Annotated in this window: 42 protein-coding genes and 1 pseudogene (2 of these 43 cut by a window edge); 28 read left to right on the top strand and 15 right to left on the bottom strand. The window is 74.4% G+C overall.

All coding sequences use genetic code 11. From position 1 onward, the window contains the following. Together paaK and RND61_RS16015 are read left to right on the top strand one after the other, a co-directional pair. Window positions 1–238, top strand: partial view of a phenylacetate--CoA ligase PaaK gene (paaK, locus tag RND61_RS16020; RefSeq protein WP_315878628.1) — the 3' portion only. The gene continues 1,052 nt to the left of window position 1, outside the view; 238 of the gene's 1,290 nt are visible here — the last part of the coding sequence; the start codon falls outside the window, past its left edge; it ends in the stop codon at window positions 236–238. Window positions 239–332: 94 nt separating this feature from the next. Beyond that, window positions 333–2,756 carry a penicillin acylase family protein gene (locus RND61_RS16015; protein WP_315878627.1) on the top strand — a complete coding sequence of 808 codons (2,424 nt, stop codon included), beginning with the start codon at window positions 333–335 and terminating at the stop codon, window positions 2,754–2,756. Between the two features lie 34 nt (window positions 2,757–2,790). On the opposite strand, the gene RND61_RS16010 is transcribed toward RND61_RS16015, so the two are convergent. Then, on the bottom strand, window positions 2,791–3,948 hold the full coding sequence (locus RND61_RS16010) for a calcium:proton antiporter (protein WP_315878626.1): 1,158 nt from the start codon (window positions 3,946–3,948) through the stop codon (window positions 2,791–2,793). 173 nt (window positions 3,949–4,121) lie between these two features. Here RND61_RS16010 and RND61_RS16005 point away from each other — a divergent pair, with 173 nt between their 5' ends. The 4 genes from RND61_RS16005 (at window position 4,122) to RND61_RS15990 (ending at window position 7,552) form a co-directional block, all read left to right on the top strand. Continuing rightward, window positions 4,122–5,960, top strand: a complete 1,839-nt coding sequence (locus RND61_RS16005) for a serine hydrolase (RefSeq protein ID WP_315878625.1) — start codon at window positions 4,122–4,124, stop codon at window positions 5,958–5,960. 65 nt (window positions 5,961–6,025) lie between these two features. Beyond that, window positions 6,026–6,883, top strand: a complete 858-nt coding sequence (locus RND61_RS16000) for an arylamine N-acetyltransferase family protein (RefSeq protein ID WP_315878624.1) — start codon at window positions 6,026–6,028, stop codon at window positions 6,881–6,883. An 85-nt stretch (window positions 6,884–6,968) separates the two neighbouring features. Beyond that, window positions 6,969–7,169, top strand: a complete 201-nt coding sequence (locus RND61_RS15995; protein WP_315878623.1) for an antitoxin — start codon at window positions 6,969–6,971, stop codon at window positions 7,167–7,169. A gap of 206 nt (window positions 7,170–7,375) precedes the next feature. Next, on the top strand, window positions 7,376–7,552 hold the full coding sequence (locus tag RND61_RS15990) for a hypothetical protein (RefSeq protein ID WP_315878622.1): 177 nt from the start codon (window positions 7,376–7,378) through the stop codon (window positions 7,550–7,552). A gap of 100 nt (window positions 7,553–7,652) precedes the next feature. Here RND61_RS15990 and RND61_RS15985 read toward each other — a convergent pair whose 3' ends face one another. Together RND61_RS15985 and RND61_RS15980 are read right to left on the bottom strand one after the other, a co-directional pair. Beyond that, the gene (locus RND61_RS15985) at window positions 7,653–10,064 is read right to left on the bottom strand and encodes a serine/threonine-protein kinase (protein ID WP_315878621.1); all 2,412 of its coding nucleotides are present in this window, start codon (window positions 10,062–10,064) and stop codon (window positions 7,653–7,655) included. 153 nt (window positions 10,065–10,217) lie between these two features. Continuing rightward, window positions 10,218–10,457, bottom strand: coding sequence for a DUF6480 family protein (locus RND61_RS15980; protein WP_315878620.1), 240 nt, complete (start codon window positions 10,455–10,457; stop codon window positions 10,218–10,220). Between the two features lie 106 nt (window positions 10,458–10,563). Here RND61_RS15980 and RND61_RS15975 point away from each other — a divergent pair, with 106 nt between their 5' ends. After that, window positions 10,564–12,138, top strand: a complete 1,575-nt coding sequence (locus RND61_RS15975) for an FAD-dependent oxidoreductase (protein WP_315878619.1) — start codon at window positions 10,564–10,566, stop codon at window positions 12,136–12,138. 68 nt (window positions 12,139–12,206) lie between these two features. Here the strand turns inward: RND61_RS15975 and RND61_RS15970 are convergent, their stop codons facing one another. From RND61_RS15970 to RND61_RS15950, 5 genes are all read right to left on the bottom strand, one after another. Further along, the gene (locus tag RND61_RS15970) at window positions 12,207–12,410 is read right to left on the bottom strand and encodes a hypothetical protein (RefSeq protein WP_315878618.1); all 204 of its coding nucleotides are present in this window, start codon (window positions 12,408–12,410) and stop codon (window positions 12,207–12,209) included. A 60-nt stretch (window positions 12,411–12,470) separates the two neighbouring features. Then, window positions 12,471–13,181 carry a hypothetical protein gene (locus RND61_RS15965; RefSeq protein WP_315878617.1) on the bottom strand — a complete coding sequence of 237 codons (711 nt, stop codon included), beginning with the start codon at window positions 13,179–13,181 and terminating at the stop codon, window positions 12,471–12,473. Further along, the gene (locus RND61_RS15960; protein WP_315878616.1) at window positions 13,181–13,714 is read right to left on the bottom strand and encodes a SigE family RNA polymerase sigma factor; all 534 of its coding nucleotides are present in this window, start codon (window positions 13,712–13,714) and stop codon (window positions 13,181–13,183) included. The genes RND61_RS15965 and RND61_RS15960 overlap by 1 nt, the downstream gene beginning before the upstream one ends. Window positions 13,715–13,835: 121 nt before the next feature. After that, window positions 13,836–14,705, bottom strand: coding sequence for an SMP-30/gluconolactonase/LRE family protein (locus RND61_RS15955; RefSeq protein WP_315878615.1), 870 nt, complete (start codon window positions 14,703–14,705; stop codon window positions 13,836–13,838). Further along, complete coding sequence (locus tag RND61_RS15950; RefSeq protein WP_315878614.1) at window positions 14,702–15,472, bottom strand: IclR family transcriptional regulator; 771 nt, start codon at window positions 15,470–15,472, stop codon at window positions 14,702–14,704. The genes RND61_RS15955 and RND61_RS15950 overlap by 4 nt, the downstream gene beginning before the upstream one ends. Window positions 15,473–15,731: 259 nt before the next feature. Here RND61_RS15950 and RND61_RS15945 point away from each other — a divergent pair, with 259 nt between their 5' ends. The 7 genes from RND61_RS15945 (at window position 15,732) to RND61_RS15915 (ending at window position 24,165) form a co-directional block, all read left to right on the top strand. Continuing rightward, a complete protein-coding gene (locus RND61_RS15945) occupies window positions 15,732–16,895 on the top strand; it encodes a mandelate racemase/muconate lactonizing enzyme family protein (protein ID WP_315878613.1) in 1,164 nt (387 codons plus the stop codon). Then, the gene (locus tag RND61_RS15940; RefSeq protein WP_315878612.1) at window positions 16,892–17,944 is read left to right on the top strand and encodes a zinc-dependent alcohol dehydrogenase; all 1,053 of its coding nucleotides are present in this window, start codon (window positions 16,892–16,894) and stop codon (window positions 17,942–17,944) included. The genes RND61_RS15945 and RND61_RS15940 overlap by 4 nt, the downstream gene beginning before the upstream one ends. 127 nt (window positions 17,945–18,071) lie before the next feature. After that, entirely contained in the window at window positions 18,072–19,040 is a 969-nt protein-coding gene (locus RND61_RS15935) for a hypothetical protein (RefSeq protein ID WP_315878611.1), read from the top strand. Window positions 19,041–19,043: 3 nt separating this feature from the next. Next, window positions 19,044–20,162: a multiple monosaccharide ABC transporter substrate-binding protein gene (chvE, locus tag RND61_RS15930; protein WP_315878610.1), complete on the top strand. Its 1,119-nt coding sequence runs from the start codon at window positions 19,044–19,046 to the stop codon at window positions 20,160–20,162. Further along, complete coding sequence (gene mmsA / locus RND61_RS15925; RefSeq protein WP_315878609.1) at window positions 20,159–21,721, top strand: multiple monosaccharide ABC transporter ATP-binding protein; 1,563 nt, start codon at window positions 20,159–20,161, stop codon at window positions 21,719–21,721. Before chvE ends, mmsA begins: the two co-directional genes overlap by 4 nt. A gap of 9 nt (window positions 21,722–21,730) precedes the next feature. Next, window positions 21,731–22,963 (top strand): multiple monosaccharide ABC transporter permease, encoded by a 1,233-nt coding sequence (mmsB, locus tag RND61_RS15920; protein ID WP_315878608.1) that lies wholly within the window; start codon window positions 21,731–21,733, stop codon window positions 22,961–22,963. Window positions 22,964–23,013: 50 nt separating this feature from the next. Then, window positions 23,014–24,165, top strand: coding sequence for an aldose epimerase family protein (locus tag RND61_RS15915; protein WP_315878607.1), 1,152 nt, complete (start codon window positions 23,014–23,016; stop codon window positions 24,163–24,165). A gap of 102 nt (window positions 24,166–24,267) precedes the next feature. On the opposite strand, the pseudogene RND61_RS15910 reads toward RND61_RS15915, so the two are convergent. Then, a pseudogene (locus RND61_RS15910) lies at window positions 24,268–26,336 on the bottom strand (SpoIIE family protein phosphatase). Between the two features lie 110 nt (window positions 26,337–26,446). Continuing rightward, window positions 26,447–29,302 carry a glycoside hydrolase family 3 C-terminal domain-containing protein gene (locus tag RND61_RS15905; RefSeq protein ID WP_315878606.1) on the bottom strand — a complete coding sequence of 952 codons (2,856 nt, stop codon included), beginning with the start codon at window positions 29,300–29,302 and terminating at the stop codon, window positions 26,447–26,449. Between the two features lie 352 nt (window positions 29,303–29,654). Here RND61_RS15905 and RND61_RS15900 point away from each other — a divergent pair, with 352 nt between their 5' ends. From RND61_RS15900 to RND61_RS15865, 8 genes are all read left to right on the top strand, one after another. After that, window positions 29,655–31,349, top strand: a complete 1,695-nt coding sequence (locus RND61_RS15900) for an extracellular solute-binding protein (protein WP_315878605.1) — start codon at window positions 29,655–29,657, stop codon at window positions 31,347–31,349. A 25-nt stretch (window positions 31,350–31,374) separates the two neighbouring features. After that, window positions 31,375–32,484, top strand: coding sequence for an ABC transporter permease (locus tag RND61_RS15895; RefSeq protein ID WP_315878604.1), 1,110 nt, complete (start codon window positions 31,375–31,377; stop codon window positions 32,482–32,484). Continuing rightward, the gene (locus RND61_RS15890; RefSeq protein ID WP_315878603.1) at window positions 32,484–33,398 is read left to right on the top strand and encodes a carbohydrate ABC transporter permease; all 915 of its coding nucleotides are present in this window, start codon (window positions 32,484–32,486) and stop codon (window positions 33,396–33,398) included. The genes RND61_RS15895 and RND61_RS15890 overlap by 1 nt, the downstream gene beginning before the upstream one ends. 168 nt (window positions 33,399–33,566) lie before the next feature. Continuing rightward, complete coding sequence (locus RND61_RS15885) at window positions 33,567–35,780, top strand: 1,4-beta-glucanase (protein ID WP_315878602.1); 2,214 nt, start codon at window positions 33,567–33,569, stop codon at window positions 35,778–35,780. Next, window positions 35,780–37,756, top strand: a complete 1,977-nt coding sequence (locus RND61_RS15880) for a beta-galactosidase (protein ID WP_315878601.1) — start codon at window positions 35,780–35,782, stop codon at window positions 37,754–37,756. The genes RND61_RS15885 and RND61_RS15880 overlap by 1 nt, the downstream gene beginning before the upstream one ends. Continuing rightward, window positions 37,753–39,990, top strand: coding sequence for a glycosyl hydrolase family 95 catalytic domain-containing protein (locus RND61_RS15875; protein WP_315878600.1), 2,238 nt, complete (start codon window positions 37,753–37,755; stop codon window positions 39,988–39,990). The genes RND61_RS15880 and RND61_RS15875 overlap by 4 nt, the downstream gene beginning before the upstream one ends. A 33-nt stretch (window positions 39,991–40,023) precedes the next feature. Next, a complete protein-coding gene (locus RND61_RS15870; protein ID WP_315878599.1) occupies window positions 40,024–40,752 on the top strand; it encodes a glycoside hydrolase family 12 protein in 729 nt (242 codons plus the stop codon). A 119-nt stretch (window positions 40,753–40,871) separates the two neighbouring features. Next, complete coding sequence (locus RND61_RS15865) at window positions 40,872–41,624, top strand: tyrosine-protein phosphatase (protein ID WP_315878598.1); 753 nt, start codon at window positions 40,872–40,874, stop codon at window positions 41,622–41,624. Here the strand turns inward: RND61_RS15865 and RND61_RS15860 are convergent. After that, entirely contained in the window at window positions 41,611–42,636 is a 1,026-nt protein-coding gene (locus RND61_RS15860) for a LacI family DNA-binding transcriptional regulator (RefSeq protein ID WP_315878597.1), read from the bottom strand. The genes RND61_RS15865 and RND61_RS15860 overlap by 14 nt on opposite strands. A gap of 226 nt (window positions 42,637–42,862) precedes the next feature. Continuing rightward, a complete protein-coding gene (locus tag RND61_RS15855; protein WP_315878596.1) occupies window positions 42,863–45,409 on the bottom strand; it encodes an alpha-L-arabinofuranosidase C-terminal domain-containing protein in 2,547 nt (848 codons plus the stop codon). 355 nt (window positions 45,410–45,764) lie between these two features. On the opposite strand from RND61_RS15855, the gene RND61_RS15850 reads away from it, so the two are divergent. Continuing rightward, window positions 45,765–47,837 (top strand): SpoIIE family protein phosphatase, encoded by a 2,073-nt coding sequence (locus RND61_RS15850; RefSeq protein ID WP_315878595.1) that lies wholly within the window; start codon window positions 45,765–45,767, stop codon window positions 47,835–47,837. Between the two features lie 321 nt (window positions 47,838–48,158). On the opposite strand, the gene RND61_RS15845 is transcribed toward RND61_RS15850, so the two are convergent. After that, window positions 48,159–49,184: a TrmB family transcriptional regulator sugar-binding domain-containing protein gene (locus tag RND61_RS15845; RefSeq protein ID WP_315878594.1), complete on the bottom strand. Its 1,026-nt coding sequence runs from the start codon at window positions 49,182–49,184 to the stop codon at window positions 48,159–48,161. A 190-nt stretch (window positions 49,185–49,374) separates the two neighbouring features. Here RND61_RS15845 and RND61_RS15840 point away from each other — a divergent pair, with 190 nt between their 5' ends. Together RND61_RS15840 and RND61_RS15835 are read left to right on the top strand one after the other, a co-directional pair. Beyond that, window positions 49,375–50,196 carry an MmyB family transcriptional regulator gene (locus RND61_RS15840; protein ID WP_315878593.1) on the top strand — a complete coding sequence of 274 codons (822 nt, stop codon included), beginning with the start codon at window positions 49,375–49,377 and terminating at the stop codon, window positions 50,194–50,196. Between the two features lie 116 nt (window positions 50,197–50,312). Beyond that, entirely contained in the window at window positions 50,313–51,296 is a 984-nt protein-coding gene (locus RND61_RS15835; protein ID WP_315878592.1) for a glutathione S-transferase family protein, read from the top strand. A gap of 62 nt (window positions 51,297–51,358) precedes the next feature. Here the strand turns inward: RND61_RS15835 and RND61_RS15830 are convergent, their stop codons facing one another. Then, window positions 51,359–52,750: an NADP-dependent succinic semialdehyde dehydrogenase gene (locus RND61_RS15830; protein ID WP_315878591.1), complete on the bottom strand. Its 1,392-nt coding sequence runs from the start codon at window positions 52,748–52,750 to the stop codon at window positions 51,359–51,361. Between the two features lie 83 nt (window positions 52,751–52,833). Here RND61_RS15830 and RND61_RS15825 point away from each other — a divergent pair, with 83 nt between their 5' ends. Continuing rightward, window positions 52,834–53,820 carry a YihY/virulence factor BrkB family protein gene (locus tag RND61_RS15825; RefSeq protein WP_315878590.1) on the top strand — a complete coding sequence of 329 codons (987 nt, stop codon included), beginning with the start codon at window positions 52,834–52,836 and terminating at the stop codon, window positions 53,818–53,820. A gap of 60 nt (window positions 53,821–53,880) precedes the next feature. Here the strand turns inward: RND61_RS15825 and RND61_RS15820 are convergent, their stop codons facing one another. Further along, window positions 53,881–54,768: an SDR family oxidoreductase gene (locus RND61_RS15820; RefSeq protein ID WP_315878589.1), complete on the bottom strand. Its 888-nt coding sequence runs from the start codon at window positions 54,766–54,768 to the stop codon at window positions 53,881–53,883. 106 nt (window positions 54,769–54,874) lie between these two features. Here RND61_RS15820 and RND61_RS15815 point away from each other — a divergent pair, with 106 nt between their 5' ends. Then, the gene (locus RND61_RS15815) at window positions 54,875–57,277 is read left to right on the top strand and encodes an FHA domain-containing protein (protein ID WP_315878588.1); all 2,403 of its coding nucleotides are present in this window, start codon (window positions 54,875–54,877) and stop codon (window positions 57,275–57,277) included. A 6-nt stretch (window positions 57,278–57,283) separates the two neighbouring features. After that, window positions 57,284–57,671: the 5' portion of a hypothetical protein gene (locus RND61_RS15810; RefSeq protein ID WP_315878587.1), read on the top strand. The gene runs 485 nt beyond the window's last position; only the first 388 of its 873 coding nucleotides appear in the window; it begins with the start codon at window positions 57,284–57,286; its stop codon lies beyond the right edge, outside the window.

The following is a 57,671-nucleotide window of genomic DNA, read 5'->3' as shown; positions in this document are numbered from 1 at the left end:
GCTGGCCCCCCACTTCCAGCTGCGGCTGACCCGCGAAGGGCGGCTGGACGCGCTGACCGTGCGGGTCGAGGCGCGCGCGGACACGGCGCCGCGGCGGCGGGTCGAGGCGGCGGTGGAGGTACGGGCGGCCGTCAAGGACAGTGTCGGGGTGACGGTCGCGGTGGAGGTGGTGGACCCGGGGACGCTGGAGCGGTCGGTGGGGAAGATCAAGCGGATCGTCGACCTCCGGCGACCCTGAGGGAATCTCCGGGCCGCCGGGGGTCCGAGGGGTCCGGAGGATGATCACGGATCCGCCCCAAGGAGGATGACAGTGCGCCCCCGGGGGTGAGTGCATGGGACAACCGACCTGGCACACACCCCAGTTGGGAGACGCGTTGCTGTTCCGCACCAGTCTGAGACGCCTGTTACCGGTCGCCGCGGCCGTGTTCGCCACGGCCGCCGCCACGCTGCCGGCCACCGCGGCCCCGCCGCCCGCGGCGGGCGACCACCGCCCCTCGGCGGGCGGTCTGTCGGCGACCATCCGCTACACCGAGTACGGCATCCCGCACATCCTGGCGAAGGACTACGCCTCCCTGGGCTTCGGCACCGGCTGGGCGCAGGCCGCCGACCAGGTGTGCGTGCTCGCCGACGGGTTCGTGACCGTACGGGGCGAGCGGTCGCGACACTTCGGCCCGGACGCCACGACGGACGGGTCGCTGTCGTCGGCCCGCACGAACCTCTCCAGCGACCTGTACTTCGCCGGGGTGCGCGACGCGCGCACCGTGGAGCGGCTGCTCGCCCGGCCGGCGCCCGCCGGGCCCAGCCGTGCGCAGAAGGAGCTGATGCGGGGTTGGGCGGCCGGGTACAACGCCTGGCTGAAGCAGAACAGGGTGACGGACCCGGCGTGCGCCGGCAAGGCGTGGGTCCACCCGGTCAGCGGCCTCGACGTGGCCCGGCGGGCGTACGCGCTCGCGGTCCTCGGCGGCGAGGGCGCCTTCGTGGACGCCATCACGGCCGCCCGGCCGCCCGCCTCCGGCGCGGCCCCCGGCCCCGGCGCCGACCCGGGCCGGGTGGCCGGGGCGGCGCGGGAGCTGTTCGACGAGCGGAACGCGACGATGGGCTCCAACGCCGTGGCGTTCGCCGGCACCACCACCGCGAACGGCCGGGGCCTGCTGCTCGGCAACCCGCACTACCCGTGGCACGGCGGCCGCCGGTTCTGGCAGTCGCAACAGACGATCCCCGGCGAGCTGAACGTGCAGGGCGCCTCGCTGCTGGGCGCGCCGCTCGTGCAGGTCGGCTTCACCGACAAGGTGGCGTGGAGCCACACCGTCGCCACCGGCCGGACCATGAACCTGCACCAGTTGACCCTCGACCCGGCCGACCCCACCGCGTACCTGGTGGACGGCGAGGCCGAGCGGATGGTGCGGCGGACCGTGACCGTGCCCGTCGCGGGCGGCGAGCCGGTGACCCGTACGCAGTGGTGGACGCGGTACGGGCCGGTCGTCACCTCCTTCGGCGGCGACCCGCTGCCGTGGACGGCGACGACCGCGTACGCGCTGCACGACCCCAACACGGGGAACCTCCGCATGGCGGACACCTCGCTCGGCCTCGCCAAGGCCCGCTCCACGCGGGACATGGCGGCGGCGCTGCGCCGCACGCAGGGCCTGCCGTGGGTGAACACGGTGGCCTCCGACCGGAACGGCGGCACGCTCCTCGCGCAGGCGCAGGTCGTGCCGAGGATCACGGACGAGCTGGCCGGGCGGTGCTCGACGCCGCTGGGCCGCACCCTGTACCCGGCGACGGGCGTCGCCGTGCTCGACGGGTCGCGCGGCGACTGCGTGCTGGGCCGGGACCCGGACGCGGTGCAGCCCGGCATCATGGGACCGGCGCGCTGGCCGCTGCTCCAGGACGCCCCGTACGCGGAGAACTCCAACGACAGTGCCTGGCTGTCCAACGCCGACCGGCCCCTGACCCGGTACGAGCGGGTCTTCGGCGACGTGGGGACGGAGCGGTCGCTGCGGACGCGCGGCGCCATCGAGGACGTGGCGGCGATGGCCGACCGGGGCGGGCTGACCGTGGCCGACCTCCAGCGGCAGCAGTTCGCCAACCGGGTGCCCGCCGCCGACCTGACCGCCGACGACGTGGTGCGGGCGTGCCCGGCGGCGCTCCCGGGCGACCCGGAGGCGTGCGGGGCGCTCGCGCGGTGGGACCGCCGGATGGACACCGCGAGCCGGGGCGCGCTGCTGTTCGACCGGTTCTGGATCCGGCTCCAGCGGGAGACGACGAACGCCGAGCGGTGGAAGGTGCCGTTCTCCGCGGCCGACCCGGTGGGCACGCCGCGCGGCCTGAACACCGGTGCGCCCGGCTTCGCCACGGCGCTGCGCGGGGCGGTCGACGAGCTGCGCGCCGCCGGCATCCCGCTCGACGCCCCACTGGGCGAGCACCAGTTCGTGGTGCGGGGCGGGCAGCGCATCCCCGTGCACGGCGGCACGAACACGGGCGTGTGGAACATGACGGTCCCCGTGTGGGACGCGGCGGGCGGCGGCTACACGGAGGTGCGGCACGGCACGAGCCACGTCCAGGCGGTCGGCTGGGACGACAGCCGGTGCCCGGTCGCGCGGACGCTGCTGTCGTACTCCCAGTCCTCCGACCCGGGCTCGCCGCACCACGCCGACCAGACCCGGCTGTACTCGCAGGAGCGGTGGGTGACCGCGCGGTTCTGCGAGCGGGACATCCTGCGCGACCCGGCGCTGCGGGTGGTGCGCGTGGCGCAGTGACCCCGGGGGCCGCCTCCCCCCGGGGGGGCGGCCCTCAGGGGCTGAACGAGAGGAACAGGAAGGCGGCGAACAGCAGCAGGTGGACGCCGCTCTGCAGGAGTGTGGCGCGTCCGGGCACCACGGTCAGGGCGCTCACCACGGCGGTGAGCGCCAGCAGCACCAGGTGGACGTCGCCCAGTCCCAGGACCAGGGGCCCGGACAGCCACACGGAGACGAGCGCGATCGCCGGCACGGTCAGCCCGATGCTGGCGATCGCGGAGCCGTAGGCCAGGTTGAGGCTGGTCTGGACGCGCCCGCCGCGCGCGGCCCGTAGCGCGGCCAGGGTCTCCGGCAGCAGCACCATGAGGGCAATGACGACGCCGACGACCGCCGTGGGCAGGCCGGCGGACGCCACGCCGGACTCGATCGTCGGCGAGGCGAGCTTGGCCAGGCCGACGACGGCGACGAGGGCCACCATGAGCAGGCCGAGGCTCCACCCGGTGGCCGCGCGGGAGGGCGGCGGGGCGTGCGCGGTCGGGTCGAGGGGCCGACCCTCGGTGGTGACGGGCAGGAAGTAGTCCCGGTGGCGGACGGTCTGCACGGTGACGAAGAGCCCGTACAGGCTGAGGGAGGCCACGGCGGCGAAGGTCAACTGCGCCCCGGTGAACTCGGGGCCCGAGGCGCCGGTGGTGAAGGCGGGGAGCACGAGGGTCGTCGTGGCGAGGGTGGTGACGGTGGCGAGGGCGCCGCCGGAGCCCTCGGCGTTGAAGACGGCGACGCGACGGCCGCGGAGGGTCGCCGCGAGCAGGGACAGGCCGACGATGCCGTTGCAGGTGATCATGACGGCGGCGAAGACGGTGTCACGGGCGTACGTGGCCGCCTTGTCGCCGCCCGAGGCCATCAGCATGACGATCAGGCCGACCTCGATGACGGTCACGGCGACGGCGAGGACGAGCGACCCGAAGGGCTCGCCGACCCGGTGGGCGACCACCTCGGCGTGGTGGACGGCGGACAGGACGGCCCCGACCAGACAGAGCCCGACGACGGCGACGGCGGGTCCGGGCAGGTCACGGCCCCAGCCGAGGGCGAGGACGGCCAGCGCCAGGAGCGGGACCCAGGTGGTGCTCTGGCGCCACGGCCGCGGCGCGGCGGCCCCGTCCCCGGGCTCCGGCCCGGTGGCGCGGCCCCGGTCCCCGTCGGTCTGCGTACCCATGCGGCCACGCTGCCAGAGCCGCGGACGGCCCGCACGCCGACGGGGCCGGCGGGGTCTCGGTTCCGCCGTCCGCCTCCTTGACGGGCGGATGCGGCGGTAAGAAAGTTTCACCTGATGTGCGCGACGGCGAAGGTTTCCTTCAGACGGCGGTGCCGTGGGCGGGGAGGGCGGGCATGGTGCGGGAGCCGGGTGGGGGCGGGATCGGGCGCCGCGGGTTCGGCGGCGGGGCGCTGGCACTGGGGGGTGCGCTGGTGATCGGCCCGCTTCCGGGCGCCGCCGCGGCCGGCCGGGAGGGCTCCGGGGCCGCGCGGGACGCTTCGACCGGGGCCCCGCGGGGGGCGGCCGGGCCGGTGCTGCGGCACGGCACGGCCGAGCGGGCCGGTCTGCTGCCCCGCCACCTCGACCTGCTGGTCGCCGACGCCGAGCGGTTCCTCGGCCCCTCCCCCGCGCACCCCTGGTACGCCGGCGCGGTGCTCCTCGCGGGGCGCGGCCCCACCGTGGCGCTGCACCAGGCGATCGGCTACGCGGTGCGCTACGCGGCCTACGACGAGACGACCGGGCGGGGCGTGGAGCTGCCGCCGGAGCAGCGGATCCCGATGCGCGAGGACACCGTCTTCGACCTGGCGTCGCTGACGAAGCTGTTCACGTCGATCCTGGTGGTGCAACTGCTGGAGCGCGGCGCGCTGGAGCTGGAGGGCCGGGTGGCCGAGCGCCTGCCGGACTTCGGCGGCGGCGGGAAGGACGGCATCACGGTGCGTCACCTGCTGACGCACACCTCGGGGCTGCGCGCCTGGCTGCCGCTGTACCTGGAGCCGACGCGGGAGGGGAAGCTGCGGCTGCTGTGGGAGGAGCGGCCCCTGGACCCGCCCGGCACGGTGTACCGGTACTCCGACCTGAACCTGATCGCGTTGCAGTTGCTGCTGGAGGAGGTCACCGGGCGGTCGCTGGACGTGCTGCTGCGCGAGCGGATCACGGGTCCGCTCGGGATGCGGCGCACCCGGTTCAACCCGCCCGCCTCCTGGCGGCCGGGGATCGCCGCGACGGAGGACGCGCGCCGGCCGTGGTCGGGGATCGACCGGGGCATGGTGTGGGGCGAGGTGCACGACGAGAACGCGTACGGGTTCGGCGGGGTCGCCGGGCACGCGGGGGTCTTCTCCCGCGCCTGGGACCTGGCGGTCCTCGCCCGTACGCTGCTGAACGGCGGCGCCTACGGCTCCGCGCAGATCCTGCGTCCGGAGTCGGTGGAGCTGATGTTCACGGACTTCAACGCCGCGTTCCCCGGCGACGAGCACGGGCTGGGCTTCGAGCTGTACCAGCACTGGTACATGGGCGCGATGGCCACGCCGCGCACGGCCGGGCACACCGGGTTCACCGGGACGAGCCTGGTGCTGGACCCGACGACCGACTCGTTCCTGGTGCTGCTGGGCAACTCGGTGCACCCGGTGCGGAGCTGGCGCTCGGGGTCGGCGCCGCGGGTCGCCGCCGCCGACCGCCTGGCCCGGGCGGTGCCGGTGCGCCCGGCGCACGGCCGCACCGCCTGGTTCGCCGGGACGGCGTCGGCCGCGGCGGCGACGCTGACCCTGCCGGCCGTACGGCCCGTGACGGCGCGGGCGCGGCTGCGGTGCGCGCTGTGGTGGGACACCGAGCCGGGCGCGGACACGCTCGTCCTGGAGGCGTCGACGGAGCCGGCCGGGGGCGGGGCGGCGGGGTGGCGGCCGGTGCCGTTCGTCACCGTACGGCCGGGCGGGGAGCCGGCGGGGCACCCGGGCGGGTCGGTGACGGGCTGGTCGGGGCGGGTCTGGCACCGGTTGGAGGCCGACCTGTCGGCGTGGTCGGGCGCCGGTCCCGTACGGCTGCGCTGGCGGTACGCGACGGACACGCGCTACGTGGGGCGCGGCGTGTACGTGGACGGGCTGCGCGTCCTGGACGGCGGGCGGACCCTGTTCGACGAGGCGCGGCCGTCGGACGCGGCACTGATCGAGGCGGACGGCTGGACGGCGTCGGCCGACTGAGCGGCGCCCGCCCCCTCCCACCCCGCCGACCACCCCGGCCGCCCGGCGGATTATGGTCGAGCACCATGATCCCAGAAGGTTTCGCGAGGTACCTGGAGCGTCTCGGTGTCGTTCCCTCCGGGAGCCCGTCCGTGGAGGAGCTGTTCGCGTTGCAGCGGGCCCACCTGGAGCGGATCCCGTACGAGAACGTCGGCATCCAGCTCGGCCGGCCGCCCGGGATGGAGGCGGAGCAGTCGGTGCGCCGGTTCGCGGCCGGGCAGGGCGGCTACTGCTTCCACCTGAACGGCGGTTTCGCCGCGCTGCTGGAGGCCCTCGGGTACGACGTGGCCCGGCACGTCGGCGGGGTCCACCAGGACCCGGCGGGGCGGGGCGCGACCGGCGACCACATGGCGCTGACGGTGCGGGTGGGCGGTGAGGGGTGGTTCGTGGACGTCGGCCTGGGCGACGGGCCGCACGAGCCGCTGCCGCTGCGCGCCGGGACGTACCGGCGGGGCCCGTTCACGTACCGGATGGAACCCTCGGTGGCCGAGCCGGGCGGGTGGACGTTCCACCACGACGCGCGCAGCACGTTCCCCGTGATGGAGTTCCGGGGGGAGGCGGCCTCGCCGGAGGACTTCGCCGACGAGCACCGGCGGCTGTCGACGGCCACGGACTCGCCGTTCATGACGACGTTCACGGCGCTGCGCCGCGACCCGGACACCGTGCACGTGCTGCGCGGCCGGGTGCTCCTGCGGATCGGCGCCGCGGGCGCGCAGGAGCGTGTCGTGGACACCCCGGAGGAGTGGTTCGGGCTGCTGGAGGGCGCCTTCCGCCGTGACCTGGGCGACCTGGACGCGGCCGATCGGGCGGCCCTGTGGGAGCGGGTGGGCCGCGCTCACGAGGAGTGGCTGGGTTCCCGGCGCGAGACGGCCGGACGGGCCTGAGTCGCGGGGGTCCGTTCCCGGATGCGGGCGGGGGGCGGGGCGGGGAGACTGGACGGCAGGGGGTCACTCGGCGAGAGGACGACCCATGTCCATGATGGACAAGCTCAAGAACATGCTGAAGGGGCACGAGGGCCACGTCGGCAAGGGCGTCGACAAGGCCGGTGACTACGTCGACAAGCGGACGCAGGGCCAGTACAGCGGCCAGGTCGACACCGCGCAGGAGCGGCTCAAGGACCAGCTGGGCCGCGACCCCGAGCAGCGCCGGGAACCGCCGCCCCCCACGTGACTCCTCCTCTCCCCCGCATGGGTCCCCGGGCCGGCCGCGCGACGCGGCCGGCCCGGGGCCGTTCACGGGAGCGGGCACCCGCGCGCGGACGGGCGGAAGGACGGGGAGCGGAGGGGCGGACCACCCGGTCGTACGTCCCGGCGTGCGGTACCGCCCCGGCTGGTGAAGAGTCGTGGCGAGTCCCCACTCACTCAAAGGAGAGAAACATGCTTCGTCGCGTCTCGATCGCTCTGGCCGGTCTGCTCGCGGTCGGCTTCTTCACCGCCTCCCCCGCCGCCGCGCACACGAGCGACATGAGGGGCTGCTGGGTGGACGGCAGCTACGTCCAGGCGGGCAAGGCCCAGGCCGCCACGTTCGACGCGGTCTGCTGGGAGATGGACTGACCGGTTCCCCAGCGACGTCGCTTCCGGGCGGGCACCTTGCGGGGTGCCCGCCCGGGCCGTTGTCCGGGCGGGCGGGGCGGCGCGTGGCCGCCGCCCGCCGTCACCCGGGCGCGGGCCGACGGCGGGCGGCGGCGACGCGCCGGTACAGCTCGACCGCCTCGGCGTGCCGGCCCAGTTGCTCCAGGCACTGCGCCTCGTCGTTGCGGCTGGCGAGGGTGTCGGGGTGGTCCGGGCCGAAGACCCGTTCGCGGGCCCCGGCGACGTGCCGGTAGCCGGTGAGCGCTTCGCCCCAGCGGCCGAGCCAGCCCAGGCACACGGCCACCTCCCGGCCGCTGACCAGCGTGTCCGGGTGGTCCGGACCCAGCACCCGGGTGCGGGCCGCGGCGACCTCGCGGGCCTCGGCGAGGGCCTCCTCCCAACGACCCAGCCGGCCCAGGTTGACCCCGAGGCCGTGCCGGGCGCGCAGGGTCTCCGGGTCGTCGGGGCCCTGCGCCCGGGTACGGGCCGCGACCAGGTCCCGGTACAGCTCCAGCGCCTCCCGGCCGCGGCCCAGGCGGCTCAGGCAGATGCCGGCCTCGTAGCGGGCGGCGAGGGTGTCGGGGTGGTCCTGGCCGAGCGCGCGGGCACGGGCGGCGGCGATCTCCTGGTAGGTGCCCAGCGCGTCGGCCCAGCGGCCGAGCCGGCCGAGGACGTGGGCCACCTCGTAGAGCGTGACCAGCGTGTCGGGGTGGTCGGGGCCGAGGAGCCGGGCGCGGGCGGCCGCCACCTCGTACGCCGTGCGGTACGACTCCTCCAGCCGGCCGAGCCGGCCGAGCGTGAACGCGAGGTTGTGCCGGCAGCGCAGGGTGTCCGGGTGGTCGGCGCCCATGACGCGCTCGCGGGCGGCGAGGACGTCGGCGTACACCCGGTGGGCCTCGGCGTGGCGGCCGAGCCGGCCCAGGACGTGCGCGGTCTCCTGACGGGCCGTGAGCGTGTCGGGGTGGCCCGGGCCGAGGAGGCGGGCGCGGCCCTCGGCGACGTGGCCGAACTCGCGCAGGGCGGGGGCGGGGCGGCCCGCGCGGCTGAGGGCGAAGGCGTACTCGTACCGGCTGGCCAGGGTGTCGGGGTGGTCGGGACCGAGGAGGCGGGCGCGCTCGGCGGCGACGGCGCGGTGCGCCTCGCCGGCCTCCGCCCAGCGGCCCAGGCGGCCCAGGCTGAGTCCCGCGCTGTGGCGGCCGGCCAGGACGGCGAGGAGGTCCGGCTCCGGTACGGGGACCGGGGGCGGGGCGGTGTGCGCGACAGGGGCGCCGGGGGCCGGGGCGCCGGGGGCCGGTGTGCCGGGGAGGGCGGGCGCGACCGGGGTGCCGGGGAGGGCGGGCGCGGTGCGCGGGCGCGGGGGAGCTCCGGCGGCCGTCCACTGGCCGGTGAGCGCCGACGCCGGATCTTCCGGCGGGGGCGCGGCGTGCGGCAGGAGGGCGCCGACGGACGTGCGGCCGGTGGTCATGGAGCGGGTCCAGGCCGGGAGCAGCGCGGGGGCGGCGGGCCCCGGCCCGGGGTGGAGGGGGACGCGTCCGGACGCGTCGGCGGGGCCGTCCGGGTGGCCGGTGCCCGGGGGGTGCGGCGGGACGGGCCGGTGGGCGTCCGGGAGGTGCGGGGGCTGCGGGGCGTTCGCGGGCAGGGCGGTGCGGCGGGTGCCGGTGATGCGGCGGCGCAGGTCGCCCGCGTCGGCGGGGCGGGCCTCGGGGGCCTTGGCGAGCAGGTCCAGCACGATCCGCTCGAACAGCGGCGGCAGGTCCGCGCGGCGCCTGCGCGGCGGCTCGGGCGGGGTGTCGCGGTGGCCGACGAGGATCGCCCAGGCGTCGTCCTGGTCGAACGGCGGGGCGCCGGTGGCGATCTCGTACAGGACGCAGCCGAGCGAGTACAGGTCGCTGCGGTGGTCGACCCGGTCGCCGCTGATCTGCTCGGGTGACATGTAGTGCGGCGTGCCCATGGCGATGCCGGTGCCGGTGAGGCGGGAGGAGACGCCGATGTCGGCGCCGAGGCGGGCTATCCCGAAGTCGCAGATCTTCACCGTCCCGTCGGCGAGCCGCATGATGTTGGCGGGTTTGAGGTCGCGGTGGACGATGCCCTGGCGGTGGGTGTAGGCGAGGGCGTCGGCGACCTGCTCGGCGATGTCGACGACGTCGTGCACCGGCAGCGGGTGGCGCGCGTTGTCCCCCAGGAGCTGGCTGAGGTTGCGGCCCTCCAGCAGTTCCATGACCAGGTACAGGGTGCCGTCCGCCTCGCCGAAGTCGTGGACCACCGTCACACCGCGGTGCTGGAGGGAGGCGGCGACGCGGGCCTCGCGCCGGAACCGCTCGCGCAGCACCCGCAGGAAGTCCGGGTCCTGCCGCGCCCCCAGCGGCTTGAGGCACTTCACGGCGACCCGGCGGCCGAGCGACTCGTCGGTGGCCCGCCACACCTCCCCCATGCCGCCGCGCCCGATCACCTCCAGCAGCCGGTAGCGGCCGTGGATGAGCCTGGTCTCCGCCATCGCGTGATGTCGCCCCCGTCGTTCGCTGCGCCTCCCCGGCCCGTCCAGTATGGCGCCCTGTCTGCGGGGTTCGTACGGGGCGGCGCGGGTGGCGGCGGCCCGGGGAGGTGCGGGAGGCGCGGGATCCGGCCACGCGCCGCCGCACCACCGCGGTCAGCTCGCGATGACGACCGCCATGACGGCGAAGAGGGCCGCCACCAGGACGACCACCACCAGGATCATCGCCAGGGGGGCCTTCGCCCAGCCCGTCGGGGGGTTGTGGGTGTCGCGGGGGCCCGCGCCCGGGGTGCTGCTCTCGGCCGGCGGGGTCTCGCCCGGGCGCACCGAGCCGCCGGCGTCCAGCCCCGGGGTGCGGTCGGGATCGGGGTCAGGGGGGTTGATGTGGTGGGTCATGGAATACGAGTGCGCAGCTCCGGGGGTTTCATGCGCCTTCTCCGGGCACCCGGACCTCCCGGGCCGCGGCGGTGGCCCGGTGTGACCGCCGAGGAGGAGTGCGCCCATGGTCTTCGACCCGCTGTCCGGTTCGCTGTGGATGGAGTACGCGCCGGGGCCGGCCCGTCCGGCTCTCGAGCGGTCGGTGGAGACGGAGGTCGTCGTCGTGGGCGGCGGCATCGCGGGGCTGTGCACCGCGTGGGAGCTGGCGCGGGCCGGGCACCCGGTGGTGGTGCTGGAGGCGGACCGGATCGCCACCGGCGTGACCGGGCACACGACGGCGAAGCTGTCGGCGCTGCACGGCGAGGTGTACGCGGACGTGAAGTCGGTGCACGGCGCGCGGGCGGCGCGGCTGTACGCGCATTCGCAGCAGCTGGCCGTCGAGCGGGTGGCCGAGGTGAGCGAGGAACTGGGCATCGACTGCGACCTGGAGCGCCTCCCCGCGTACACGTACGCGGAGGACCCCGGGCGGACGGACGGACTGCGGGCCGAGGCGGACGCGGCGCTGGAGGCGGGGCTCCCCGCGTCGTACGTGACGCGCACGCCGCTGCCGTTCCCGGTGGCGGGCGCGGTGCGGGTGGAGGGGCAGGCGCAGTTCCACCCGCGGAAGTACCTGCTGGGCCTCGCCGCGGATCTGGAGCGGCTCGGCGGGCGGATCTACGAGCGGACCCGGGTGACGCGGCTGAAGGAGGGCACGCCGTGCGAGGTGACCACCGAGCGGGGTGACACGGTGGTCGCGCGGCACGTGGTCGTGGCCACGCACTACCCGGTGTTCGACCGGGCGCTGCTGTTCACGCGGCTGGAGCCGAAGCGGGAGCTGGTCGTGGCGGGCCCGATCCCGGCGGACCGCGACCCGGGCGGGGTGTTCCTGACGTCGGAGGGCGGTACGCGCTCGGTCCGGACGGCCCCCACCGGGGAGGAGGGGACGCGGATGCTGATCGTGACCGGGGAGAAGTTCACCCCGGGCACCGCGGAGGAGGGCGAGGTCGGCGAGCGGTTCGCGCGGCTGGAGCAGTGGGCGCGGGAGCGGTTCGCGCCGTTGGAGATCACCCACCGGTGGGCGACGCAGGACAACTGGACCACGGACCGGGTGCCGTACGTGGGGCGGCTGCACGCCGGGGCGCGGCACGTGTACGTGGCGACCGGGTTCGCCGGGTGGGGCATGAGCGGCGGGGTGATGGCGGGGTCGCTGCTGGCGGCGCGGATCCGGGGCCGGGACTCGGCCTGGGCGTCGCTGTACGACCCGGTGCGTCTGCGCCCGCTGCGGGAGGTGCCGGCGGTGCTGCGGCTCCAGGCGCAGGTGGCGAAGCACTTCGTGGGCGACCGGGCGCCGGGCGCGTACGCCGACTCGGTCGCGGACGTGGGGCCGGGCCAGGGGGCAGTGGTGCGGGTCGGCGGGCGGCTGCTCGCGGTGCACCGGGACGGGGCGGGGGCGCTGCGCGCGGTGTCCGCGCGCTGTACGCACCTGGGGTGCGTGGTGCACTTCAACGACGCGGAGACCGCCTGGGAGTGCCCGTGCCACGGGTCGCGGTTCGACGTGGAGGGGCGGGTCGTGCAGGGGCCGGCGACGCGTCCGCTGGTCCAGGAGGACGTGCAGGACGGGGAGGACGTGCGGGACGGCGCGGAGGGCGGCGCGGGCTGACCGGGGCGGGGGCCGCGTGGCGGGGCCACGCCGTGCGGGGCGCGCGGCGTGGCCCGGAGGGGGGTGGGTCAGGGCAGGAGTTCGTCGAGGGCCGCCTTCCCCTTCTCGGCCATCCTGCGTTCGGCCCAGGCGAGGTTCTCGGGGTTCACGTCGCGCCCGGAGGCGAGGACCAGGTCCTCGGCGGTGAACTCGCCTTCGGCACCGCTGTGCAGGAGGGCGTCGGGGGTGACGCCACCCCCTCGCCGGGAGCTCGTCTCGGGTTCTTCGGTCATGCCGCCTCCTTGTTCGTCCGGCACTCGCCATTGTCGTCGCCGGTCAGCGGTCACGCGACCTCAGGAGGAACCGGTGGCGCCGGGCCCGGAGGCGAAGCCGCCGGTGACGGTGGCCCGCTCGCCGTCCGCGCCGGTCGCGGTGACGGTGAAGCGGTCGCCGCCCGCGTCCCGGCCGCCTTCGGCGTGGTTGTACTGGCCCGCGAAGACGTGCCGCCCGACGGGGACGGTGCGGCCCTCGCGGAGGGTCCAGGTGTAGACGAGGGCGCCGCCCTCCTCGCGCACCGACACGGTGAAGTGGCCGGCGGGCGGGGTGCGCCAGTTCCCCGTGTCGGCGACGCCGCCGGTCTGGGCGACGCGCAGCTCGACGGTGAGCCCCGTGAGGGCGGTGGCGGTGTTGAAGGTGATGTTCGACTGGGCCCAGAAGCGGTTGCTGTGCGGGTCGACGTCGCCCCGGGCGCGCAGGAAGCCGTCCACGGCGCTCGTGGGGGCCGGGGCGGTGGGGGTGGCCGGCGGCGGGTCGGCGACCCGGGCGGGGGCCGGGGCGTCCTCGTGGAGGACGGCCCGCGCGCCGAGACCGCCGACCACGAGGACGCCGGCGACGGCGGCGGCGGCCAGGGCGACGCGCGGCCACCGGGGGGCGGGCGGCCGGTGGTGGCGCCGCGGGGCGGGGGCCGGCCGGTCCATCCCCCGCTCCACGCGCGCGAGGATCCGCGCCCGGTCGGGGTGGTGCGACCGGGCGGCGTCCCGGAGCGCTCGCTGCAGCTCGTCCACTAGTTCCTTCCTCCGACCAGCTCCGACGCGGCAGCGCGGGTGCCGAGCAGCTGTTGCAGCTGCGCCATGGCCTTCGATGTCTGGCTCTTCACCGTACCCACGGAGATGCCGAGGGTGAGGGCGGTCTCCCGCTCGGACAGGTCGAAGGCGTGGCGCAGCACGACGCACGCCCGTTTGCGGAACGGCAGCCGGCGCAGGGCGCCCTGCACGTCGACGACGGCGGGTACGTCGGGTCCTTCGGTGTACTCGGTGCGCTGCGACCAGAACAGGGCGATGCGGCGGCGTTCCCGCACGGCGCTGCGGATGCGGCTGCGGGCGAGGTTCGCGACGACGCCCCGGGCGTAGGCGGCGGGGTGCTGGGCGGCGCGGACGCGGTCCCAGCGGTGCCACAGGGCCAGGAGGGCGTCGGCGGCGAGGTCGTCGGCCGCGTCCGCCTCGCCCGTGAGCAGGTGGGCGAGGCGGGCGAGTTCGGCGTAGTGGCGCTCGAAGAACTCGTGGAACTCCGTGGCGGCGTCATCGGCGGATGTGCCCACGGGCGGCCTCTCCCCTGCGCTTCGTCGCGCTGCTTCGATGGTCGTGCTGTCGGTGCTGGTGTGCTCGAACTGCCCCCGTACCTGTGGCGTCGAGATGGCGGGCGATAGTAGCAAGCCCAGGTCACCCTGCGAACGCGCGGCCCTCGCGGCCCTGTCCGGCGTCCGGCAGGACGAGCAGCGAACCGCTCAGCGGGTGCGGGCGGTCGAGGCCGGTGCGGGCGGTCGTGACGTACAGGTCCCGCAGGCCCGGGCCGCCGAAGGCGCAGGCGGTGGGGCGGCGTACGGGCAGGGGGACGGTCCGGTCGAGCCGGCCGTCGGGGGTGTAGCGGCGGAGGGCGGCGCCGTCCCAGAGGGCGACCCAGACGCAGCCGTCCGCGTCGACGGTGAGTCCGTCGGGGAAGCCGGCGCCTGGTTCCACGGTGGCCAGCGGGCGGCGGTCGACGACGTGCCCGCCGTCGGTGCGCAGGACGTCGATGCGGCGCGTGGGGGTGTCGACGTAGTAGACGAGGCCGCCGTCGGGGCTCCAGTCGGTGCCGTTGCTGACGGTCACGTCGGGCAGGAGCGTGGTGGCGGTGCCGTCCGGGGCGATCCGGGTGAGGGTGCCGCCGCCGGGCGCCTCGTCGTAGCGCATGGTGCCGGCCCACAGGCTACCGTCGGGGGCGACCGCGGCGTCGTTGCCGCGGCGGCCGTCGACGGGGTCGTGCAGGAGCCAGCGGAACGTGCCGTCGGGGTCGTACAGGCCGATGCCGTCGCGGAGGTTGACGACGTGTCCGCCTCCGGCGCGGGGCTTGGCGGCACCGACGTGCTGGGGGGTGAGCACGACCGTGCGGCGGCCGTCGGCGGGGGCGTAGGTGTGGAGGCGGGAGCCGAGGATGTCGACCCAGACGAGGCGGCCGGTGGCCGGGTCCCAGGTGGGGCCCTCGCCGAGCTGCGCGGTCTCCCGTACGGCGACCTCGACGCGGCCGGGGCGGGGCGCGGCCGGCGGGGTCACCGGGTGCCCCGGTGGCCGAGGCGGACGGAGAGGTCGGCGGCGCCCTTGGCGGCCAGCTCGGCCAGTTCGGCCTCGCGCTCCTCGCTCCAGCGGATCATGGGGACGGAGATGGACAGGGCGGCGACGACCCGTCCGGCGCTGTCGCGCACGGGCGCGGCGACGCAGCTGACGTCGGGGTTGGACTCGCGGTGCTCGGTGGCGACGCCGCGCTCCCGGACGGCGGCGAGTGCGGCGCGCAGTTCGTCGGGGTCGGTGAGGCTGCTGGGGGTCATGGCGGCGAGTTCGCGTCCGTCGATCCGGGCGTCGAGCTCGTGCGGGGGGAGCGAGGCGAGCAGCATCTTGCCGACGGAGGTGCAGTGGGCGGGGAGCCTGCGGCCGGCGGCGGACACCATGCGCACGGCGTGCGTGGAGTCGACCTTGGCGATGTAGATGACGTCCAGGTCCTCCAGGATGGCGACGTGGACGGTCTCGTCGCACGTCTCGGCGACCTCGCGGGCGACGCGCTGGCCCTCGGCGGCGAGGTCGAGCTGCTCGGCGTACCGGCTGCCGAGCTGGTACGCGCGGACGCCGAGGCGGTAGCGGCCGGGTTGCTCGGGGAGGGGCACGAGGTAGGAGCGGGCGGCGAGCGTGGTGACGAGCTCGTGCACGGTGGTGCGGGGCAGTTGGAGCCTGCGGGTGATCTCCGGTGCGGAGAGCGTGCCGTCTCCGTCGAGGAACAGCTCCAGAATGTCGAGCGCCCTGGTCACCGCGGGAACCAACCGTCCCATGAGGCCACCCACCCCTTCGTTCGAAACCCCGGCCACTGACCGGTATGACGAACACAGGCTACTCAGCGACGCCTCCGCGGGCAACGGCCGGGGCGGGACCGCCGGATCGCACCCCCGTGCGCCGCACTCCGCCGAGCGGGAGGTGCGCGAACCATTGACACCCCGCCCGGGGGCTGATTACGGTCACGCCACGATTTCGAACGTGTGACGAAATGTCGAACACAACCAACGTATCGAACGGACTCTAGGGGCAACTACCGTGCGCATCACGGGAATCAGCACTCATGTCGTCGGGACCCCCTGGCGCAACCTCACCTACGTGCTCGTCCACACCGACGAGGGCCTGACCGGCGTCGGCGAGACCCGCATGCTGGGCCACACGGACGCGCTCATCGGCTACCTGCGGGAGGCGGAGATCAACCACATCGCGGGTTCCGACCCGTTCGCCGTGGAGGACCTCGTACGGCGGATGAAGTACGGCGACTACGGCCGGGCCGGTGAGATCGTCATGTCCGGCATCGCCGTCGTGGAGATGGCCTGTTGGGACATCAAGGGCAAGGCCCTGGGCGTCCCGGTCTGGCAGCTGCTGGGCGGCAAGGTCACGGACCGCGTCAAGGCGTACGCGAACGGCTGGTACACGACCGAGCGGACCCCCGAGGCGTACCACAAGGCCGCCCAGGAGGTCGTGGCGCGCGGCTACCGGGCGCTGAAGATCGACCCGTTCGGCACCGGCCACTTCGAGCTGGACGCCGAGCAGACCCGGTACGCGGTGGCGCTGATCGAGGCGGTGCGCGACGCGATCGGGCCGGACGCCGAGCTGATGCTGGAGATGCACGGCCGGTTCAGCCCGGCCACCGCCGTGCGCCTGGCGCGGGAGCTGGCGCCGTACCGCCCGGCGTGGCTGGAGGAGCCGGTGCCGCCGGAGAACCTGAAGGCGCTGAAGAAGTTCGCCGACAAGGTGGACCTGCCGGTGGCGACGGGCGAGCGGATCCACGACCGGATCGAGTTCCGCGAGCTGTTCGAGTCGCAGGCCGTCGACATCATCCAGCCGGACCTGGGGCACATCGGCGGCATCCTGGAGACCCGCAAGCTGGCGGCGACCGCCGAGACGCACTACATGCTGGTCGCCCCGCACAACGTGGGCGGCAGCGTGCTGACCGCGGCCTCGCTCCAACTGGCCGCCTGCACCCCCAACTTCAAGATCCTGGAGCACTTCAACGACTTCGCGGACGCGGAGATCAAGAAGGTGGTCAAGGGCGCTCCTCAGGTGGACCCCGAGACGGGCTGCTTCGAGGTGTCGCACGCGCCGGGCCTCGGCGTGGAGCTCGACGTGGACGCGGCGGCGGAGTTCCCGCAGCAGCAGGCCCGGTTCGACCTGTGGGCCGAGGGCTGGGAGAAGCGCGCCCCGAAGGGCACCAGGTGAGTCCGGTACCAGACGCCACGGACCGGCCGGCGGCGGCTGTCAGCCGGTCCGTGGTCATCGACCGGCCGGGTGCCCACCGGCTGGTCGAGCGGGAGGTTCCGGCGCCGCGGCCCGGCGAGGTGCTGGTCCGGGTCGCGGCCGCCGGGATCTGCATGAGCGACCGCGAGGTGCTCGACGGCCAGCGCGCCCCCGGCTACGTCCGCTACCCGGTGACGCCGGGTCACGAGTGGGCCGGGACCGTGGAGGCCGTGGGCGACGGGGTGGACCCCGCGCTGGTGGGCCGGCGGACGGTCGCCGAGGGGTTCCGCTCGTGCGGGGTCTGCGAGCGGTGCCGGTGCGGGGAGACGAGCCTGTGCACCGGCGGGTACGCCGAGACCGGGTTCACCGAGCCGGGCGCGTTCGCCGACCACCTGACGGTGCCCGCGCGGCTGCTGCACCCGCTGCCCGACGACGCCGACCTGCGGGCGGCGGCGCTGCTGGAGCCGGCCGCGGTGATCGCGGCGGCGGTACGCGCGGGGCGGCCGCGCCCCACCGAGCGCGTGGCGGTGGTGGGCGCGGGAACCCTGGGGCTGCTGGCCGTGCAGCTGCTGGCCGCGTCGTCGCCGGCGGAGCTGGTCGTGATCGACCCGCGGGTCGCGCGCGCCGAGGCGGCGCTGCGGTTCGGGGCCACCGGCGCGTTGACGCCGGAGGGCGGCGAGGCGCTGCGCGGGCGGTTCGACCTGGTCGTGGAGACGGCCGGGGCGCCGTCCACGGCGGCGTCGTCGTGCCTGCTGGCGCGGCGGGGCGGCCGGGTGGTGCTGACCGGGATGTTCACGGCGGGCGCGACCGGGATCGACCCCGTGCACCTGTCGGTGAGCCAACTGGAGGTCCGCAGCGTCTTCGGCGCGTCGGCGGAGGCGTGGGCGGACGCGGTACGGGCCTTCGCGCTCGGTCTGCTGGATCCGGCGCCGCTCGTCACCCACGAGTTCCCGCTGGAGCGGTTCGCCGACGCGATCGCGCTGGTGGGGAGCGGTGACCCGACGACCGGGAAGGTGCTGCTGCGGCCCTGACCGGCCCCCGAGACGTGCGGCGGCGCGGGGAGCGCCCAACGGCCCCCGCGCCGCCGCACCCCGCAAGATCCGAATAACGACCGAAATATCGAACACCTGTGGTTTCGACCGACCCCAGAGGAGTCCTGTGACCTCCCCGTCCGCACCCCGTCGCCCGGGTGCCGATGCCCTCGCCCGCATCGGCCACCCCGCCCCCGACCCCGACCCGGCCGACGCCTCCCCGCACGCCTTCCCCGACGGCGGGGTGTGGCGCACCGAGATCCCGTCCGTCGAGGGCCCGGAGGCGCTCGCGGTCGTCCTGAAGGAGAGCTCCCGCCTCGACGTGCCCGTTCACCGGATCAGCCAGGGCAGCGGCGTGTGGATGCTCACCGACGCCGAGATCACCGAGATGGTGGAGTCCTGCGCGGAACGGGACATCGAGCTGTGCCTGTTCACCGGGCCGCGCGGCACCTGGGACATCGGCGCGGCCACCCGTACCGACTCGGGCGGCGCAGGGCTGCGCGCCCGCGGCCACGACGGGCTCGCCGGGTGCGTGGAGGACGCGCTGCGCGCCACCGAGCTGGGCGTGCGCTGCCTGCTCGTCGCCGACGAGGGCGTGCTGTGGACGCTGCACCGGCTGCGCGCGGCCGGCACGCTGCCGGCGGACACCACGTTCAAGCTGTCCGCGCTGATCGGTCCGGTCAACCCGGCCTCGTACGCCGTGTACGAGCGGCTGGGCGCCGACTCCCTCAACGTGCCGTCGGACCTGACGCTCGCGCACCTGACCGAGATACGCCGCGTCAGCCGCGCCCCGATGGACATGTACGTGGAGGCCCCCGACGACCTCGGCGGCTACATCCGGATGTACGAGGCGGCCGAGCTGATCCGGCGCGGCGCACCGCTGTACCTGAAGTTCGGGCTGAGCCGGTCCCCCGGCATCTACCCGTACGGCGCCCAGCTCCGCGACACGACGCTCGCCACCGCGCGGGAGCGGGTCCGGCGCGGGCGTCTGGTCCTCGACCTGCTGGCCCGCCACGGCGCGGACGGCGGCATGTCGCCGCTCGGTTCGCGGCTCCCGGGCGACCTGCGGCGTTTCCCCGTCCCGGAAGGCGACTGACCCATGCGCACCCGCACAGCCCGCGTCGCGGGCGCCGCCCTCGCGGCGGCCCTGCTCACCGTCTCGCTCACCGCCTGCGGCCAGGAGGCCCGGGGCGGCAGCCGCTACAAGCCGCCGGCCGGAAAGGGCGGCACCATCGGCCTGGCCATGCCGACCAAGGCGTCGGAGCGGTGGGTGGCCGACGGCCGGAACATGGCGGAGCAGTTCCGCAAGGCCGGGTACGAGACCGACCTGCAGTACGGCGACGACAAGGTCGAGAACCAGATCGCCCAGATCGAGAACATGATCACCAAGGGGCGGCGGCTGCTGGTGGTCGCCGCCATCGACGGTTCGGCGCTCACCGAGGTGCTCCAGCGGGCGGAGGACGCCGGGATCCCGGTGATCTCCTACGACCGGCTGATCATGGGCAGCGAGCACGTCGACTACTACGCCTCGTTCGACAACGAGCGGGTGGGCGAGCTCCAGGCCCGCTACATCGTCGACAAGCTGAAGCTGGGCGAGCCGGCGAAGGGCGCGGGCCGCCCGTACAACATCGAGCTGTTCGCCGGCTCCCCGGACGACAACAACACCAAGTACTTCTGGAACGGCGCCGTCAAGGTGCTGAAGCCCTACCTGGACAGCGGGCAACTGGTGGTCCGCAGCGGGCAGACCCGGCTGAACCAGGTGACGACGCTGCGCTGGGACGGCGGCACGGCGCAGAAGCGCATGGACGACCTGATCAGCAAGAACTACGGCGACGCGCGGGTCGACGCGGTGCTCTCCCCCTACGACGGGATCTCGATCGGCATCATCTCCGCCCTCAAGAGCGCCGGGTACGGCACGGCGGACCAGCCGTTGCCGGTGGTCACGGGGCAGGACGCGGAGCTGGCGTCGGTGAAGTCCATCATCCGGGGCGAGCAGACGCAGACGGTGTTCAAGGACACCCGCGAACTCGCCGCGAAGGCCGTGGAGATGGGCGACGCGGTGCTGAACGGGCGCAAGCCCAAGGTCAACAACACGAAGGACTACCACAACGGCAAGAAGGCCGTGCCGTCCTTCCTCCTGAACCCGGTCAGCATCGACAGGACCAACACCGAGCTCCTCGTCGACGAGGGCTACTTCACCGCCGGGCAGCTGAAGTGAGCGCCGCCCGACCGGTCCTGGAGGTGCGCGGGATCACCAAGACGTTCCCCGGCGTCACCGCGCTCTCCGAGGTGAACCTGACGGTGCGGGCCGGGGAGATCCACGCCGTCTGCGGTGAGAACGGCGCCGGCAAGTCGACGCTGATGAAGGTCCTCAGCGGTGTCCACCCGCACGGCACGTACGAGGGGGAGATCCTCTTCGAGGGCGAGCCGGTGGCGTTCAAGGACATCCGGGCCAGCGAGCGGCGCGGCGTCGTCATCATCCACCAGGAGCTGGCGCTGGTGCCGTACCTGTCGATCGCCGAGAACATCTTCCTCGGCAACGAGCGCGCCGCCCGCGGGATCGTCGACTGGAACGAGACGCTGCGCGAGGCGGGCCGGCTGCTGAAGCGGGTGGGTCTGGCCGAGAACCCGCAGACGCCGGTCTCGGAGCTGGGCGTCGGCAAGCAGCAGCTCGTGGAGATCGCCAAGGCGCTGTCGAAGGAGGTGCGGCTGCTCATCCTGGACGAGCCGACGGCCGCGCTGAACGACGAGGACAGCGCCAAGCTGCTGGAGCTCATCCTGGAGCTGCGGGAGCAGGGCATCGCGAGCATCATCATCTCGCACAAGCTGAACGAGGTGCGGCGGATCGCGGACGCGGTGACGATCCTGCGCGACGGGCGCACCATCGAGACTCTGACCGTGCGCGGGACGCCGCAGGACGAGCCGGAGCTCTCGGAGGACCGGATCATCCGCGGCATGGTCGGCCGCGACCTCGACCAGCGGTTCCCCGAGCGGACCGGGTACACCGGCGAGGACGCGGGGCAGGTCGCGCTCGCGGTGCGCGGGTGGACGGTGCGGCACCCGGTGGACCAGCAGCGGACGGTCGTCGACGACGTGTCGCTGACGGTGCGGCGCGGGGAGATCGTGGGCATCGCCGGGCTGATGGGCGCGGGCCGCACCGAACTGGCGATGTCCGTGTTCGGCCGCTCCTACGGGCGGTACGTCTCCGGCACCGTGGAGGTCGGCGGCCGGGAGGTGGCGACGCGGACGGTGCCCGAGGCGATCGCCGCCGGCATCGCGTACGTCACGGAGGACCGCAAGCAGTACGGCCTCAACCTCATCGACAACGTCAACCGCAACATCTCCCTGGCGTCGCTGACCGGGATGCGGCGGCGCGGCGTCGTCGACGAGCACCACGAGCGGCGGGTCGCGGAGCGGTACCGCACCACGATGAACATCAAGACGCCGACGGTGTTCGAGCAGGTGGGGCGGTTGTCCGGCGGCAACCAGCAGAAGGTCGTCCTCAGCAAGTGGATCCACGCCGACCCCGAGGTGCTGATCCTCGACGAGCCGACGCGCGGCATCGACGTCGGCGCCAAGTACGAGATCTACACCGTCATCGACCGGCTGGCGGCACAGGGCAAGGCGGTGCTCTTCATCTCCTCCGAACTGCCGGAACTGCTCGGGATGTGCGACCGGATCTACACGATGGCCGAAGGCCGGCTGACCGGTGAGGTCGACCGCGCCCACGCCACCCAGGAAGTCCTGATGCGACAGATGACCATGAACAGAAGCTGAGGCCCCGCCATGACCACCACGACCACTTCCCCGAAGGGCGCGGCGTCCGGACCGTCGTCCGCGCGGCCGTCGACGCGCGAGGTGCTCCTGCGGGGGCTGCGCGGCAACATGCGGCAGTACGGCATGCTGATCGCGCTCGCGTTCATCGTCGTGCTGTTCCAGGTGTGGACCGACGGCACGCTGCTGCTGCCGAACAACGTCTCCAACCTGATCCAGCAGAACAGCTACATCCTCATCCTTGCCATGGGCATGATGATCGTCATCATCGCCGGGCACATCGACCTGTCCGTCGGCTCGCTCGTCGCCTTCGTGGGGGCCCTGTCGGCGGTGATGATGGTCAAGCACGACATCCCGTGGGTGCCGGCGCTGATCCTCTCGCTGCTCGTCGGCGCGCTCGCGGGCGCCTGGCAGGGGTACTTCATCGCGTACCTCGGCATCCCCTCGTTCATCGTGACGCTCGCGGGCATGCTGCTGTTCCGCGGACTGACGCAGATCGTGCTGGAGGGCCAGTCGATCGCGCCGTTCCCGGAGGGCTTCCAGAACCTCGCCAAGGGGTTCATCCCGGAGATGGGCCCGTACACGCAGTACCACAACCCGACGCTGCTCCTCGGGCTGGTCGCCGTCGTGTTCCTGCTGCTGCGGGAGTGGCGGGACCGCCGGCGGCAGCTCGCCTACGAGCTGGACGTGGCGCCGACCGGGGTGTGGGTGCTGAAGTGCGTGGCGATCACCGCCGCCGTGACGGCGTTCACGCTGACGCTGGCGTCGTTCCATGGCGTGCCGGTCGTGATGCTCATCATGTGCGTGCTGCTCATCGGCCTCGGGTACGTGATGCGCAACGCCGTCGTCGGCCGCCACGTGTACGCGCTCGGCGGCAACAAGGCCGCCGCGAAGCTGTCCGGCGTCAAGGACAAGCGGGTCACGTTCCTCGTCTTCGTCAACATGGGCGTGCTGGCCGCCCTGGCGGGGTGCGTGTACGCGGCACGGCTCAACGCGGGCACCCCGCAGGCCGGCCTCAACTTCGAACTGGAGGCCATCGCCGCGGCGTTCATCGGCGGCGCGTCCATGAGCGGCGGCGTCGGCACGGTGATGGGCGCCGTCATCGGCGGACTGGTGCTGGGCGTGCTCAACAACGGCATGTCCCTGGTCGGCATCGGCACGGACTACCAGCAGGTCATCAAGGGCCTGGTGCTGTTGGCCGCGGTCGGTTTCGACGTCTGGAACAAGCGCAGGGCCGGCAAGTGACTCCCCCTTCACCCCCTTCACCGGTTTCCCCTCCCCCTCAAGGAGCCGCAATGGAAACGAGCAGACGCACCGTCCTGGCGGCGGCCGCCGCCGCGGGCCTCACCGCGGTCGCCGCCCCGGGCACCGCCCACGCGCAGGAAGGCAGGACACCCGTGAGAGAGCACTTCGGCACCCTCGCCGACGGCACCCGGGTCCACCGCTGGACGCTGGAGAACGGCGGCACCCGCATGCGGGTGCTGTCGTACGGCGGCATCGTCCAGTCGCTGGAGGTGCCGGACCGGCGCGGCCGGTACGCCAACGTGTCGTTGGGCTTCGACCGGCTCGAGGAGTACGTGGCGTCCAGCCCGTACTTCGGGGCGCTCATCGGCCGGTACGGCAACCGGATCGGCGGCGGCCGCTACACCCTGGACGGGCGCGAGTACCGGCTGTCGGTGAACGACGGGCCCAACAGCCTGCACGGCGGGGCGGCCGGCTTCGACAAGCGGGTGTGGGACGTGGAGCCGTTCCGCTCCCCCGCCGGGGTCGGCCTGGTGCTGCGGTACGTGAGCGCCGACGGCGAGATGGGCCACCCGGGCCGGCTCGACACGACCGTCACGTACACCCTGACCGGGGAGGGCGACTGGCGGATCGACTACGCGGCCACCACCGACCGGCCCACCGTCGTCAACCTGACCAACCACACGTACTTCAACCTCGCCGGCGAGGGCTCCGGCGACGTCCTCGGCCACGAGCTGCGGATCGCCGCGTCCCGCTACACGCCCACCGACACGACGCTGATCCCGACCGGGGAGCTGGCGAAGGTGGCGGGCACGCCGTTCGACTTCCGGCAGGGCAAGCCGATCGGCCGCGACATCCGCACGGCGCACCCGCAACTGGTCGGCGCGCAGGGGTACGACCACAACTGGGTCCTCGACAAGGGCGCCACCCGCGCCCCCGGGTACGCGGCGACGCTGCGCGACCCCGGGTCGGGCCGGACCCTGCGGATCACGACGACCGAGCCGGGCCTGCAGTTCTACTCGGGGAACTTCCTCGACGGCACGCTGTCCGGGCCGTCGGGGCGCACCTACCGGCAGGGCGACGGGCTGTGCCTGGAGACCCAGCACTTCCCGGACTCGCCGAACAGGCCGGAGTTCCCGTCGACGGTGCTGCGGCCCGGCGAGACGTACCGCTCGGCGACGGTGCACCGCTTCTCCGCGCGGTGAGGGCGGCGCGGTGAGGGCGGCGCGGGCACGTGCGGCGGTGCCCGCGCCGCGCCGTGCCGTGCGTGCGCCGGTGCGGGCGGGCCGGCGACCGGGAGGCGCGCGTCAGGAGCGGGTGCGCAGCAGGACGAGGGCCATGTCGTCGTCGCGGGGCGCGGTGCGGCGGGCGTGGTCGACGAGGGCGTCGGCGAGCGCGTCCAGGTCGTCCGGGGCGCCGCGGGAGAGCCGGGCGGCGAGGTCGGCGGTGGTCTCGTCGAGGCTCACCCCGGGCACCTCGACCAGCCCGTCGGTGTAGAGCGCGAGGAGCGCCCCGGGGGGAAGCGGGACCTCCGTCTCCGGGTACGCGGCGCCGGGGTCGATGCCGAGGAGCAGTCCGGGCGGTACCTCCAGGACCCCGGTGGTGCCGTCGGCGTGCCGGCACAGCGGCGGGGGTGCCCGGCCGTGGCGATGACGGCGCGGCGCCGGGTCAGGTCCAGGTGCGCGTAGAGGCAGCTGGTGAACAGGCCCGGGTCCAGGTCGAGGATGAGCCGGTTGGTGCGGGCCAGGACCTCGCCGGGCGCCGCGCCCGCCGTCGCGTGGACGGCGGTGCGGACCTGGCCCATGAGGGCTGCCGCGTCGACGTTGTGGCCCTGGACGTCGCCGATGGTGACCGCGGCGGCGGTGTCGCCGAGCCGGATCACGTCGTAGAAGTCGCCGCCGATGCCCATGCCGACGGCGGCGGGCAGGTAGCGGGCGGCCACGCCCAGGCCGGGGACGCTCGGCAGGCTGTGCGGGAGGAGGCCGGCCTGGAGGCGGTGGGCGAGGTCGTTCTTGGCGTCGTACAGCCGGGCCCGGTCGAGGGCCTGCGCGATCAGGCCGGCCAGGGAGGTGAGGACGGCGCGCTCCGGGGAGTGGAACGGGCGGGGCCTGCCGTAGCCGAGGACGAGCGCCCCGACGGGCCGGCCGGACGCGATGAGGGGGACGTACGCCCAGGCGCCCTCCGGCGTCTGGTGGCGCGCGCGGGGGTGGGCGGCGCGCAGTTCCCCGGCGTTGCGGAAGAACAGCGCCGTACCGGTGGTGAACGCCCGCACCTCGGGGGTGTCCGCGCTGAGCGGGACGGAGTGCAGCGCCTCGGCGAGCGTGGGATCGCGTCCGCCGTGCCCGACCAGCCGCAGCCGGCCGTCCTCCGCGGCGAGCAGGGCGAGCGCCTCGGCGCCGAGGGCGGGGGTGAGCTGCTCGACGGTCTGCTCGGCGACGTCCTTGACGCCCACGGCCTCGGTGAACAGGGCCGCCAGGTGCATCAGGTGGTAGAGGCCGCCGGCCCGGCCGGTGACCACGGGCGCCGGGGCGTTCCGGCCCGGCGCCTCGGCGTCCCGCGCGGCGCCGGGCGGGGCGGCCGGGGTGCCGGGCAGCGGGGTGATGCGGACGCTGATGCCGGTGGCGTCCGGGTGGAGGCGGAAGCGCAGGCGGTGGCCGGGCGGGCGCACGGCGGTGAACGCGGTGGTCTCCCGGCTGATGAGCGCGGCCCGGTAGCGGTCCTCCACCACGGCGTCGTCCAGCCAGGGCAGCGCCTCCCACGGCAGGGCGCCGAGGAGGTCCGCCGCGGGCAGGCCGAGGAGGTCGGCGCCGGCCCGGGTGACGAAGGTGATACGGCCGTCGAGGTCGAGGGCGCAGCTCCCGCCGGGCAGCCGGTCGGCGAAGGCCAGGGCGGCGGTGGCCCGGTCGGTGACGGGCGGGGTGCCGCGGGGGTGGACCACGAGGGGCCGGAGGGCCGGCTGCACGGGGCGGCCCGCGCGGGCGGCCCCGTCGAGGACGGCGGCCATCCGCTCGGCGCCCTCCCGCAGGGCCCGCGCCTCGTCCCCGGTGAGCGTCGGCGGGTGGGAGGCCGGCCACAGCATGACGAGCCCGCCCCGGACCGGGTCGCCGGTGGTGACGGGGACGGCGGCCAGGGAGAACCGGTACGGCAGGACCAGCCCCGGCCGGGGGTAGCGGCGGGCCATCTCCTCCTGGTCGCCCAGCCACACCAGGCGGTCCCGGGACACGGCGTCCGCGACGGGGACGGGGTCGTCGAGCGCCACCCGGGTCCACGGCGCGGCGATGTCCAGGGGCACGCCGCTCAGGACGGTGAGGCGCAGCGCCCGGTCGTCCGGGGACAGCAGGTAGAGCATGCCGACGGAGGCGCCGGTGTCCTCCATGAGGGCCGCCAGGGCTGCGCCCAGCTCCCGTGTCTCCGGCCGCACGCTACGCTCCACGCCTCCAGCGTGCCCCGCCGGGCCGCGGGGCGCAGTCCGGCGGGGCGGGGCGGTCAGCCGGCGGCCGGGGCGAACCGCAGCCCGGCGAGGCGGACGGTGCCGGTCAGGGTGACCCGGAGGTCCTGGACGCCGCGCGCGTCGACGGTCGTCTCCAGGTCGGCGTAGGCGTACGGGCCGCCCGGCACCGCCGCGTCGACGCGGCCGAGTTCGGTGCCGTCCGCGAGGGCCAGGGCGACCGTGCCCGTGCCGGAGACCTCCAGGGTGGCCGCGCGCACCCCGGCGCCGAGGTCGCAGCGGCGGTAGAGCAACTCGCCCGCTCCCCCGTCGTCGGGGATGACGCAGTCGCCGGAGTCCTTGGCGCGGTCGGCGATCACGGTGCCGCGCTGCTCGTCGTAGTCGGCGGCGGCCAGGCCGCGCTCCAGGACCGGGCGGGGGGCGGGGGGCGGGCCGTCGACCCGCAGTCCGGTCTCCAGGCGGAGGTCCGCGCTGGACGCGCCGGCCAGGAACGCGTACGTGCCGGGCTCCACCGTCCAGCGGCCGTGGGCGACGTCCCAGAAGCCCATCGCAAGGACCGGCACCTCGAACTCCAGCCGCCGCCCGGCGCCGGGCGCGAGGTGGAGGCGGCGGTGGGCGACGAGCTCGCGGTGCGGTCGCGGGACGGTCGGGTCGACGGCGCGGACGTACACCTGGGCGACCTCGTCGGAGGCGACGGGGCCGGTGTTGGTGACGGTGAACGCCACGTGGACCGTGTCGCCTCGGCGCTCCGCGGTGAGGTCCGCGTAGGCGAACGTCGTGTACGTCAGGCCGTGGCCGAAGGGGAACAGCGGGCGGCCGTCGAAGTAGAGGTACGTCTGGCGACCGCCGATGACGTCGTAGTCGAACAGGTCCGGCAGGTCGGCGTCGGCGGCGTACCAGGTCTGGGGCAGCCGGCCGGCCGGGGAGACGTCGCCGGCGAGGACGCGGGCCAGCGCGGTGCCGGCGGCCTGTCCGCCGTGGGCGGTCCACAGCAGGGCGGGCAGCTCGGCGGCGGCGTCCGGGACCGCGTACGGGTAGGAGGAGGAGAGGACCAGGACGGTGCGGGGGTTGGCGGCGCGGGCGGCGCGCCAGAGCCGGTCCTGCGCCCCGGGCAGGGCGAGGGTGGTGCGGTCCTCGGTCTCGCGGCCGTTGATGTGCGGGTCGTTGCCGGCGACGACGATGACGACGTCGGCGGCCTCGGCGGCGGCGGCGACCTCGTCCACGCCGCGGCGGACGGTCTCGACGGTGAAGACGGTCGGGGTTTCCTCGCCTTCGGCGGCAACCTTCGCGCCGTCGGCGGCGACGGAGACGTGACCCCCCGTTCCGATGTGCCGAAGGAGGTGGCCGTCGCCGTGCGGTTCGAGCCGGAACGTCTCCTGGACGACCCAGCCGCCGGGCTGGTCCGCGGAGGCCCGTACGCGGCGGTCGTCGGCGACGGAGAGGTAGAGGCCGCCGGGGGCGCGCAGCGTGAGGACGCCGCCGCCCCAGTCGGTGAGGGCGAACTCGGTGCCCTCGGCGTCGGCGGTGAGCGGCGGCAGGTCGGTGCGCCCGGCGAGCAGGGCCGGGTCGAGGGCGCCCTCGGCGCCGCGCGCGGCCGTCTGGGCGGTCCCGCCCGCCTCGGGCACGCGCAGGAGGCCGGCGGCGCAGCGGAGGCGCACCACGTCGGCGCCCTCGGCGTGGGTGACCCGGTCGGCGCCGAACCGGTCGCGGATCCCGTCGAGGGGGCTGGAGCGGTGGATGAGGGTGCCGCTGTACCAGTCGAGCTTGCACTCGTCGGCGAGCGGGCCGACGACGGCGACGCGCTGCCCGGCGGTCGGGTCGAGGGGCAGGAGGCCGTCGTTGGTGAGGAGGACGACGGCCTGCTCGGCGGCCTCCAGGGCCAGGGCGCGGTGCTCGGCGGTGTCGAAGGCGTCGGTGTCGGCGTACGGGTCGAGGTCGGGGTCGAACTCGCCGAGCGCGAAGCGGACGTGGAGCTGGCGGCGTACGGCGGCGTCGATGTCGGACGCGTCGAGGAGGCCGCGGTCGAGGGCGCCGCGCACCCGGGCGGTGATCTTCGAGCCGTCGGTGCCGTGGTCGGTGAAGCTGTCGACGCCGGCGCGCAGGGCGGCGGCGGTGGCCTCCTCGTGGGTGTCGAAGTAGTGCTCGGAGTCGACGAGGTTGCTGGGCGCGCCCGCGTCGGAGCAGACGAGGAGCTCCTGGTCGGTCCAGGTGCGCAGGTGCTCGCGCAGATAGGGCGAGACGTGGTTGGGGCGGCCGTTGACCAGGTTGTAGGCGGGCATGACGCCGGCGACGGCGCCCGCCTCGACGGCGGTGCGGAAGGCCCGCAGGTCGTACTCGTGCAGGACGCGGGGGCGCACGGAGGCGGAGCTCGTGTCGCGGTCGGTCTCGTTGTTGTGGGCGAGCCAGTGCTTGAGGACCGGGGCGGTGCGCCAGTACACGGGGTGGTCGCCGCGCAGGCCGCGCGTGTAGGCGGTGGCGATGGCCGAGGTCAGGGTGGGGTCCTCGGAGTAGCCCTCCTCGCCGCGGCCCCACAGGGGGTTGCGCAGGAGGTTGACGGTGGGCGCCCAGACGTTGAGGCCGACGCGCTCGTCCCGGGCGCGCATCGCCCGGACCTCGGTGGAGACGGCTTCGCCGACACGGCGGACGAGGTCCTCGTTCCAGGTGGCGCCGAGGCCGACGGCCTGGGGGAAGACGGTGGCGGGGCCCATCCAGGCGACGCCGTGGAGGGCCTCCTGGCCGGTGCGGAACGCGGGCACGCCCAGGCGGTCCACGGCGGGCGCGAACTGGTGGAGCAGCGCGACGCGCTCGTCGAGCGTGAGCCGCCCGAGCAGGTCGTCGACGCGCTTGCCGAAGGGCAGCCGCGGGTCGCGGAAGGGCAGCCGGTCTGCGGTCACGTGGGGTTCCCCTTGTGGATGTTCTTGAGCGATCTTTCGAAGCGCTTCGATGCTCGGTTGCGTTCACTGCGAGTGTCAAGACACACCGTGACAACATCTCGATTGCGTCCCTGTACCTCAGCACTCATAAGGAATCCGCTGCTCCGAGGAATCTTGCCGACCACCCTTGTGCGCCCGGTTGCGTTCACTTAACCTCGCAGCAACATCGAAGCGCTTCGACTAAAAGCGCAGCCTGCACCGGCCGTGTGCGGCGAACGCTTCGAATCAGCCAGTGCCGTACGTCCCGTCTCAGACACCGCAGCCGACCGGCGGACACGCCGGGTGTCCTGGCGCGCCACGAAGGGTTGACGCAATGACGCCGAGCTCCCCCTCACCCCGCACCTCCGGCCCCAGCCGGAGGAGCTTCCTGGCCTCGACGGCGGTCGCCGCCGCCGCGGTGGCGGGCGGGGTGCCCCTCCTCGCCGCCTGCGGAGGAAGCGGGCAGAGCGAGCGGAAGGACGGCGCCACCTCGGGCAAGGACGCCGCCAAGATCCTCCCGACGTACGTGCCCCAGGACATCGTCAAGCCCGACATCCCGGCGAAGAACGGTTCCGCCGCCGGCTTCACCACCGCCATCGCGGCGGCGCAGCTGAAGACCTCGGTGCCGGAGAAGCTCGGCAAGGGCAGCACCGTCAGGATCATGGCGCCGATGTGGGGCTCGCCCCCGAAGAGCGACAACCCCTGGTACCGCGCGATGGACGAGGCCATCGGCGTCAAGACGCAGTGGCAGAACCAGGACGGCAACACGTACGACGAGAAGCTCGGTGCCGTGCTCGCCTCCAGCGAGATACCCGACGTCGTGGTCGTGCCGGGCTGGAACCTCACCGGCAAGATCCCCAGCGCGGTCAACGCCAAGTTCGCCGACCTCGGCCCGCACCTGTCGGGCGACAAGGTGAAGGACTTCCCGAACCTGGCCGCCGTCCCCACCGACGCCTGGCAGCGGTCGATCTTCGGCGGCGCGCTGCGCGGCATCCCGATGCCCGCCTCGTACGTGATCAACATCGTGCCGTTCTACCGGCGGGACGTCTTCGAGAAGCGCGGCTACCAGGTGCCCAAGAGCGCCGACGAGTTCCTCGCCTGGGCGAAGGAGGCCACCAGCGCCAAGGCGAAGGTGTGGGCCTGCGACGACATGAAGTGGACCGCCTTCAACTCCTTCGGGGTCTTCCCCGGCAGCGACAAGGCGCTGTGGTGGGACATGGTCGACGGCAAGCTCGTCAACCGGATCGAGACCGAGCAGTACCTCGAGGCGCTGGAGTGGGTCCGGAAGCTGTACGCGGCGAACGTCGTGCACCCCGACGCCAAGGCGCAGAACCAGGGCGACTCCGGCAACCGGTTCACCGCCGGCCAGGTCCTCGTCTACAACAACGACCTCTCCCACTGGTACGTCAAGAGCATCGAGCAGGCCCAGCAGAACCCCGACTTCGCGATGGGCGCGATGGACATCTTCGGCCACGACGGGTCGGCGCCGAAGCTCTACGCCCAGCAGCCGGCGAACATCTTCGCCTTCGTCAGCAACAAGGCGTCCGAGGCGGTCGTCCGGGACTTCCTGGCCATCGCCAACTTCTGCGCGGCGCCGTACGGCACGAAGGAGCGCCTGCTCACCGACTACGGCGTCGAGGGGACCCACCACACGGTGCAGAAGGGCATGCCGGTCAAGAACGACACCGGCCACCTCCAGGTGACGGGCGCGTTCGACCTGGTCGGCGACCCGGCTCCGTACCGGGCGCACCCGGACCGCCCCGACCTGGTCAAGGCGGAGGTCGAGTGGCAGCAGCGGATGGGCGCCTTCACGAAGAAGACCGCGTTCTACGGGCTGACGGTCACCGAGCCGAGCCGCTGGACCAACCTCGCGGACGACTTCGAGCAGTTGGAGGACGACGTCGTGCGCGGTCGCAAGAAGATCAGCGACGTCCAGCAGGCCGTGTCGGAGTGGCGGAGCGGCGGCGGCGACAAGCTGCGCGACTGGTACCGCAAGCTGCTCGACGACGCGGGCTCCGCCTCGAACTGACACGTCGACACGCAAGGAGAGAACCGTGTCGCAGCACAGCACGGTACCGGGCGCCCAGCCCGCCCGGGACGGCGCCGCACAGGAAGGGGCGCCGCCCCGCGGCTCCGTCCCCGGCCCCGGTTCCGCCGGGGCGGCGGAGGCCGGGACCGCCGGGGCCCCGCCGGGGAAGCGCCGCGCCGCCGGGGAGGCGACCGGCGGCGGGGGAGGGAAGGTGAGCCTGCGGATCAGGTTCCGGCGGGACCGGACGCTCGTCCTGATGACGCTGCCGGCGCTGCTGCTGGTCCTGGTCTTCAACTACGTGCCCGTCCTGGGCAACGTGGTCGCGTTCCAGGACTACGACCCGTACCTCAGCGACAACGGCTTCGTCGCCATGCTGGAGAGCCCGTGGATCGGGTTCGAGAACTTCGAGCGGATCTTCTCCGACTCGGCGTTCTGGCGGGCGGTGGAGAACACCCTGGTGCTGTTCCTCCTCCAGTTGGTGCTGTTCTTCCCGGTGCCGATCGTGCTGGCGCTGCTGATCAACAGCATCATCCGGCCGCGGGTGCGGGCGGTCGCCCAGGCGATCATGTACCTCCCGCACTTCTTCTCGTGGGTCCTGGTCATCACCGTCTTCCAGCAGATCTTCGGCGGCGCGGGCATCATCGCGCAGACGCTGCGGCAGCACGGCATCGAGGGCTTCGACCTGATGACCGACCCGGGGATCTTCAAGTTCCTGGTCACCTCCGAGGGCATCTGGAAGGACGCCGGCTGGGGCATCATCGTGTTCCTCGCCGCGCTGTCCGCGGTCAGCCAGGACCTGTACGAGGCGGCGGCGATGGACGGCGCCGGGCGCTGGCGGCGGATGTGGCACGTGACGCTGCCCGCGCTGCGCCCGGTGATCGCCCTGCTGCTGGTGCTGCGCGTCGGCGACGCGCTGACCGTGGGCTTCGAGCAGTTGCTGCTGCAACGGGACGCGGTCGGGCCGGACGCGGCGGAGGTGCTGGACACCTACGTGTGGTGGAACGGCATCCGCAACCAGGACTTCGGCTACGCCGCCGCGGCGGGCCTCGTGAAGGGTGTCGTCGGCCTGGGGCTGGTCCTCGCGGCGAACAAGGTCGCCCATCTCATGGGCGAGCAGGGGGTGTACAAGAAGTGATGTCGGCACTGCGCAGGGGATGGGCGGCCCCGCCCCGCCCCGTGTGGGAGGAGGAGCCCCGCAAGGCGGGGCTCGCCGCCAAGGGGATCGTGCTCGCCGGGGCCTGCCTGGCGATCCTGTTCCCGCTGTGGATCGTGATCGTCACGAGCCTCTCCTCCCGTCAGGCGATCACTGAGGCCGGCGGCCTCGTCGTGATCCCGAAGGACATCACCTTCGTCGCGTACCAGGAGCTGTTGAGCGGCGGCCAGGTGCAGCGGGCGGCGCTGATCAGCGTGGGCGTGACCGTGGTCGGCACGCTGTTCAGCATGGCCGTGTCGGTGCTGTGCGCCTACGGCCTGTCGCGGTCCGGGACGACGGGGCACCGCTGGATCCTGATGACGCTGCTGGCGACGATGTTCTTCGGCGCCGGGTTGATCCCGACGTACCTGCTGGTGCAGGCGCTGGGGCTGACCGACACGTACCTGGCGCTGATCCTGCCGAGCGCGGTGAGCGTCTTCAACATCCTGGTGCTGCGGGCGTTCTTCATGAACATCTCGCAGGAGCTGATCGACAGTGCGCGGATCGACGGCGCCGGCGACTTCCGGATCCTCTGGCAGATCGTCATGCCGCTGTCCCGCGCGGTGATCGCGGTGATCGCGCTGTTCTACGCGGTCGGGTACTGGAGCGCGTGGTTCAACGCCTCGATCTACCTCACGGACCAGGACATGATGCCGCTGCAGAACGTCATGATCCAGATCGTGCAGAAGCAGGAGCCGCCGACCGGCCTGGCCCAGATGATCAGGACCAACCAGTTGTCGCCGCTCTCCGTCCAGATGGCCGTCATGGTGCTGGCGCTGGTCCCGGTCGCGATCGCCTCGCCGTTCGTGCAGAAGCACTTCAAGAAGGGGATGCTGACCGGCGCGGTCAAGGGCTGATCCGGGCCCGCCCCAGCCCCGCTCCCCCACCCGTACCGGCGTCTGCCGGGGTGTGAACCCCCCCGTCCCGGCAGACGCCCACCCAGCCGTGGCCTCCCCGTCCCACCCGGCCGTGTCCTCCCCGGCCCCGCCCCTTCCCACCCCCCCCCCCAGAGAACGAGGCATGTCATGCGTCCCTCTCCGCTGAGCCGACGGTCCGTCCTCGCCGGTGGCGCCGCCACCGCGGCGCTCGCCACCGTCTCCGTCGCCCACGCCGCCCACGCCGCGCCCGCCCCGGGCGCCGCCCGCGCGGCGGGAGCGGCGGCCGAAGGAGCGCCCTACCGCTGGCGGACCGCCGTGATCGGCGGCACCGGCTTCATCACCGGCGTGCTGTTCCACCCGGGGGTGCGGGGCCTCGCCTACGCCCGTACGGACATCGGCGGCGCCTACCGGTGGGACGACCGCGCGGCCCGCTGGACGCCGCTCACCGACCACCTGGGCTGGGACGACTGGAACCTGCTGGGCGTCGAGGCGATGGCCGTCGACCCCGCCCACCCGGACCGGCTGTACCTGGCGCTCGGCACGTACAGCCAGCCGTGGTCCGGCAACGGCGCGGTGCTGCGCTCCGACGACCGGGGCGCCACCTGGGCCCGCACCGACCTGGAGGTGAAGCTGGGCGCCAACGAGGACGGCCGGGGCACCGGCGAGCGGCTGCTGGTCGACCCGCGCGACTCCGCCACCCTGTGGCTGGGCACCCGCCACGACGGCCTGCTGGTCTCCCGCGACCGGGGCGCCACCTGGAGCGCGGCGCCCTTCCCCGCCACGCCGTCCGCTACGGGCCAGGGCGTCACGCTGCTGGTCGCCGCGGGGCGGACCGTGTACGCGGGCTGGGGCGACGGCGACGGCGCCCTGTACCGGACGACGGCCGGCGGCGGCTGGGAGGCCGTGCCGGGCCGGCCGGGCGGCGCGTCCGCGAGGGTGCCGATCCGCGCGGCGTACGACGCCGGGGCCCGCGCCCTGTACGTGACGTACGCGGACGCCCCGGGCCCCAACGGCCAGTCGGACGGCTCCGTGCACCGGCTGGACACGGTGACCGGCACGTGGAGCGACGTGACCCCGGTCCGGCCGGGCCCCGGGGACACGTTCGGGTACGGCGGTGTGGCGACCGACCCGCGCCGCCCCGGCGCGGTCGTCGTGTCCACCAACAACCGGTGGGGGCAGGTCGACACGCTGTTCCGGTCGACGGACGGCGGCGCCACCTGGACCTCCCTGAAGGACACGGCCGTCCTGGACGTGTCCGAGACGCCGTACCTGAAGTGGGGCGGGGACGAGCCCAAGTTCGGCTGGTGGATCCAGGCGCTGGCGCTCGACCCGTTCGACTCGCGGCACATCGTGTTCGGCACGGGCGCGACGCTGTACGGCACGCGGGACCTGCGCCGGTGGGCGCCGGAGATCCGCGGGCTGGAGGAGAGCTCCGTCCGCCAGCTCGTGTCGCCCCCCACCGGGCGGGCGCACCTGCTGAGCGGGCTCGGCGACATCGGGGTGATGTACCACGAGCGGCTGACGTCCTCCCCCTCGCGGGGCATGGCCGCGAACCCGGTGTTCGGCACGGCGACCGGGCTGTCCCTGGCCCCCCTCAAGCCGCGGTACGTGGTGCGGACCGGCTGGGGCGACCAGGGCAACGGCGCGTACTCGACGGACGGCGGCCGGACGTGGGCGCCGTTCGCCACCCAGCCCGCCCTCGCCAAGGACGCCCCCGGCCCCATCGCCACCAGCGCCGACGGCCGTGTGCTGCTGTGGTCGTTCGTGCACTGGGACGGCACCCGCCACGCCACCCACCGCTCCACCGACAACGGCGCCCGCTGGACCGAGGTCGCCACCTTCCCCAAGGGTGCCGCCCCGGTCGCCGACCCGGTCGACCCGAAGCGCTTCTACGCGTACGACACGGCCGAGGGCACGGTGTACACCAGCACCGACGGCGGCGCCACCTTCACCGCCGGCGCGACCGGGCTGCCCTCCGGCGACGTGCAGTTCCGGATCGCGGCGGCGCCCGGCCGCAGCGGCGACCTGTGGCTCTCCGCCAAGTGGAACGGCCTGTTCAGGTCCACGGACGGAGGCCGCACCTTCACCAAGGTGACCAGTTGCTGGGCGTCCTACGCCCTCGGCTTCGGCAAGGCGGCGCCCGGCGGGAGCGGCTACCCGGCGGTCTTCCAGACCGGGGCCGTGGAGGACTTCACCGGCGTGTACCGGTCGGACGACGCCGGACGCACCTGGGTGCGGATCAACGACGACGCCCACCAGTGGGGCTGGACGGGCGAGGTGATCACCGGTGACCCGCGGATCCACGGCCGGGTCTACCTCGGCACCAACGGCCGCGGCATCCAGTACGGGGACCCGGTCTGATGCCGGCGCTCGGCGACGCCGCCCGGGGCCGGATCCTCTTCGGCGGCGACTACAACCCGGAGCAGTGGCCCGAGGAGACCTGGGCCGAGGACGTGCGGCTGATGAAGGACGCCGGCGTCAACTCGGTCACGGTCGGGGTGTTCTCCTGGGCGCGGATCGAACCGCGCCCCGGCGCCCGCGACTTCGGCTGGCTGGACCGGGTGATGGACCTGGCGCACGCGCACGGCATCGGCGTGGTGCTGGCCACGCCGACCTCCTCGCCGCCGCCGTGGATGGGCGCCCGGCACCCCGAGACGCTGCCGCGCGACGAGAACGGGCGGACCGTCTGGTGGGGCTCCCGCCAGCACTTCTGCGCCAGCTCGCCCACGTACCGGTCGTACGCGGCGGCGATCACGGAGGACCTCGCCGCCCGCTACGCCGGGCACCCGGCGCTGACGATGTGGCACGTCAACAACGAGTACTGCACGTCCTGCTGGTGCGACGAGACGGCCCGGCACTTCCGCCGCTGGCTGGCCGCCCGGTACGGCACCGTCGAGGCGCTCAACGAGGCGTGGGGCACGGCGTTCTGGTCGCAGCGGTACGACGCGTGGGACGAGGTCCTCCCGCCGCGCCGCGCCCAGTACATCCGCAATCCGGCGCACCTGCTGGACTTCCGGCGGTTCACCTCGGACGCGCTGCTGGAGTGCTACGCGGCGGAGCGGGACATCGTCGCCCGGCACACCCCGCACGTCCCCGTCACGACGAACTTCATGCCGTTCTGGTCGGGGCAGGACGCCTGGGCGTGGGCCGCGCAGGAGGACGTCGTCTCCGTCGACGTCTACCCGGACCCCAGGGACCCGCTGGGCGGCCAGTACAACGCGCTGATCGGGGACATGACCCGGTCGCAGGCGGGCGGCGGCCCGTGGATGCTGATGGAGCAGGCCGCCGGCTCGGTGAACTGGCGGAGCGTCAACCACCCCAAGCCGAAGGGGCTCAACCGGCTGCTGTCCCTGCAGTCCGTGGCGCACGGCGCGGACGCCGTCTGCTACTTCCAGTGGCGGCAGTCCCGGCAGGGCGCGGAGAAGTTCCACTCCGGGATGGTGTCGCACGCCGGCGAGCACGGCCGCACCTTCCAGGAGGTCAAGCGGATCGGCGCCGAACTCGCCGTGCTCGGGCCCGAGGTGGCGGGCACGCGGGTGGCGGCGGACGTGGCGGTGCTGCACGACTGGCACGCCTGGTGGGCCGCGCAGCAGGAGGGGCGGCTCTCGCAGGAGGTCGAGTACCCGGAGCTGGTCAGGGCGTGGCACCGGGCGCTGTGGGAGGGCGGCCTCACCACGGCGTTCGCCCACCCGGAGCACGACCTGGGCGGCTACCGGATGGTGGTGGTGCCGCAGTTGTACCTGCTGTCGGACGCGGCGGTGGACAACCTCGTGGCGTACGTGGCGGGCGGCGGCACCCTGGTGTCCGGGTTCCTGACCGGCGTCGCCGACGAGGACGACCGGATCCGGCCGGGCGGCATGGACGGGCGGCTGCGCGCCCTGTTCGGGATCGACGTCCTCCACGAGTGGTGGCCGCTGGACCGGGGCGAGACGGTCGCGTGCGACGGCTTCGCCGGCACGCTGTGGTCGGAGGAGCTCCAGGCGTCGGACGCCGAGGTCGTGGCCGCGTACCGGGACGGGGAGCTGGCGGGCATGCCGGCGGTGCTGCGCCGGGGCCGCGCCTGGTACCTGTCGACCCTCCCGGAGCCGGCCGGGCTGCGGGAGTTGCTGGGACGGGCCGCCGCCGCCGCGGGCGCGCGGCCGGTGCTGGAGGGGCTGCCGGCGGACGTGGAGGCGGTGCGCCGCGGTGAGCTGCTGTTCGTGCTGAACCACGGGCGGGCGCCGGCCGAGGTGGCGGTGCCCGGGACGTACCGGGACGTGCTGACGGGCGCGGCGGTGGCCGGGTCGCTGGCGCTGGAGCGGTACGGGGTGGCGGTGCTGCGGGAGGCGGCGCCGTGACGCCGGCCCGTTCGTCGGCCGGTCCGGTGCACGGGACGTGGGAGGCGGAACCGGCGGCGCGGTGGGAGGACGCGTTCCTGAGCGGCAACGGCCGCCACGGCGCCCTCGTGTTCGGCGACCCGGACGACGACCGGGTGATCGTCACCCATCACACGCTGGTCCGCCCCGTACCGGCCGCGGACACGCTGCCGCCCCGGCTGGCGGAGGGGCTGACCGGGCTCCAGGACCGGCTGCTGGCCGGGGACACCGCGGCGGCGGAGGGGTTCACCGACGGGCGCGCGCTGCGCTGGGTGGGCGCGTTCCACCCGGCGTTCGCGGTGCGCCTGCGCCGGGACGGCGCGTCCGGGCCCGGCGGGGCCGCGCCGGGGTACCGGCGGGAGGTGGACTTCGCGACCGGGGTGGTGCGGGCCGTGTGCACGGGCCACGAGAGCCGGGTGTTCGTCTCGCGCGCCGACGACGTGGTCGTCCAGTACGTCACGGGCGGCCCGGTCGACGCGGGGATCGCGTTGGACCCGCGGCTGCCCGGTGCGCCGGCCGGGCTGGCCGTGGGCCGGGGCACCGCCCTGACCCCCGAGGGCGCGCTGCTCACGCTGCGGGCCCGCTACCCGGGCGGCGACACGGCCTTCACCGGGGTGACGCTCGTCGTCGCGGCGGGCGGCACGGCCGCGGTGGCGGGCGACGGGGTGCGGCTGGCGGGCGCCCGCGAGGTGCTGCTGCTGACACGGGTGCGCCGGCACACCGGCGAACTGGACGTCCGGGCGGAGGCGGCCGGGTTGCGCGCCCTGCTCGACGGGCAGGGCACGCCCTCGCGGGGGTACGCGCGGCTCCTCGCCCGGCACGAGGCCCCGCACCGGACCGCGTACGAGCGGGTGGCCCTGGACCTCGGCGGGGACCCGGCCGAGCGGGCGCTGCCGGGGAGCGCGTTGCTGGCCCGGCCGGGCGGCGCGGCGCTGCTGGAGCGGCTGTTCGCGGCCGGCCGGTACCACCTGCTGTCGGCGAGCGGGATGCTGCCGCCGCGGCTGGTGGGGTTGTGGACCGGGGACTGGGACACGGCCTGGTCCGGGGCGTTCACCACCAACGCCAACCTGAACCTGCAGACCGCCTCGGCCGCGGCCGGCGCGCTGCCGGAGGTCACGGAGGCCCACGCGGCGCTCGTGTACGGGCAGTTGCCGGACTGGCGGGACAACGCGCGGGCCGTATTCGGCGCGCGCGGCGTGGTCGCGCCGTCCCACACGGACGGCGTGTCGGGGCACACGTACCACTTCCAGCGCGCCTACCCGCTGCACCTGTGGACGGCGGGCGCGGACTGGCTGCTGCTGCCGCTGGTGGAGCACGCCGAGACGAGCGGCGAGACCGATCCGCGGCTCGTGTCGGCGCTCGCCGAGGTCGCCCGGTTCTACGAGGACTTCCTGACCCGGACGGGACCCGACGGGCGGATCGTGATCGTCCCGTCGTACTCGCCGGAGAACCGGCCCGCCAACGCGAGTTGGGGCACCCTCAACGCGACGATGGACATCGCGGCCGCCCGCCACGCGCTGACCACGGCGGCGGCGCACCTGCCCGGGGACGCGGAGCGGCTGCTGGCGCTGGCCGCCCGGCTGCCCGACTACCGGGTCAACGACGACGGGGCGCTGGCCGAGTGGGCGTGGCCGGGCCTGGCCGACACGTACGACCACCGCCACCTGAGCCACCTGTACCCGGTGTGGCCGCTGGGCGAGATCAACCCGTACGACACCCCGGAGCTGGCGCGTGCGGCGCACCGCGCGCTGGAGCTGCGGGGCACGGAGAACGACTCGGCCCACGGCCACCTGCACCACGCGCTGGTCGCGGCGCGGCTGCGGGACGGGGAGCGGGCGGCGGGCGCGCTGCGGCGGGTGCTGGACGGGGACTTCTTCCACGCGTCGCTGATGAGCGCCCACTACCCGGGGCGCGACGTGTACAACGCGGACGCCGCGCACACCCTGCCGGCGCTGCTGATCGAACTGCTGGTGCAGTCGGCGCCGGACCGCCTCGTGCTGCTGCCGGCGCTCCCGGCGGCGTGGACGCGCGGCGCGCTGCGCGGCGTGCGGACCCGGTTCGGGGCGTGCGTCGACCTGGAGTGGCGCGACGGGAGCTGCACCGCCACGGTCCGGCCGTCGAGGACGGCGCGGATCGACCTCAGGACCCCCGCCGGCGGCGGGCCGCTGGAACTGACCGCCGGCGAGGACCTGGTGCTCACGCTGGGCACCGGGTAACCCCCCATCCCCCCCACCCATGGAAGGGACACCATGGCACGACGTACCCTCGGCCGGCTCCGCACGGCCTTCCTCGCCCCCGTGCTGGCGTTCGGCGCGACCCTGGGGCTGGCCGCCGCCCCCGCGCAGGCCGCCGTCTGGAACACCTGCGAGCAGTGGGGCAACACCACGCTGAACGGCTACACCCTCTACAACAACATCTGGGGCCAGGGCGCGGGCGCCCAGTGCACCTGGGCCAACTCCGGGACGAACTGGGGCGTGTGGGCCGACCACCCCAACACGGGCGGCATCAAGTCGTACCCGAACGCGAAGAAGGTGGTCAACAAGACGATCACCGGGATGTCCTCGCTGACCAGCAGCTACCGGGTGAAGGTCCCGACCTCCGGCGCGTACAACACGGCGTACGACATCTGGGACACGGACTACGACTACGAGGTCATGCTCTGGATGAACTACAACGGCCCCGTCGGCCCGCTGGGCACCGCGCAGGGCAGCGTCACCCTCGGCGGCCACAGCTGGAACGTGTACAAGGGCCGGGTCACCAACGCGGACGGGTCGTACCACGAGGTGTTCTCGTTCCTGCGCACCTCGGACTCGACGTCCGGCACGGTGAACATCCTGCCGATCCTCAAGTGGATCAAGGACACCAAGGGCTGGTGGGGCAACGAGACCATCGGTGACGTGCAGTTCGGCTTCGAGATCACCTCGTCGGCGGGCGGCCTGGACTTCACCACGGAGAACCTGACGGTCTCGGCGGGCTAGCCGCACGACCCCGCCGCCGCGCGTCCAAGAGGGGGGCGCGCGGCGGCGGCTCCTCCGCGCCCGCGTCCGGCGGGCCGGGCCGTCCGGCGGCCCGGCCCGTCGGATGCCATGATCGGCGCATGGAGAGACACGTGGCGTTCCAACGGCTGCACAACTTCCGCGACTTGGGCGGGTACGCGGCCGAAGACGGGTCAACGGTGCGGTGGGGGCGGCTGTACCGTTCCGACTCGCTGGGCAAGCTGGGCGGGGACGACTGGGAGCGGTTCCTCGCCCTGGGCGTGCGGACGGTCGTCGACCTGCGCCACCCGTGGGAGGTCGAGTGGCGGGGCCGCGTACCGGAGCACCCGTCGTTCGCGTACCACAACCTGAGCATCGAGCACCGGCCGTACGACCAGGCGGCCCTCGCCCCCGACGTCGAGGCCGGACCGTACCTGGCCGAGCGGTACCTGGAGGTCGCGGAGGACGGCGTCGAGGAGCTGCGCCGGGCGCTGGAGCTGATCGCCGCCGACGGCAGCGGCCCGCTGGTCTTCCACTGCGCGTCCGGGAAGGACCGCACGGGGCTGCTGGCCGCGCTGGTGCTGGGGCTGATCGGGGTGGACGACGACACCGTCGTGGCGGACTTCGCCCTGACGGAGCTGGCCACGGAGCGGCTGGTGGCCGACTGGCTGGCGAGCGACCCGGGCCGCGAGCTGACCTGGCCCCACTTCGGACGGGCGCCCGGCGAGGTGATGCGCCTCTTCCTGGACGGGCTCGCGGACCGGTACGGGTCGACGGCCGGCTACGCGGCCGAGCGGCTCGGCGTGGACGGCGCCCTGGTGGGCGCCCTGCGGCGAAGCCTCCTGGAACCCGCCGCGGCCGTCAGCGGGGGCTGACGGGGAGCACCGGGCGCGGGCCGGTGCTCTCGCGGACGGTGAGCTCCGGCGCCAGCAGGACCACGCCGTCCGTGGCGCGCCCCTCCAGTTTCGCGACGACCTGCTCGACGGCGTGGCGGCCCATGTCCTGCGCGGGCACCCTGACGGAGGTGAGGGGTACGGAGGCGTGCGCGGCGAGCTGGTCGGGGCAGATGGCCATCACCGACACGTCCTCCGGCACGGCGCGGCCCTGCTGGCGCAGCAGGGCGAGCAGCGGGTCGGTGGCGGCCTCGTTCTGGACGACGAACGCGGTGGTCCCGGGCCGCTCGTCGTAGACCCGGGCGAGGGTGGCGGCGACCCCGGCGTAGCTGCCCTCGCAGGGCCGGTGCAGGAGGCGGACGCCGAGTTCGCCGCTGCGCTCCCGCAGGCCGTTCAGGGTGCGCTCGGCGAAGCCGGTGTGGCGTTCGTAGACGGCGGCGGCCTCGCCGATGACGGCGATCTCGCGGTGGCCGAGCCCGGCGAGGTGCTCGGCGCAGAGCGCGCCGGCGGCCTCGAAGTCGAGGTCGACGCAGCTGAGGCCGGACGGGTCGGCGGGCAGGCCGATGAGGACGCCGGGGCGGGTCGCCTCGCGCAGCAGCGGCAGCCGGTCGTCCTCCAGCTCGACGTCCATGAGGATCATGGCGTCGGCGAGGGCGCTGCCCTCGATGCGGCGGACGGCCGCCGGGCCCTCCTCCCCGGTGAGGAGGAGGACGTCGTAGCCGTGGCCGCGGGCGGTGGTGGCGACCGCGATGGCGATCTCCATCATCACCGGGACGTACATGTCGGTCCGCAGGGGGATCATCAGTGCGATGATGTTCGACCGGCTGCTGGCCAGGGCGCGGGCGCCCGCGTTGGGGTGGTAGCCGAGCTGGGCGATGCTCCGCTCGACACGGGCACGGGTGGAGGCGGAGATGGACCGCTTGCCGCTCAGGACATAGCTCACCGTGCTGGCGGAGACTCCGGCATGCTGAGCGACATCGGCAAGGGTGACCATCGGCTCTCCCGGACGGTAGGACAGGTGAAGTGAAGCGCTTCGATTGGTATCGCTCCGAACATTAGAGGGACCTCTGAGACCTGTCCAGAGAAAGCGTCGAAGCGCTTCGACAAATTCCGGAACGGCGGGGCGATCCACACCGGAAGGGCCGGGGAGCGCGCGTCGCGCCCTCCCCGGCCCAGCGTAGTGAAGGTCCCGGCCCCGTGCGGGGTCCGTGCGCGGGCCCCTACCCGGTCGCGACGCGCAGGAACGTCACGGAGTGCGGCGGGAAGGTGTGGGTGAAGGTCCGCGCCACCCCGGTCAGGGTGGACTCGACGGGCCTGACCGGCTGGTCCTCCGCCGTGTTCACGGCGTCCGGGGCGCCCTGGAGCGTGGTCACGCGGGCGGTCGACGAGGCCGGTGCGGCGCCGAGGTCGATCCGGGTGCGGGCCGGTGCCGCCTGGGCGTTGACGACCTTGACGATCAGCTCGCCGGTGGCGGCGTCGCGGGTGACGACCTGGCGGAACGGCTCGGCGCGGCTGTCGTCGGTGAAGCCGCCCCACTTCACCCCGTCGAGGTAGAGGGTGACCTGGCGACCGCGGACCTGGACGTGGAGGTCGTAGGTGCGGCCGGTCTCGACGGTCGTGGCGTTCTCCACCAGCGTCTGCTTGGCGCCGCCGACGGACTTCTCCACGGCGGAGCGGGTGTTGTTCCAGCCTCCGAGGTTCCACCAGTAGTGGTTGCCGGTGTCGCGGACGCCGAAGGCGACGAGGAAGCCCTCGCTGCCCGCCTTCTTGGTGGCCTTGACCCTCAGGTCGTAGTTGCGCCAGGCCGGGTCGCCGGCGGTGACGAGGGTGTCCTGGGCGGCCTGGTCGGACTGGACGAACGCCCCGTCCTGGACGGCCCACGTGCCGCGTCCCGCGGCGCGGGTCCACCGCCCGTCGCCGGCCGAGAAGTCGTCGTCGAGCAGGACGGTGCCGTCCTCGGCGGTGACCCGCACGTCGTCGTAGGCGGCGGAGGTCGCCCAGGTGGACAGGCCGACCGCGCCGGTGATCGGGGCGGAGAGCTGCGGGGTGCCGGACGCCTCGCTGGGCACGACCCGGTCGCCGGTGTTGTTCATGAACAGCTTCTGGACCTCGTAGCTGGTCGACCCCCAGGAGCGGGTGGAGTCGAACCAGATCATGTCGGGCCGCCACTGGTTCTCGCGCACGTCCGCGAGGAGCGGGGCGTACGAGGCGAGCTTGACCACGTCGGCGTTGCGCTCCAGGCCGGTCATGAAGGCGGCCTCGGACAGGGCGTTGGCGAAGCGGTTGTCGAGGGAGGCGTACTCGCCGAGGAAGACCTTCGGGCCCCGGCGGTCGTAGGAGTCGTAGCGCTCGTTGTTCTCCAGGAACCACTGCGGGCTGTTGTAGTAGTGCTCGTCGACCATGGCGACTCCGGCCCGGCGGTTGAGCTCCCAGAGCCGGTCGAAGGTGGCGCCGGTGTCGTCGGGGCCGGAGTTGCCGACGACCGTGATGCCGGGGTACTCGGCCGCGATGGCGGCGCGGAACTGCTGGAAGCGCTCGAAGAACGCGTCCGGGAGGTTCTCCTCGTTGCCGACGGCGAGGTGGGTGAGCCCGAACGGCTTCGGGTGGCCCATCTCGGCGCGCTTGCGGCCCCAGGTCGAGGTCACGGGTCCGTTGGCGAACTCGATCAGGTCGAGGGTGTCCTGGATGTGGCGGCGCAGCAGGGCCGGGTCGTCGGTGGCCCGGTTCTGGCCGCAGCCGGTGACGAGGGCGGGCACGACGGGCAGCGGCATGGCGCCGATGTCCTCGGCGAACTGGAAGTACTCGTAGTAGCCGAGCCCGTAGCTCTGGTGGTAGCCCCAGAAGTTGGCGTTGACGGCGCGCTGCTCGACCGGGCCGATCGTGTCCTTCCACTGGTAGGAGCGCTCGCGCTCCCAGTTCGGGGCCTCGTACGCCTGGTGGGAGCCGGTGTTGACGAGGCAGCCGCCGGGGAAGCGGAGGAAGCCGGGCTTGAGCGCGGCGATCTTCTCGGCGAGGTCCTTGCGCAGGCCGTTCTTCCGGCCCTTGTACGTGTCGCGGGGGAAGAGGGAGACCATGTCGAGGCGGAGGACTCCGCCGCCCTCGGCGGTGACGGCGAGGCGCGCGCCGGAGGTGGTCGCGGTGGCGGTGAGCGTGCCGCTGTACTTGGTCCAGCGGTCGCCGCGGACGGTGGCGGTGAGCGGGGCGGACAGGGCGGCGCCGTCCGCGTCCCGCAGGCGGGCGGTGAGCCGGGTGCCGCGGCGCTGGTCGGTGCGGGCCCAGACGGAGAAGTCGTAGCGGGCGCCGGCGCGCACGGCGACGCCGGAGCCGTGGCCGGAGTTGACGACGCCGTAGCCGGAGCCGGGGGCTCCGTGGCCGGAGAGGTCGACGCGCAGGTAGGTGCGGTTGCGCTCGTTGAGGCGGTCGGCGTCGTCGACGGCGCGGACGGTGCCGGTGGCGCCGCCGTGCGCGGTCGTCTGCCAACCGGTGAGCGGGGTGTAGGCGGCGTTGTCGACGGGCGAGAACTCGAAGGACCGGTTGCGCACCAGCTCGGCGTAGAGGCCGCCGTCGGCGGCGTTGTTGATGTCCTCGAAGAAGACGCCGTACATGGTGGGGTCGATCGCGGGGCCCTCGCGGTCCGGGTGGACGGCGAGGGTGTAGTCGGCGGGCTCGGCCGCGGGGGTGTCGTCGGCCCGGGTGGGGGCGGCGAGCACCGTCCCCACGAGCGCGGCCGCCAGCGCGAGGACGAGCCTCGGCCGTATGGATGCCATGTGGGTGCTCCTGGAACTCTATTGTTCGGTATATCGGACATTGACCAGGACTTCGAACAGGAAGATAGGCAGGGCGGATTGGCGCGTCAACGGTTGCGACAGGGTCATCGGGGACGGTCGCGGCCGGAGGGGACGCCTGCGACGGTGCGCCGGCGGTCGCGGCGGGGCCGGCGCACCGCCGGCCGGGTGCCGCCGTGGCCCCCGCCGGGAGGCCCCGGCGGCTCCTCCCGGCGCGCCGGGGCCTCCCGTCCCACCGCGCGCCGGTCCCCCGTGCCGGACCGGACGGGCGGCCTTCGCCGGGCGGCCCGCCCCGACGCCTTGGCGTTCCCCGCCGGCGGGCTCGACAATGAGGGGGATGACGGAGAACCGGGCGCTCGGCACGGAGCGGGAGCACGGCGGCGAGATCGGGCCGGCCGAGCGGCTCGCCATGAACCGCACCGGCAGCTTCGACTGGGACCTCGCCTCCGGCACGATCGACGTCGACGTGGCCGGGCTGCTGGTGTTCGGACAGGACCCCGCCGCCTTCGACGCGCGGCCCGCGACGCTGGTGGGGCGGCTCGACCGGGCGGAGCGGGAGCGGCTGGAGGGCGTGGTCCGGGACGCGCTGGCCGGCGGCCGGTCCTCGTACGCGGCGCACTTCCGGCTGGAGCGGGACGACGGCTCCGAGCAGTGGACGCACGTGCAGGCGCGCGTCCTGCGGGACCGCGACGGCCGGGCGCACCGGATCGTCGGGATCGTCCGCGACGCGACCTCCGAGGTGACGCACTCCGAGTTCGTCATGGAGCTGGAGCGGCGCCGGCGGCGCCAGACCGACATGGTGGAGCGGTCGACGCGGGCCATGGCGCGGGCGGTGACCGTGGACGACGTGACGGAGGCGCTGACCGGCCCCGGCGGTCTCGCCCGGCTCGGCGCCGACGGGCTGGCGCTGGGCCTGGTGGAGAACGGTTCGCTGAACATCATCGCGTTGAGCGGCGAGTCCCTGGAGGTACTGGACGACCTGCGGGTGCGGCGGCTGGAGAGCGGGTTGCCGCTGCACGGGACGGTGCTGAGCGGGCAACCGCTGTTCGCCGAGTCGTTCCAGGATCTGGCCGGGAACCACCCGCTGCTCGCCCCGCTCGCGGGCCGGCTGCCGTTCCGGTCGGCGGCGTACCTGCCGCTGGTCGCGCAGGCGCGGACGCTGGGCGGCATGGCGCTGTTCTACCGGCGCCGCACGGCGTTCAGCGCGGACGAGCGGAACCTGGCGCTGGGCCTCGCGGCGATCGTCGCGCAGTCCCTCCAGCGGGCGATCCTCTTCGACGAGGAGCGGGAGTTGGCCACGGACCTCCAGGCGACCATGCTGCCGCGCCGCATCCCGAGGATCGACGGCGGCGAGGTCGCCGTGCGCTACCACGCGGCGTGGAGCGGCCGGCAGGTCGGCGGCGACTGGTACGACGTGATCCCGCTGCCGCGGGGCCGCGTCGGGGTCGTCGTCGGCGACGTGGAGGGGCACGACACGCACGCCGCCGCGGTCATGGGGCAGCTCCGCATCGCCCTGCGCGCGTACGCGGGCGAGGGCCACGCCCCGTCGACGGTGCTGGCCCGGGCGTCGCGGTTCCTGGCCGAGCTGGACACGGAGCGGTTCGCGACCTGCACGTACGCCCAGGTCGACCTGGGTACGGGCACGGCGCGGGCGGTGCGGGCGGGGCACCTGGGGCCGCTGATCCGGCACACGGACGGGCGGGTGGGGGCGCCGAAGCTGCCGGGCGGGCTGCCGCTGGGCCTCGCGTCGGTGTTCGGGGACGAGGAGTACCCGGAGACGCGGCTGGACCTGGTGCCCGGCGAGACGCTGGTGATGTGCACGGACGGCCTCGTCGAGGAGCCGGGCGCGGACATCGGGCGGGGTGTGGGGGCGCTGGCCGAGGCGATCGCCGCGGGCCCGCCGGGCGCGGAGGCGCTCGCCGACCACCTGTCGCAGCGGTTCTGGGAGCGGTGGGGCGCCGGTGACGACGTGGCACTGCTGGTGCTGCGGCGCAGCCCGGACCCGGGCACGACGCGGGCGCCGCGCATCCACCAGTACGTCCACCAGGCGGACCCGGAGGGGCTGTCGGAGGCGCGGGCGGTGGTGCGGCGGGCGCTGCGCGACTGGGGGATGCGGGAGAGCGCGGACGACGCCGAGCTGCTCACCGGGGAGCTGCTGGGCAACGTGCTGCTGCACACGGAGGGCGGGGCGGTGCTGACGCTGGAGGTGCTGCCGGAGCCGGTGCGGCGGGTGCGGCTCACGGTGCAGGACCGGTCGAGCGCGTGGCCCCGGCGCCGTACCCCGGGCGAGGCGGCGACCTCGGGGCGGGGGCTGCTGCTCCTGGACGCGCTGGCGGCGCGCTGGGGGGTCGAGCCGCGCGGCGAGGGGAAGGCCGTGTGGTGCGAGATCGGCCCGGCGGCGCGGGCGTGACGGCCCGGGCGGGCCGTCGGGCGGGGACGGGGAACGGGAGGAGCCGTATCACGGGGGACGTACCGAGGATTCGGTTTTGCGTCCGGAAGGCCCTGGCAGTGACCTTGCGGTATCCGCGCGATGCCCGGCAAGACACGCTGCCCGTGCCCTGCGCTGCCCGGTTCTGGCATGAGGCGCGGATAACGGCCCCCGTAATAGCGGCTTCGCGGAGTATCGGCGCTCCTCGAAGGGCCGGTTGACCTCCCGACCTCCTTCAGCATGCAACAGTCCCGGAGCGTTTTTCCTCTGATGCTTTTTCAGTGGAAAAACGGAGCGCGCACCTCAGGCCGGGGTTTCCCCGCCCGTACGGCCGGTGGTCCGCTGCCGTTCCGGCGAGAGGGCCCACTGGTAGGCGAGGGCGGCGAGGGTGGACACGCCCCAGCGGGCGCGGAGCTGGGCGAGCTCCTTGGTGAGGGTGCGCAGCCCGATGTTGAGGCGGCGGGCGGTGATGCGCTGGTCGACGCCGGCGGCCGTGTCGATGAGGATCTCGCGCTGGCGGTCGGTCAGCCTGCCGGCCTCGTCGTCGGGCACGGCGCGGCGCGGGTCGCCGTACCAGACGTCGGCGCGGCGCCAGGCGTCCTCGAACCCCTCGGCGACGAAGGCGACGAAGGCCCGGTCCATGACGTGCCACGCGGTCCGGTCGGGGTCGCCGCCGACGACGTGGTCGGAGATGAACGCCTGGCGGCGGTCGACGACGACGCACCGCTGGAACGGGGCGAGGAGCGTACGGAACCGGGTGCCCCGGGCGGACATGACCGTCACCCACTCGCGGGCCGCCGCGTCGTCGCGGACGCCGTCCCCGAAGAGGGTGCGCAGCCGCACGCCGCGGGCGAGGGCCCGGGAGTCCCGGTCGGTGGTCTCGCCGAGGAGCTCCTCGCAGGCGGGGCCGGCGGGCAGGGCGGTGAGGACCTCGGTCTCGGCGCGGTCGACGGCCTCCCCGATGCGGGCGGTGACCTGCTCGCGGCCGGCGAGGAACTCGCTGCCGGAGCCGGAGCGCCACTTGGCGCGCTCGAAGTGGAGCCCGAGCTCGTCCCCGAGGTCGGGGATGGCTGCGATCCGGGCGGCGCGGGCGGCCATATCGCGCAGTTCGTCGGCGAGCCGGCGGCGCCCCGCCTCCTGCGGGTCGAGGGCGATCGGCACGGCGGGCCGGTCGGGGTCGACGGTGACGAGGCGCCAGTCGACGAGTTCACCGAGCGCGCCGGTGTCGTCGGGCCCGACGGGCTCGCCCCGGGTGATCCGGGCGTACAGCGCCCTGGCCGCCCCCGACAGCGGGGCCGCCGAGCGCGCCGAGCCGTCCCTTTCGGTCATCTCCGCCCCTGTTCGCGACTGCGTGTGTGCGCCGTGCGCAGGTACGCACCGCTCGGGTACTTGATCGCCGGCGCACGCTGGGACAGCGTACCGGTGCGGCTGCTCTCGGCCCGCGCCACCGTTTCACCGCGACGGCCGCCGGCGGACCGACCACCCTCGACGGCCGTTCCTCTGGGGGAGGGACACCCACATGGACAAGGTCGCCCTGCGCTACCTCCTGAGGGAGCGCCGTGCCCTGATCGCGCCGGAGAGCCACGGGCTGTCGCGCCCGACCCGGCAGGGCAGGCGGGCGCCGGGGCTCTCACAGGCGCAGATCGACCAGTTGCTGCACCGGGCGCCCGACACGTACGGCCGGCTGGAGTCGGGCCGCTACCCGAACCCGCCGGTCGACCTGCTGGAGGACGTGGCGCGGCTGCTGGGCATGAACGAGCAGGAGTGGGTGGCGCTGTGGCGGTACGCACTGGGCCAGGACCCGCCGCACCCGCTGAACGCGCGGGCCGGGGAGGCGGTTCCGGGGACGTGGCAGCTGGCGCTGGACGGGATCTCCCACATGGCGTACATCAGCGACCGCTCGTGGAACCTGCTGGCGCACAACGAGCCGTTCGCCGCGCTCTTCCCGGACCGCCGGGTGCCGCCGAACACGATGCGGTGGATGACGGTGGAGCCGGAGGCCCGGGCGGTGCTGCGGCAGTGGGAGACGGCGTGGGCGCCCCTGGTCCTGCCGCAGCTGCGGGCGGCCCTCGCGGCGGACCCGGAGGACCCGACGCTGTGCGGCATCGAGAAGGAGGTGCTGGACGACCCGCTGGCGGCCCGCGTCTACGAGTCGGCGAGCGCGTACGTCCACCCCGACGGGGGCGACCGGCCGGTGCACCACGCGGAGCACGGGCCGGGCTGGATCACCGTGTGCGCGGCGCAGCCGATGGCCGCGCCCCGGGCCCGGCTGCTGATCCTGCCGTTCCACCCGGGCGAGCGGCGCCCGGCGCGGCCTCGGCCGCTGCGGGCCCACGGGTAGGCGGGACGGCACCGGGCGGACGGCATCGGGCGGCCGTACCGGCCGGGCGGCATCGGGCGGGCGGGTGACGCCGGGCGGGCGGCATCGGGCGGGCGGGGGTGGGTACCCGGGGGCGCATGAGCGACGAGGGACGGTTCCAGCGGGCGTCCGGCCGGTTCACCGACCGGATCACCGAGGACGGCCGGGACGGCTGGCCGGTGGAGGCCGGACGGTACCGGCTGGTGGTGAGCAGGGCCTGCCCGTGGGCGAGCCGCTCCCTGGTGGTGCGGCGGCTGCTGGGGCTGGAGGGGGCCCTGTCGCTGGCCGTGGCCGACCCCGTGCAGGACGAGCGGAGCTGGCGGTTCACGCTCGACCCGGACGGCCGCGACCCGGTGCTGGGCATCCGGTTCCTGTCCGAGGCGTACGAGGCGCGCGAGCCGGGGCAGCCGGGCGGGGTGAGCGTACCGGCGGTCGTCGACGTGCCGAGCGGCCGGCTGGTCACCAACGACTACCAGCGGATCACCCTCGACCTGGAGACCGAGTGGACGCGGCTGCACCGGCCCGGCGCCCCCGACCTGTACCCCGAGCACCTGCGCGACGAGATCGACGAGCGGATGGACGGCATCTTCCGGGACGTCAACAACGGCGTCTACGAGGCCGGCTTCGCCACCTCGCAGGGAGCGTACGACGAGGCGTACGGGCGGCTGTTCGCCCGGCTCGACCAGGTGTCGGAGCACCTGGCGGGGCGGCGCTACCTGGTGGGCGACACGATCACCGAGGCCGACGTGCGGCTGTTCACCACGCTGGTGCGGTTCGACGCCGTGTACCACGGCCACTTCAAGTGCAACCGCAACAAGCTGACCGAGGACCGGGTCCTGTGGGCGTACGCGCGGGACCTGTTCCAGACCCCGGGGTTCGGCGACACGGTGGACTTCGACCACATCAAGCGCCACTACTACCTGGTGCACGGGCACATCAACCCGACGCGGATCGTGCCGCGCGGCCCGGACCTGCGCGGCTGGCGGTCGCCGCACCACCGCGAGGAGCTGGGCGGGCGCCCGTTCGGGGACGGGACGCCGCCCGGACCGCCGCCCGAGGACGAGGTCGTCGTCCCCCTCTGACGGGCCCCGCCGATCAGCCCCTCCGACCGGCCCCTCTCCCCCGGATCCCCCGGGGCCGGCCGTCAGGCGGCCCGCCAGACCGTGGTGGCGTTGCAGAACTCCTTGATGCCGTGGCCCGACAGCTCCCGCCCGTACCCGGACCGCTTGACGCCGCCGAACGGCAGCGCCGGGTGCGAGGCGGTCATCCCGTTGACGTACACGCCGCCCGCCTCCAGGTCCCGTACGCAGCGCTCCACCTCCGCCTCGTCGCGCGTCCAGACGTTGGAGCTCAGGCCGAACGGCGAGTCGTTGGCGATCTCCAGCGCCTCGTCCAGGTCGGCCGCCCGGTAGACGGCGGCGACCGGGCCGAACGCCTCCTCGCGGTGCAGGCGCATGGCGGGCGTCACCCCGGTGAGGACGGTCGGCTCGTAGTACCAGCCCCGGTCGAGGCCCTCGGGCCGGCGGCCCCCGCAGCGGACGTCGGCGCCGCGCTCCACGGCGTCGTCGACGAGCTCCTCCAGGTCGGCGCGGCCCCGTTCGGAGGCGAGCGGCCCCACGTCGGTGGACTCGTCCATCGGGTCGCCCACCCGCAGCGCGGCCATCCCGGCGGTGAACCGTTCCACGAAGTCGTCGTAGACGTCCGCGTGGACGATGAACCGCTTGGCCGCGATGCACGACTGGCCGTTGTTCTGGGTACGGGCGGTCACCGCGGTCGCGGCGGCCCGCTCCAGGTCGGCGGAGGGCAGGACGAGGTACGGGTCGCTGCCGCCCAGTTCGAGGACGGTCTTCTTCACCTCGTCGCCCGCGACCGCGGCGACGGACCGGCCGGCGGCCTCGCTGCCGGTGAGGGTGGCGGCGGCGACGCGCGGGTCGCGCAGGATGCCCTCGACGGCGTCGGAACCGGTCAGGAGGGTCTGGAAGACGCCGTCCGGGTAGCCCGCCCGGCGGAACAGGTCCTCCAGGTAGAGGGCGGTCTGCGGGACGTTCGACGCGTGCTTGAGCAGGCCGGTGTTGCCGGCCATGAGGGCGGGCGCCGCGAACCGCACGACCTGCCACAGCGGGAAGTTCCAGGGCATGACGGCCAGGACGGGGCCGAGCGGCCGGTAGTGGACGCGGGCGGTGGCGGCACCGGAGTCCCGCACGTCGGCGTCGGAGGGCCGTTCGTCGGCGAGCAGCGCCTCGGCGTTCCCGGCGTACCAGCGCATGGCCTTCACGCACTTGGCGGCCTCGGCGCGGGCCGCGGTGAGGGGCTTGCCCATCTCCGTGGTGATGGTCCGGGCGATCTCCGGCAGTTCCTCTTCCAACAGGTCGGCGGCGCGCCGCAGCAGCGCGGCCCGCTCGGGGAAGCCGGTCGTGCGGTAGTGGTGGAACGCCCGGTAGGCGGCTTCCACGCGCTCTTCGACCTCGTCCGGGCCGAACGGCCGGAACGTCTTGAGCGTCTCGCCGGTCGCGGGGTTCACCGTCGCGATGGGCATGGGCTGTCCCTCCTCGGGGTGCGGGCGCGCGGCACCGGCCGCACGCCTGGTTGGGATGCCCGTACCGGGTAACCCGTGGGGGCATGGCGAATCATGACGACGGACCGGCGGACCTGTCCGCCCGGTCCTGGCGAACCGTGGTGCGGCGCACGGCCAGGGAGGCCCTCGACGACGAGCTTCCGGACCGGGCCGCCACGCTCACCTATTACGGGGTCCTGTCCGTGTTCCCGGCCCTCCTGGTCATGGTGGCGCTGCTCGGCGTGGTCGGCGACTCGGCGATCCGCTCCCTGCTGGACAGCCTCGGGCAGCTCGCCCCCGGCCCCGTGCGGGACCTGCTGAGCGACGCGGTGCGCCAGTTGCGGGGGGCCGGCGCGGCGAGCGGGCTGATGGCGGTGGTCGGTCTGGTCGCCGCCGTCTGGTCGGCGTCCGGTTACGTGGCGGCGTTCATCCGGGCGGCGAACGCCGTGTACGACCTGCCGGAGGGCCGCCCGGTGTGGAAGCTGACGCCGCTGCGGATCGGGCTGACGCTGCTGATGATGGTGCTGCTGGCGGTCAGCTCCGTGATCGTGGTGTTCACCGGGCCGCTCGCGCGGCGCGCCGGGGAGGCGGTCGGCGCCGGAGGGGCGGCCGTGACGGCGTGGGGCATCGCCAAGTGGCCGCTGCTGGTGCTCCTCGTGATGTTCATGGTGGCACTGCTGTACTGGCGGGCGCCCAACGTGCGCGGGCCGGGTTTCCGCTGGCTGAGCCCGGGCAGCGTGACGGCGGTGCTGCTGTGGCTGCTGGCGTCGGGCGGGTTCGCGCTGTACGTGGCGAACTTCGGCTCGTACAACAAGACGTACGGGACGCTGGCCGGTGTCGTGGTCTTCCTGATCTGGCTGTGGCTGACCAACCTGGCGGTGCTGCTGGGCCTGGAGCTGAACGCGGAACTGGCCCGCCAGCGGGCGATCCGGGCGGGCCTGCCCCCCACGGAGGAGCCGTACGTGGAGCCGCGGGACACCAGGAAGTGGCCGCCGGTGCTCCGGGGCCGCGTCTCCCGGCGGGCGCACCGGCTCCGCCGCGAGACGCGGTGACGGAGCCGGGCGCGGCCACGTCCCGGCCGGGGACGTGGCCGCGCCCGGCCGGGGACGCCGTCAGGGCAGCGGCGTGCCGCCCGTGGCGTTCATGATCTCGCCGGTGATGTAGCTCGCGGCGGACGAGGCGAGGAAGACGTACGCGGGGGCCATCTCCGCCGGCTGGGCGGGCCGCCCGAGCGGCGACTGCTTGCCGAACTCGGCCGTCTCCGGCATGGTCGCCGGGATCAGCGGCGTCCACACCGGCCCGGGGGCCACGGCGTTGACGCGGATGCCGCGCGGGGCGAGGTCCTGCGCGAGCCCCTGGGTGAAGGTGACGATGGCGCCCTTGGTCATGGCGTAGTCGAGCAGCGGCGGGCTGGGCTTGTACGCCTGCACGGAGGCGCTGTTGACGATGCAGCCGCCCTCCGGGATGTGCGGGAGCGCGGCCTTGGTGATCCAGAACATGCCGTACAGGTTGGTCTTCATCACCCGGTCGAACTGCTCGGTCGTGATGGCCTCGAAGCCGTCGCTCTGGGCCATCTGGAAGGCGGCGTTGTTCACGAGCACGTCGATGCGGCCGAACTCGGCCACGGCCCGCTCGACGAGGGCCCGGCACGTCTCCTCGTCGCGGATGTCGCACGGCACGGCGACGGCCTTGCGACCGGCGTCCTCGACGAGGCGCACGGTCTCGCGGGCGTCGTCGGCCTCCTCGGGGAGGTGGGCGAACAGCACGTCGGCGCCCTCGCGCGCGTAGGCCAGGCAGACCGCGCGGCCGATCCCGGAGTCGCCGCCCGTGACGACGGCGGCACGGTCCCGCAGCAGGCCGCTCCCCCGGTACGACTCCTCGCCGTGGTCGGGGCGGGGGCTCATGTCATCGGTCCGGCCGGGGTGCGACTGTTCCTGCTCGGGGAAGTCCGGCCGCGGGTGGGCGGTCGTGGGGTTCTCGGGTGCGTGGTCAGGCGTCATGGGGACCTCCTGTCGGTCTCTCGGGTCCGTTTCCGCGTTCCCCTCCGTCCGGGGAGCACACTCCACCTATCAGGCACATTTCTACGCAAAAAGATAAAATTCCCTCATGGGAGAGCGGCCCGTCGTGCCTACCGCACCCGAGCTGGTCGTCGATGTCGACGGGCACTCCACGGTGCTGCGTCCGAGCCACGTCTACCGCGTCGGGCGCGACCCGGCGAGCGACATCCCGCTCGCCGACGCCCGGGTCTCGTGGCACCACGCGGTGTTCCGCGAGGAGGACGGCCACTGGACGGTCCGGGACGAGGGCAGCACGAACGGCACGTACGCGGACGGCCTGCGCGTCGCCGCCCGGGACGTGCGCGCCGGTACGGTGCTGCGCTTCGGCCATCCGGAGGACGGCCCGGCCGCGGTCCTGTCGGACGCCACCGCGCCGCCGCCCGGCACGGACCGGCCCGCCACCGGCCTTCCCCCCGGCCCCGGGCCGGCGGACGGGTGGCCGCCCGCGGACGGGTGGCCGCCCGCACCCGGCGCCGCCCCGGACCCCGGGACCGCCCCGGTGCCCGGCGTCGCTCCGGACCCCGGGCCGCGGCCGTCGTCCGTGTCGCTGCCCGACGCGACCGGCGCCTTCCGCCGCCCCACCTCCGTACGCCCCCTGCCGACCCGGACCGTCCGCATCGGCCGCGCCGCGGACAACGACGTGGTCGTCGACGACCTCGTGGTCTCCCGGCGCCACGCCGAGCTGCTGTCCCACCCCGACGGCACGTACCGGATCCACGACCTCGGCAGCCACAACGGCACGTTCCTCAACGGCCACCCGGTCGACGAGGCCCGCGTGGGCCCCGAGGACATCATCGGCATCGGCCACCGCGCGTACCGCGTCGTCGCGGGGCGCCTCGTCGAGTACACCGACACGGGCGAGGTCTCCCTCGACGTGCAGGGGCTCACCGTCACGGTGGACGGCGGCCGCAGGACCCTCCTCGACGGGGTGACGTTCCCCGTGGGCGAGAAGGCGCTCCTCGGCGTCGTCGGCCCCAGCGGCGCCGGCAAGTCGACGCTGCTGAACGCCCTGACGGGGCTGCGGCCCGCCGACCGCGGCACCGTCCTGTACGACGGGCGCGACCTGTACCGGCAGTACGCGGAGCTGCGCTTCCCCGAGGACACCCGGAAGGCGGAACGCCGGGCGCGCGTCGACGAGGTGATGCGGGAGCTGGGCCTGGAGCAGCGCGCCGACCAGCCCGTCCACAGCCTTTCGGGCGGGCAGCGCAAACGCGTCAGCGTCGCCCTGGAGCTGCTGACGAAGCCGTCGCTGCTGTTCCTCGACGAGCCGACGTCCGGCCTGGACCCGGGCATGGACCGGTCGGTGATGCACATGCTGCGCGGGCTCGCGGACGACGGGCGCACCGTCGTCGTCGTCACCCACAGCGTGCTCAGCCTCGACGTGTGCGACCGGCTCCTGGTCCTCGCGCCGGGCGGTCGGATCGCCTACTACGGGCCGCCCGGGGAGGCGCTCGGCTTCTTCGGCTGCGCGCAGTGGCCGGAGGCGTTCGAGGCGTTCGAGAACGACCGGGAGCGGGACTGGGCGGGCCGGTTCCGCGACTCGGAGTACCACGAGCGGTACATCGAGGCGGCGATGCGGCGCCCCGCCGAGCCCGCGGCGGGCACTGCGGCCTCCCCGCCGCCCCCGCCGCCGAAGGCGCAGAGCTGGGGCTCCCAGCTCCGCACCCTCGTACGCCGGTACGCGGCGGCACTGAGCGCCGACCGGACCTTCCTGGCGATCATGGTGGCGCTGCCGTTCGTGATGGGCGCGATGGCGCGGGCCCTGTCGGAGGGGAGGCTGGGTCCGGAGTCGACGCTGAACGTGCTGCTGATCCTCTGCGTGGGCGGGGTCCTGACGGGCGCGGCCAACGCGGTGCGGGAGCTGGTGAAGGAGCGGACCATCTACCGGAGGGAGCGGGCGGTGGGCCTGTCCAGGTCGGCGTACCTGATGTCGAAGGTGGCCGTTCTGGGCGCGGTCACGGTCGTGCAGGCGGTCGTGCTCACGCTGGTCGCGCTGGTCGGGGTGCCGATGGGCGTGCCGGGCGGGCGGGGCGTGCTGCTGCCACCGCTCGCGGAGGTGGCGCTGGCGGTGGCGGCGCTGGCGTTCACGGCGATGGTGCTGGGCCTGTTCGTGTCCGCGCTGGTGCGCAAGGAGGAGGTCACCATGCCGCTGCTGGTGCTCCTCGCGGTCGTGCAGGTGGTGTTCTGCGGGGCGCTGCTGTCCGTGCGGGGGACGCCGGTGCTGGAGCAGCTGGCGTGGCTGGTGCCGTCCCGGTGGGCGTTCGCCGCGATGGCCGCGACCGTGGACCTCGGCACCACGGTGCCGGGCGAGCGGTCCCGGGACCCGCTGTTCGCGCACGACCTGCCGACGTGGCTGCTCGACATGGGCGTGTTGCTGGCGCTCGCCGTCGGCCTCGGTTTCGTGGTGGCGCGACTGCTGCGCCGCCACGAGCCGGTGATCATGCGGAAGTAGGCGCCCGTGACCTCCGCCCTCCCGGCCGACGGCCCGGCCCCCGACGACTTCCGGCCCACCCATGTCGTACCGCGCCACGGCATGCCCGCGTGGGAGACGCCGGGCACGGCCAGGCCGACGGTGCCGCTGGACCCCTTCCTGCCGGTGCGGCTGCTGGAGCGGACGGGCGACTGGGCGCGGATCCTGTGCTCGAACGGCTGGTCGGCCTGGGTGGACGGGCGGCTGCTGGTGTCCGTGCCGGAGGATCCGCCGGCCGCGGCGCGGGACATGGCGCGGACCGCCGACCCGCGGCCGCTGCTGGCGCGGGCGGAGGCGTCGCTGGCCCGGTACCGGCAGGCGGCGGAGGACCTGGCGGCGGGCCGGACGGACGGCGAGGGGTTCCGGCGGAGCACCG

It is taken from the genome of Streptomyces tamarix, from assembly GCF_032423885.1.
In the GTDB taxonomy this organism is placed as follows: Bacteria; Actinomycetota; Actinomycetes; order Streptomycetales; family Streptomycetaceae; genus Streptomyces; species Streptomyces tamarix.
The sequence above is the reverse complement of the archived record's forward strand: the minus strand, read 5'-3'. Positions and strand labels throughout refer to the sequence as shown.

Excerpts from the sequence above, each read along its gene's own strand:
- mmsB (WP_315878608.1), top strand. The coding sequence starts at position 21,731 with ATGACCACCACGACCACTTCCCCGAAGGGCGCGGCGTCCGGACCGTCG.
- RND61_RS15880 (WP_315878601.1), top strand. The coding sequence starts at position 35,780 with ATGCCGGCGCTCGGCGACGCCGCCCGGGGCCGGATCCTCTTCGGCGGC.
- RND61_RS16005 (WP_315878625.1), top strand. The coding sequence starts at position 4,122 with ATGGTGCGGGAGCCGGGTGGGGGCGGGATCGGGCGCCGCGGGTTCGGC.
- RND61_RS15900 (WP_315878605.1), top strand. The coding sequence starts at position 29,655 with ATGACGCCGAGCTCCCCCTCACCCCGCACCTCCGGCCCCAGCCGGAGG.
- RND61_RS15915 (WP_315878607.1), top strand. The coding sequence starts at position 23,014 with ATGGAAACGAGCAGACGCACCGTCCTGGCGGCGGCCGCCGCCGCGGGC.
- RND61_RS15815 (WP_315878588.1), top strand. The coding sequence starts at position 54,875 with ATGGGAGAGCGGCCCGTCGTGCCTACCGCACCCGAGCTGGTCGTCGAT.
- chvE (WP_315878610.1), top strand. The coding sequence starts at position 19,044 with ATGCGCACCCGCACAGCCCGCGTCGCGGGCGCCGCCCTCGCGGCGGCC.
- RND61_RS15980 (WP_315878620.1), bottom strand. The coding sequence starts at position 10,457 with ATGACCCACCACATCAACCCCCCTGACCCCGATCCCGACCGCACCCCG.
- RND61_RS16010 (WP_315878626.1), bottom strand. The coding sequence starts at position 3,948 with ATGGGTACGCAGACCGACGGGGACCGGGGCCGCGCCACCGGGCCGGAG.
- RND61_RS15975 (WP_315878619.1), top strand. The coding sequence starts at position 10,564 with ATGGTCTTCGACCCGCTGTCCGGTTCGCTGTGGATGGAGTACGCGCCG.
- RND61_RS15840 (WP_315878593.1), top strand. The coding sequence starts at position 49,375 with ATGGACAAGGTCGCCCTGCGCTACCTCCTGAGGGAGCGCCGTGCCCTG.
- RND61_RS16015 (WP_315878627.1), top strand. The coding sequence starts at position 333 with ATGGGACAACCGACCTGGCACACACCCCAGTTGGGAGACGCGTTGCTG.
- RND61_RS15995 (WP_315878623.1), top strand. The coding sequence starts at position 6,969 with ATGTCCATGATGGACAAGCTCAAGAACATGCTGAAGGGGCACGAGGGC.
- RND61_RS15970 (WP_315878618.1), bottom strand. The coding sequence starts at position 12,410 with ATGACCGAAGAACCCGAGACGAGCTCCCGGCGAGGGGGTGGCGTCACC.
- RND61_RS15865 (WP_315878598.1), top strand. The coding sequence starts at position 40,872 with ATGGAGAGACACGTGGCGTTCCAACGGCTGCACAACTTCCGCGACTTG.
- RND61_RS15985 (WP_315878621.1), bottom strand. The coding sequence starts at position 10,064 with ATGGCGGAGACCAGGCTCATCCACGGCCGCTACCGGCTGCTGGAGGTG.
- RND61_RS15845 (WP_315878594.1), bottom strand. The coding sequence starts at position 49,184 with ATGACCGAAAGGGACGGCTCGGCGCGCTCGGCGGCCCCGCTGTCGGGG.
- RND61_RS15850 (WP_315878595.1), top strand. The coding sequence starts at position 45,765 with ATGACGGAGAACCGGGCGCTCGGCACGGAGCGGGAGCACGGCGGCGAG.
- RND61_RS15835 (WP_315878592.1), top strand. The coding sequence starts at position 50,313 with ATGAGCGACGAGGGACGGTTCCAGCGGGCGTCCGGCCGGTTCACCGAC.
- RND61_RS15990 (WP_315878622.1), top strand. The coding sequence starts at position 7,376 with ATGCTTCGTCGCGTCTCGATCGCTCTGGCCGGTCTGCTCGCGGTCGGC.
- RND61_RS15855 (WP_315878596.1), bottom strand. The coding sequence starts at position 45,409 with ATGGCATCCATACGGCCGAGGCTCGTCCTCGCGCTGGCGGCCGCGCTC.
- RND61_RS15870 (WP_315878599.1), top strand. The coding sequence starts at position 40,024 with ATGGCACGACGTACCCTCGGCCGGCTCCGCACGGCCTTCCTCGCCCCC.
- RND61_RS15885 (WP_315878602.1), top strand. The coding sequence starts at position 33,567 with ATGCGTCCCTCTCCGCTGAGCCGACGGTCCGTCCTCGCCGGTGGCGCC.
- RND61_RS16000 (WP_315878624.1), top strand. The coding sequence starts at position 6,026 with ATGATCCCAGAAGGTTTCGCGAGGTACCTGGAGCGTCTCGGTGTCGTT.
- RND61_RS15950 (WP_315878614.1), bottom strand. The coding sequence starts at position 15,472 with ATGGGACGGTTGGTTCCCGCGGTGACCAGGGCGCTCGACATTCTGGAG.
- RND61_RS15890 (WP_315878603.1), top strand. The coding sequence starts at position 32,484 with ATGTCGGCACTGCGCAGGGGATGGGCGGCCCCGCCCCGCCCCGTGTGG.
- RND61_RS15830 (WP_315878591.1), bottom strand. The coding sequence starts at position 52,750 with ATGCCCATCGCGACGGTGAACCCCGCGACCGGCGAGACGCTCAAGACG.
- RND61_RS15820 (WP_315878589.1), bottom strand. The coding sequence starts at position 54,768 with ATGACGCCTGACCACGCACCCGAGAACCCCACGACCGCCCACCCGCGG.
- RND61_RS15860 (WP_315878597.1), bottom strand. The coding sequence starts at position 42,636 with ATGGTCACCCTTGCCGATGTCGCTCAGCATGCCGGAGTCTCCGCCAGC.
- RND61_RS15825 (WP_315878590.1), top strand. The coding sequence starts at position 52,834 with ATGGCGAATCATGACGACGGACCGGCGGACCTGTCCGCCCGGTCCTGG.